A 57,671-nucleotide genomic window follows, 5' to 3' on the forward strand; every position below is an offset into this window, starting at 1 on the left:
CGCCGCACTCAAGACCAGCCAGGTTGCCGCACTTGACCTGAACAAGCTCTCCAGCAGCCAGGTCGGCGTCTTCACGGCCGCCCAGGTTGGCGCGCTGACCACGGCACAGGCCGCCTCGCTGAGCACCGCCGAAATCAATGCCCTGAGTTCCGCCCAGGCTTCGGCACTGAGCACCGGCGCATTGAAGGCCCTGGGTTCCGACCAGCTCCAGGCCCTCTCCACGGACAACGTGGCAGCCCTGAAGACCAGCCAGATCGCCGCGCTGGACGTGACCAGCCTCAAGAGCAGCCAAGTCGGCGCCTTCACGACCGCACAAGTCGGCGCGCTGAACACGACCCAGGTCACTGCGCTGAGCACCGCGGAAATCGATGCCCTGACCACCGCACAGGCTTCGGCTCTGAGCACTGCTGCGCTGAAGGCCCTGACCTCCTCGCAAACCGCTGCACTCGGCACCGATGATGTCGCCGCGCTCAAGACCAGCCAGGTCGCCGCGCTGGATGTCGCCAACATGTCGACGGGCCAGGTCAAGGCCATGCAGTACCAGCAAGTTGCAGCGCTGACAAACAATCAGCTGACGGCAATGAGCTCGGCACAACTGCAGGCGCTGGACACGGAAGACGTGGTTGCCCTGAAGACAAGCCAGGTCGCTGCACTGGACCTGACGAAGCTCTCCAGCAGCCAGGTTGGCGTGTTCACGACCTCGCAGATGGCAGGCCTGACTACCGGCCAGATCGGTAGCCTGACCACGGCAGAGATCGCGGCAATGACCACGACTCAGGCCGCGGCGCTGACCACCAGCGCACTCGCCGCCCTGAACTCGAGCCAGACTGCCGCACTGGAAACCGAGGACATCGCCGCTCTGAAGACCAGCCAGATCGCCGGTCTGAACGTGACGGATATGTCCACGAGCCAGGTCAAGGCCATGATGTATCAGCAGGTGGCTTCGCTGTCGAACACCCAGCTGCAGGCGATGAGCTCGTCGCAACTGCAGGCTCTCGACACGGAAGACGTCGCTGCGCTGAAGACAAGCCAGGTCGCCGCGCTTGACCTGACCAAGCTGTCGAGCAGCCAGGTGGGTGTCTTCACGACCGGCCAGGTGGCAGCCCTGACGACGTCGCAGGTCGGCACGCTGACCACGGGCGAAATCGCAGCACTGACCACGGCCCAGGCCGCGGCACTGACCACGAACGCCCTGCATGCGCTGACGTCGAGCCAGACCGCCGCGCTGGAAACGGAAGACATCGCCGCACTGAAGACCAGCCAGATTACCGGTCTGAACGTGGGCAATATGTCGACGACCCAGCTGGAAGCCCTGTCGAGCGCGCAAGTGGCATACCTGAGCAACGCTCAGGTCGCCACGCTGTCGACGGATCAGATCCAGCACCTGCATATCGGAGCGTAACCGGCTGTACCGCCCCAGGCGCGGCACTCTCGCGAGTGCCGCGCCAGAAGGCGGCAAAGCAACGCAGTAACCATCCGTAGCATGGCAGTTCAAGGCCAGGTACGCCAAAGTAGCGGCGTACCTGGCCTTTGTTCTTGGCAAGCACCGTACCGGGGGGCAATACCATGGAAAGCTGGGCATCCTCCATGCAATCCGGCCTATTCCGACAACCCCTATGTACGATTCGAACCAAGGCGTGGCCGTGGCCACGGCAGACTATTCATCGCTGGTGCTGCAGGCCTGGCGCGGGCAACTCACGCTGGCAGACTTGTTCCACCACACCAGCCAGCTGGAAGCCGCCCGGCAACATGAACTGGCATGCGTGCTCTACCAGACCTGGCTCGAGCACAACAAGACGCCGCTGAACCATTTCGTACATTTCAACCTGGGCACCTCGCTGTCCACGCTGGAAAAACTCGAAGACGCCCGTCAGGCGTACCTGCGCGCGATCGAACTCTCCCCCGCCTTTGTCCAGCCGCATTTCAACCTCGGACTGGTCTACGAACGTCTCGGCAATCCCAGCGCGGCGATTGCCCAATGGCTGTGGGTTGCCAATACCGTCTCGGCCAAGGACACCGAGAACCGTCCGCTGCAACTCTCGGCGCTCAACAACCTGGGCCGCCTGCTCGAGAACGAACGGAAATATGCCGATGCGCTCGTGTACCTGCAGCGCAGCCTCGAAATGGAGCCGAACCAGCCGGATGTCCTGCACCACTGGGTATTCCTGCGCGCCAAGCAGTGCGAATGGCCGGTCTATGCGCAAGTGGAAGGTGTCGATCCCGAGCTGATGCGCCGGTCGACGTCGGCGCTGGCGATGATCGCCCTGTCGGACGACCCGCAGGAACAGCTCACCGCCGCACAGAACTATGTGGCGAACAAGATTAACTGCAACGTACCCACGCTCGCGCCTGCAAAGCCGTATGGCCACAAGAAGATCCGCGTGGGCTATCTGTCGTCGGACCTTTGCCTGCACCCGGTCGCCATGCTGACCGCCGAGCTGTTCGAGTTGCACAACCGCGACCGCTTCGAGGTGTACGGCTACTGCTGGTCGCGTGAAGACAATTCGGCCATGCGCAAGCGCATCATCTCGTCGATGGATCGCTTCGAGCGCATCCAGGGCATGAGCGATGAAGCTGCGGCGCGGCTGATCCGCGAACACGAGATCGACATCCTGGTCGACCTCCACGGCCAAACACTCGGCGCGCGCGCGGGCATCCTCGCCTATCGCCCGGCCCCGATCCAGATCACGTACCTGGGATTGCCGGCGACTACGGGCTTCCCGTTTGTCGACTACGTCATCGCCGATCGCTTCCTGATCCCCGAGGAGTACGCCCGCTTCTATTCCGAGAAGCCGCTGTACATGCCGGACGTCTACCAGGTCAGCGATCGCCAGCGCGTCACCGGCACGCCGCCGTCACGCGAAAGCTGCAACCTGCCGGCAGATGGCTTTGTCTTCTGCTCGTTCAACAACAACTACAAGTTCACGCCCGAGGTCTTCGGCACCTGGATGCGGATCCTGAACCGCGTGCCCGGCAGTGTCCTGTGGCTGCTTTCGGACAACGAATGGGCCGAGGCGAACCTGCGCAAGGAAGCCGAAAAGCTCGGCGTGAATGGCAGCCGCCTGATCTTCGCGCCGCGCATCGCGCCGGAGAACTACCTGGCACGCTTCGGCGCTGCCGACCTGTTCCTCGACACCTTCCCGTTCAATGCGGGCACGACTGCCAATGATGCGCTGTGGACCGGCCTGCCGGTGCTGACCCGTTCCGGCCGCAGCTTTGCGTCTCGCATGGCCGGCGCACTGCTTACGGCTGCCGAACTGGACGAACTGATCACCTACAGCCCGAACGACTACGAGGAAACCGCGGTCGCTCTGGCCAACGCCCCGGAACGCTGCCGTCGCATCCGCGACAAGCTGCACCAGGTGCGGGAAAGCGGAAAGTTGTTCGATACACCGCGCTTCGTCGGCCACCTCGAAGATCAGTTTACGCAATTGGTCGGCGCCCTGGGCTGAGCTTACCGGCGCATCCATGCAGAAGCCGCGCGGCGCATGCCGGGCGGCTTTTTTCTTTCCGGCAATGCCATCGGCCTTTGCAGTCATCCGCAGCACGACCTCTACGCACCAAAAGTGCGCAATAATTGGCACAGATCTTGCTACGCCCCCGAAGCAAGGGCGCCCCGCCACGATCAGGCGCCCGAAAGAACAATCAGCAAAGGGAGAAAGCAATTGGCAAGTGCCGACCGCATCGTTGAACTGTCCCACCACGTCGGCCGCGTCGCGGACGGGAAGATCTCGGGCATTGCGGAGATCAACCGCGAAACGAAGTTCCTGGCGCTGAACGCGCTGATCGAAGCCGCGCGCGCCGGCGATGCGGGCCGCGGCTTCAGCGTCGTGGCCAGCCAGGTCAAACAGGTGTCCGAACGCATCTCGGCGATCACCGCCGAACTCAACAGCGAGCTCGCAGGCTCGATCGCGGAACTGACGCAGCTCGGCGACGCCATGATCCGGCAGATGCGCGACCACCAGGGCCAGCGCTTTGCCGATATGGCACTGAACATGATCGAGCTGATCGACCGCAACCTGTACGAGCGTTCATGCGATGTCCGGTGGTGGGCCACCGACGCAGCGATCGTGGCCGCCGCCGCGCAGCCTGAGCCATCGACGTGTGCGTGGGCCAGCAAGCGGCTCGGCGTGATCCTGGACAGCTATACGGTCTATCTGGATCTATGGGTCATCGACGCGCAGGGTCGCGTGCTGGCCAACGGCCGGCCGGGCACCTACGGCAGCGTGGCCGGAAAGATGGTGTCGGGCGTGGATTGGTTTCGCCGCGCCATGGGGACTGCCTCGGGCCAGGACTACATCTCGCACGACATCGCCGTGTCACGCTTCCTGAACCAGTCCGAAGTGGCCACCTACGCCACCGCGATCCGCGCCGATGGCAAGGCCGATGGAGAGCCGATCGGCGTGCTGGCGATCTTCTTCGACTGGGCTCCGCAAGCCGACGCAGTGGTGAAGCATGTGAGGTTGTCGCAGGAGGAATGGCGGGGCACGCGTTGCCTGCTGCTCGATTCCGAGCGCCGCGTGATTGCCGCGTCCGACGGCGCCGGCGTGCTCGACGAGGTGTTCCCGCTCCAGGATGGCAATGCCCCATCCGGCTTCTATACGGACAAGGCGGGCCGGCTGGTCGCTTTTGCGCGTACGCCGGGCTACGAAACCTACCCCGGCATGGGCTGGTATGGGGTAATCATCCACGAGCACGGTCAACCAGCCCGCCACTGAAGCTGCGTTCGAAATCTTGCGCGGCGTGCCTCGGGCGCCGCGCCGGCACCTGGCTATCCGAGCGGCTGGCCCGGGCGCGCTCCTCCATTGCCTGCCTTGGCGTACAATATCCGGTTTGACGATACGCGTCCCGGCCGTTGCCCATGCCCCGCCGGCGCACACTCCGCAGTATTCCACCGCAAGTTTGAGCGGCCGCCTGACAGCTGGCCGCCTTTCGCCCCTATTTGCCGCCCAGCAGCCATGACAATCGCCCGTACCGAAGACATCATTGCCGACATCCGTGCCGGCCGCATGGTCATCCTCGTGGATGAAGAAGACCGTGAAAATGAGGGCGACCTGGTCCTGGCTGCCGATTTCGTCACACCGGAAGCGATCAACTTCATGGCGAAGCACGGCCGCGGCCTGATCTGCCTGACCCTGACCGCCGAGCGTTGCCGCCAGCTGAACCTGCAGCCGATGGTAAGCCGCAACGGCACCCAGCACGGCACCAACTTCACGGTGTCGATCGAAGCGGCGGAAGGCGTGACCACCGGTATTTCGGCGGCTGACCGTTCCCGCACCGTGGAGGCGGCCGTCGCGCGCGACGCCAAGCCTTCGGACCTGGTGCAGCCCGGCCACATCTTCCCGCTGACCGCCCAGCCCGGCGGCGTGCTGATCCGCGCCGGCCATACCGAAGCCGGCTGCGACCTGGGCGCGCTGGCCGGCCTGACGCCCGCCGCCGTGATCTGCGAGATCATGAAGGACGACGGCACCATGGCGCGCCTGCCGGACCTGATCGAATTCGCCCAGGAACACAACCTGAAGATCGGCACCATCGCCGACCTGATCCACTACCGCAGCCGCACCGAGAGCATTGTCGAGCGCGTGGGCGAGCGGGCCATGGAAACGCCGTACGGCACCTTCCACAGCATCGCCTACCGCGACAAGCCGACCGGTCACGCGCACCTGGCGCTGGTCAAGGGTACGCCCACGGTGGACAAGGAAACGCTGGTGCGCGTGCATGAGCCGCTGTCGGTGCTCGACCTGCTGGAAGTGTCCCGGACCACGCACTCGTGGAGCATGCCGGCCGCCCTCGAGGCGATTGCCAAGGCGGACAGCGGCGTGATGGTGCTGCTGAACTGCGGCGACTCGGCCGAGCAGCTGTTCACGCAATTCACCGCGCTCGACGAACCGCAAAACCGCCCGCGCCGCAAGCCGGACCTGCGCACCTACGGCATGGGCGCCCAGATCCTGAAGGATGTGGGCGTCGGCAAGATGCGCGTGCTGGCCGCGGCGCAGCGCATGCCCAGCATGACCGGCTACGATCTGGAAGTGACCGGCTACCAGCCCATGAACGGGCAGGCCGGGCAAGACTGAATATCCTGGCTGCCGCGCTTGGCCGTGGCAGCCACCCCGAACCCTGGAGAACTGAACAATGGATCACGGCTTCTACCCCAGCAACCTCGACGGTGAAGGCCTGCGTATCGGCATCGTGCAGGCCCGCTTCAACGAGCCGGTCTGCGCCGAACTGCTGGAAGCCTGCGTGGCCGAGCTGGAAAAGCTCGGCGTCGAAGGCGAAGACACCCTGGTGGTGACCGTGCCGGGCGCGCTGGAAGTGCCGCTGGCACTGCAGAAGATGGCTGAAAGCGGCCAGTTCGACGCACTGGTGGCGCTGGGCGCCGTGATACGCGGCGAGACCTACCACTTCGAGCTGGTCTCGAACGAATCGGGCGCCGCCATTACGCGTGTCGGCCTGGATTTCAACATGCCTGTCGCCAACGGCATCCTGACCGTCGACACTGACGAGCAGGCCCACGCCCGCACGCGCGAGAAGGGCCGCGACTGCGCCCGTGCCGCCGTCGAAATGGCCAACCTGGTTGTCGCGCTCGATTCGCTGCGCGACCAGGAAGATGAAGAAGACGAGGACGACGATGAGTGACACGCCTGAAACCGGCAAGCCGGCAGCTGGCGCCAAGCCCGCCGCCCGCACCGAGGCCAAGGCGCCGCCCAAGAGCGCGCGCCGCCGCTCGCGCGAGCTGGCCCTGCAGGGCCTGTACCAGTGGCTGCTGAACCGCAACGACATTGGCGCCATCCAGGCCCACCTGCATGACGCCCAGGGCTTCAACAAGGCCGACGGCGAGCACTTCGATGCGCTGCTCAACGGCGCCGTGCGCGAAGAAGCGCGCCTGACCGCGGCGTTCGAGCCGTTCCTGGACCGCAAGGTCGAGGAACTGTCGCCCGTGGAGCGTGCCGCCCTGCTGGTGGGCAGCTACGAGCTCGTGCACTGCGTCGACATTCCGTACAAGGTCGTCATCAACGAAGCCGTCGAGCTGACCAAGACCTTCGGCGGTGTCGAAGGCTACAAGTACGTGAACGGCGTGTTGGACAAGCTGGCCGCCCAGGTGCGATCGGCCGAGGTCGCCGCGCGCCGCTGAAGCGCCGGGCGTCAACGCCCGCGCCGCAACGGATACGACACCCGCTGATGCGGGTGTTTTCACTTCTACCATCTGCCCGACAACGGGTTTCGCCGAACCGCCATGGACCTGCAGCGCCTCGCCACCGCCTCCCGCCTTGCCAATATCGACGCGTTCCACGTCATGGAACTGGCCAAGCAGGCCAATGAACTCGAACGCGCCGGCCGCCACATCATCCACATGGGGATCGGCGAGCCCGACTTCACCGCGGCCGAGCCGGTGGTGCGCGCCGCGGAGGCCGCCATGCGGCGCGGCGTGACGCAGTACACGGGTGCGCTCGGCATCCACGCGCTGCGCGAGGCCATCGCCGGCTATTACAAGACCATGTACGGGCTGGATATCCCGGCGCGGCGCGTGATCGTCACGGCCGGCGCGTCGGGCGCGCTGCTGCTGGCCTGCGCGGTGCTGGTGGAGATCGGCGCCGAGGTGCTGATGCCGGACCCGAGCTATCCGTGCAACCGGCATTTCGTCGCGGCCTTCGATGGCGCGGCGCGCATGATCCCGAGCGGCCCGGCCGAGCGCTTCCAGCTTACCGCCGCGCAGGTCGAAGCGCACTGGAACGAACGCACGCGCGGCGTGCTGCTGGCGTCGCCGTCAAACCCGACCGGCACGTCGATCCTGCCCGACGAACTCGGCCGCATCCTGCAGGCGGTGCGCGCGCGTCAGGGCTTCGCGATCCTCGACGAGATCTACCAGGGCCTGTCGTATGACGCGCCGCCGGTATCCGCGCTGAGCCTCGACGACAACGTCGTCACGGTCAACAGCTTCTCGAAGTACTTCAACATGACCGGCTGGCGCCTGGGCTGGCTGGTGGTGCCGGACGCGCTGGTGGCCGATTTCGAGAAAGTCGCGCAAAACCTGTTCATCTGCGCGTCGGCCGTGGCCCAGCATGCCGCGCTGGCCTGCTTCACGCCCGAGGCCATGGCGATCTATGACGAACGCAAGGCCGAATTCCGCCGCCGCCGCGACCTGATCGTGCCGGCGCTGGAATCGCTCGGCCTGCATGTGCCGGTCATGCCCGACGGCGCCTTCTATGTCTACGCGGACTGCCGCCAGGTCAACCATCCCGCGGCGGGCGATGCCGACAAGCTGACGCAGGCAATGCTGCATGACGCCGGTGTGGTCATGGTGCCCGGCCAGGATTTCGGGCCGCACACGGCGCAGGACTACATCCGGATTTCGTACGCGACCTCGCGACAGAATATCGAGGAAGCCATGGCCAGGCTGCAGAAGCTGTTCCGCTGAACGGCACACGGGCAAAACAAAAAAGCACCCCGCGGGGTGCTTTTTCTCTGAGGGCGATCGCTGGCTCAGGCGCTCTGCTGTGTGTTGCTCGCCGCCTCAAGCTTCTCGCCATTCTGGTGGCGCTCCGCCTGCGTCTTGCCGTCGCCGGCCTTCTCGGCCTGCGCGTCGGCAACGCGCACGCCCAGCAACTGGCGCAGGCGCGCACGTTCAGCCAGCACCTTGGCGCCGTAGCCGCCGTCGGTATTGGTGGTCGCGCCGACGTAGTACTTCAGGCCGCCTTCGAGCGAGCCAGCACGCGCGATGCAATCCTTCAGCACCAGCGCGCCGATCTTGATGTTCGCGTACGGATTCAGCGCAGCGGCCACGCCGCCGACGGCTTCGTACTTGTCCTGGTGGACCTTGGTCATGACCTGCATCAGGCCCTGCGCCCCCACGCCGCTTTCGGCGTACGGGTTGAAGCTGGACTCGATCGCGATCACGCCCAGGATCAGCAGCGGGTCGATACCGACCTCGCGGCCGGTCAGGTAGGCCGCCTTGACCAGTTGCGCGGTGGCCTGTGCCGCCACGCGGTACTTGCGCGCGATGTAGTCGGCCACGGCCGCCTGTTCGCGTGCCGTGCCGAGCGTGCTGGTGCTGCGGGCGTCGAGCGCCACGCGGGTCACCGGGATCTGCGCCGCCAGATGGGCCACGGACGGCACCTTGGCAGCGGCAGCCACACTCCACTCATCGACGCCCGACACGGTCGGCAGGCCGGCCCGGCCAAAGCCGAGCTTGGCCGCCGCTACGTCCGCCGAGCTTGCCGGCACGGCGGTGCTGGCATTGGCTGCGGCAGACGCGGCCGCAGTCACGAGGACGGCCGGCGCTTCATCGCCAGCCAGCAACGCGGCCAGCGTGGTACGCCATTCCTGGCTCAGCGACAGCGACACGGCCGAAACGACCGACACCACGCCGAGGCTGTTCAGCGCGTACTTCAAGGTTGTACGGCCCGTGCGCAAGGCGCGGCCCGCGACCGGATGCGCAAATCGGAACTGAAACGACCGATTCACTCCGGGTACCGGCTTTCTGAAGCGGACCTGCAATGCCCGCCCGATGCCGGGAAGATGAAGGGTTTTCCAACCGCTCATGCTTACCTCCATCCGTTGCCCGCTGCGCGCGCCCAGACAGCTGCACACACCCGATCTCAACGTACTCAAGTAAGGATGCCGCGCCGCCTAGCAATGGCGGCCAGCACCTGTTGGCAGGCGCTCCCCATGCGCCCAACTGGAAACAGGGCACACTCTTGGGGGAGCGCGCCCTGCCACGAACAACCCAATACGCTCCGGCGATCCGCCGGAGGCGACCGTTCGGGCCTCGTGTCTGTCGGGCCCGATCCATCGGTCTTGATGGAGGAATCTTCTGCTCACAATTTCTTATGTGCACCCCTTGACACAAGGGGAAATTCCATGTTGCAGCGCAACACTCCATCGAACAGACGCGATTGTAGGAACGCTTTTATACCCAGTCAAGAATAAAGATTGATGATATAAGTACTTTTAGTTATTTGTAACAAGCTTCTTTACGTCGGTCAAACGCCACTCAGCTAGCGGGAATCGTAGGCCTGGTCTGGGCTGGCGCCGATTGGGCCGATGTCTTTGCCGGCGAAAAACTTACAATTTGCAGCTGCGTATTCATCGAAATTTGATGGAATTTTTTTGCCAAGACGCCTGCCGATGTGTATTTTGGGACGCATCATTTCGATCACCCTGCCCTGCCGCAGTGCCGCACCAGAGTTGAATTCACTATGCAATACAAAGACTTGCGCGATTTCATCAGCCAGCTTGAGCAACTGGGAGAGCTGCGGCGCGTCACCACGCCGGTGTCCCCGAACCTGGAGATGACAGAGATTTGCGATCGCCTGCTGCGCGCTGGCGGGCCGGCTGCCCTGTTCGAACGGCCGGCAGGCTTCGGTAGCCCTGATGGCATCTATAGCGTCCCGGTGCTCGCCAATCTGTTCGGGACGACACACAGGGTCGCGCTCGGCATGGGCGCGCAATCGCTCGAGGACCTGCGCGACATCGGCCGTGTCCTGTCGGCCCTCAAGGAACCCGAACCACCGCGCGGACTGCGCGAGGCCGGCAAGCTGTTCACGCTGGCCAAGTCGGTGTGGGACATGGCGCCCAAGCGGGTCAACAGCCCCGCCTGCCAGGAAGTCGTCTGGGAAGGCAATGACGTCGACCTGGCGCGCCTGCCGATCCAGACCTGCTGGCCCGGCGATGCCGCGCCGCTGATCACCTGGGGGCTGGTGGTGACCAAGGGCCCGCACAAGAAGCGCCAGAACCTGGGCATCTATCGCCAGCAGGTGATCAGCCGGAATCAGGTCATCATGCGCTGGCTGGCGCACCGCGGCGGCGCGCTCGATTTCCGCGAACACGCGCTCGCCAACCCTGGCAAGCCGTTTCCGATTGCCGTGGCGCTTGGCGCCGATCCGGCGACTATCCTGGGCGCGGTCACGCCGGTGCCGGACACGTTGTCGGAATACCAGTTCGCCGGCCTGCTGCGCGGCAGCCGCACGGCGCTGGCCGGGTGCCTGACGCCCACGCTGTCCGAGCTGAGCGTGCCGGCATCGGCCGAGATCGTGCTGGAAGGCCATATCCAGCCAGACCCCGGACATCCGTCGGGCTACCAGCATGCGCTAGAAGGCCCCTACGGCGACCACACCGGCTATTACAACGAACAGGACTGGTTCCCGGTCTTCACGATCGACCGCATCACCATGCGGCGCGACCCGATCTACCACTCGACCTATACCGGCAAACCGCCCGACGAGCCCGCCGTGCTCGGCGTGGCGCTCAACGAGGTGTTCGTGCCGCTGCTGCAGAAGCAGTTCCCGGAGATCACCGACTTCTACCTGCCGCCCGAAGGCTGCAGCTACCGCATGGCGCTGGTGCGCATGAAGAAGCAGTACGCCGGTCACGCCAAACGCGTGATGTTCGGCGTGTGGAGCTTCCTGCGGCAGTTCATGTACACCAAGTTCATTGTGGTCGTCGACGACGATGTGGATGTACGCGACTGGAAGGAAGTGATCTGGGCCATCACCACGCGCGTCGATCCGGCGCGCGACACGGTGCTGGTCGAGAACACGCCGATCGACTACCTCGACTTCGCGTCGCCGGTGTCCGGGCTTGGGTCGAAGATGGGCATCGATGCCACCGACAAGTGGCCGGGCGAGACCACGCGCGAATGGGGCCGCACGATCAGCATGGATCCGGCGGTCAAGGCAAAGGTGGACGGCATGATGGCGACACTGTTCGACCGACCCGCCGGCACGTGAGCGCGCCCGCCGCTATCATGTCAGGCTGAACCCCGGGGCGCAGCGAAAGGCACCCGCCCTGCCCCGTTCGACCACACCATCCGATCCCCGCGACAGACGGGCGCAAGGAGGAGACATGACCACCCTCGCAGAAGGGCAACTGATGTGGACGCCGTCCGACGCGTTTCGCGACGGCAGCCAGCTCGCGCAGTTCATGCGCTGGCTCCAGCGCGAGCGGGGGCTCGCCTTCGACGACTACGCCGGCCTCTGGCAATGGTCGGTCACCGAAATCGAGCGTTTCTGGGATGCGGTGCGCGCCTACTTCGACGTGCATTTCGACACGCCCGCGCAAGGCGTGCTGGACCGGCGCGTGATGCCGGGTGCACGCTGGTTCGAGGGCGCCACTCTGAACTATGTGCAGCAGGTATTCCGCCATGCCGGCAGCGGCCCCGCCCGCCAGCGGGCAGCCATCCGCCACGCCGGAGAAAGCCGTGCGCTGGAAGAGGTGAGCTGGGATGCGCTGGAAGCGCAGGTCGCCTCGCTCGCCCATGCTCTGCGCCAGATGGGCGTTGGCCGTGGCGACCGGGTTGCCGGTTACCTCCCGAACATCCCGGCCACCATCGTCGCCTTCCTCGCGGCCGCCAGCCTCGGCGCGGTGTGGTCCGGCTGCGCGCCGGACATGGGCCAGGTCGCCGTGGTCGACCGCTTCCGCCAGATCGAACCCAAGGTGCTGATCGCGGTCGATGGCTACCGCTACGGCGGCAAGGACTATGACCGTGCGCCTGTGATAGCGGACCTGGTCGCCGCCTTGCCCTCGCTGACCGATGTCGTGATCGTGCCGCACACCGGCAATCCCATCGCTGCGCGCGATGGCGTCCGTGTGCATGCCTGGCAGGAGGTACTGGCGCACCGCGTGCCGCTGGCGATCGAATCCGTGCCGTTCGACCACCCGTTGTGGATCGTCTATTCGTCCGGCACCACAGGCATGCCCAAGCCGATCGTGCACGGCCATGGCGGCATCGTCATCGAGCAACTCAAGCTGATGGCGTTTCACAACAACCTCGGCCCCGACGATGTCTTCCACTGGTACAGCAGCAGCGGCTGGATCATGTGGAACGCGCAGGTCGCCGGCCTGCTGCTGGGCACGACCATCGCGCTCTATGACGGCAACCCGGCGTGGCCGGATGCCGGCGTGCTGTGGCGCTTCGTCGACGATGCGCGTGTGACGCTATTCGGCGCTGGTGCAGCGTTCTTCACCAACTGCATGAAGGCCGGCGTGGAACCAGCGCGGATTGCGGATGTATCCCGGCTGCGCGGACTTGGCTCCACCGGCTCGCCGCTGCCAGTGGAAGCGTACGACTGGATCTACCGCCATGTGCGCAGCGACATCTGGCTCGTGCCGATGTCGGGCGGTACCGACTTCGCCGGTTCCTTCGTCGCGGGCTGCCCGCTGCTGCCGGTATATGCCGGGGAGATGCAATGCCGGTGCCTTGGCGCCAAAGTCGAGGCCTTCGACGATAACGGTCAGGCGTTGATCGACACGGTCGGCGAACTGGTCTGCACGGAGCCGATGCCGTCGATGCCGCTGTTCCTGTGGGGCGATGCCGACGGCAAGCGCTACCGCGACAGCTACTTTGACACCTATCCCGGCGTCTGGCGACACGGCGACTGGATCAAAATCACCGCGCGCGGCGGCGCGATCATCTACGGCCGCTCCGACGCCACCATCAACCGGCACGGCATCCGCATGGGCACGAGCGAGCTGTACCGTGTGGTGGAAGATCTGCCCGAAGTCCTCGACAGCATGGTGGTAGACCTCGAGTACCTGGGCCGCGAGTCGTACATGCCGCTGTTCGTCGTACTGCGCGAGGGAATCGTCCTCGACGATGCGCTGCGCGACACGCTGCGCAAGCGCATCCGCGACGCGCTGTCGTCACGCCACGTGCCCAACGAGATCGTTCAGGTACCAGCCGTGCCGCGCACGCTGTCCGGCAAGAAGATGGAGGTGCCGATCAAGAAGCTGCTGCTCGGGCATGCGCCGCATGGCATCGCCAATCGGGATGCCATGGCCAACCCGGACAGCCTGGACTGGTACTTCGACTACGCCAGGCGCTACCTGGCGGCGCGACAGACGGAGTCAGCAACCACCTGACGCCGCCGCCCATTCCCGGCGAGCGTCAGAACTCGACGTCGAGTTCGCTGATCTCGTCGGGCTCTTCCCGCGCTGCCGCGATCCATTCCTGCAGCTCGGGCATCGACAGGATCTGCTTGCAGTATTCGACCGGCACCGGATCGAGCATGACGCCGTAGGTGACAAACCGCGTCACGACGGGTGCATACATCGCGTCCGCCATCGTACGGGTGCCGAACAGGTATGGCCCGCCATAGCGCGTCAGGCACTCCGCCCAGATCGCCGTAATGCGGTCGATATCGGCCTGCGCCCGCGACCACACCTTCAGCCCGGGGAAATGCCCCTTGAGGTTCATCGGCAGCGCCGCCCGCATGGCCGCAAAGCCCGAGTGCATTTCGCCGCAGATCGCGCGGCAGTGCGCACGGGCGGTGCGGTCGTCGGGTAGCAGTCCAGCCTTCGGGCTGATTTCGTTCAGGTACTCGGCAATCGCGAGCGTGTCCCACACGGTCACGCCCTGATGGCGCAGGCAAGGTACAAGGATAGACGGCGACAGCAGCAGGATTTCCGCGCGCACGGCCGGGTCGTCCGGGGTCACCAGCACCTCTTCGAACTCCAGCCCGGCGAAGCGTGCCAGCAGCCAGCCGCGCAGCGACCATGATGAATAGGTCTTGCTGCTGATGGTGAGTGTGGTCTTGCCCATCTCGTCTCCTTGTCGCCCGTTGGGACGATCGCCACGGCTAGCTATACGGCGGCGCCGTGCACCCATGCAGTGCGGCGCGTCGGCACCAGTGTGAAGCGCGCTCGCCAATTGCTGGCTCAACAGTGCCACTCACGCGCTCGCCACATCACTCGCGATCCGTTTTGCGTGTCCATCACCACGCGCTTCGCAAAGCTTGTGCCACCATTCATGCTGATGGCATATATATTGCGCATACCGGTCTCACGGGATCACGGGAGGCAAGCCATGCTGTACCAGGCATACCAGACCTACGCGGACATGATGCACGCGGGCTGTACGCTGGCCGATTACACGGCTTCCGTGATCGCTACCAACCCGCGCGCGGCCGAGTGTGACTCCCTGCGATCGCTGTGGGCCGCTTGCGAGATCCTGTCGCTGGCACGCCTGACTCATCATCGGCCCGCCTTCGGTATTGACAGCGTAGTCGTCAACGGGTTGCCTGTGCAGGTTTCCGAAGAGGTAGTGGCGCGTACGCCCTTCTGCTCGCTGCTGCACTTTCGCCGCCACGGCGTCAGCGGCCAGCCTCGCGTGTTGCTGGTCGCCCCCATGTCAGGCCACTTCGCCACCCTGCTGCGCGGGACCGTGCAGACTATGCTGGCGGACCATGACGTCTACATTACGGACTGGCACAATCCGCGCGACATCCCGCTGTTTGCCGGGCGCTTCGGCTTCGACGAGTTCGTGGGGCATCTGATTACCTTCCTGCAAGAACTTGGCGGACACACGCACCTGATGGCCGTATGCCAGCCCACGGTCGCCGCGCTGGCCGCCGCCGCGCTGATGGCCGAGGACGATGACCCGGCCCAGCCGCCCAGCCTCACCCTGATGGCCGGGCCGATCGATGCGCGCGTCAACCCGACCAAAGTCAACGAACTGGCCATGAGCCGGCCGATCGAGTGGTTCGAAAGCACGCTGATCGGCTTCGTGCCGCTGCGCTTTGCCGGCGGATTGCGCCGCGTCTATCCGGGCTTCGTGCAGTTGCTGGCGTTCATGAGCATGAACCTGGAGCGCCACGAACAGACGTTGCGCGAAATGCACGCGCTGCGCTCGCGCGGCGAGCATGAAAAAGCCGACGCCATCCAGGATTTCTACGTCGAGTACTTCGCCACCATGGATCTCACCGCGGAGTTCTATCTCGAAACCGTCAGTATGGTGTTCCAGCGCTTCCTGCTCGCGCAGGGACTGCTGGATGTGGGCGGACGCCGTGTCTCCACGCGCGCGATCCGTCGTACCGCATTGCTGACCGTGGAAGGCGAGCGCGACGACATCTGCGCCATTGGCCAGACCATGGCCGCCCAGGACTTGTGCGACAGCCTGCACCCGTACATGCGCATGCATCATGTGCAGACGGGCGTGGGCCACTACGGCGTATTCAATGGCAAGCGTTGGGAGACGCAGGTGTATCCGCTGGTGCGCGACACCATCTACACGAACGAGCTCTCGGCGTAAGCAGTCGGGCCCCTGACGGTCGTCGTGCCTGACCGGCCACAAGCCACGTAGAATTCGGCGCGTCGTCAAGCCCCCAACACAGTGATGGCCTCACAAAGCATTCAACGCTTCCAGAACCAGGATCTGATCCGCGTCGGCAATGACGACAACTATCTCCTGGTGGCGCCCCAGTACGGCGGCCGGCTCGTCCGGTGGGTCCGCAATGGGGAAGAGATCCTTTACTGGCCTGACGCTGCCGACTGGAGCCGGCCCGCCAAGATCCGGGGCGGCAACCCGCTCCTGTTTCCGTTCATCGGACGGCACTTTGCTGACGGCGAGGCCGGCCGCTGGCGCGACGGCAACGGCACCATCCACACGTTGCCGCAGCACGGCTTTGCGCGGGACCTGCCATTTGCCGTAGCCGCCGGCGGCGACGACAAGATCGTCCTGTCCTTGGAGTCCTCAGGCAGCACCTGGGCAGGCTATCCCTACCCGTTCCGCTTTCAGGCAGGCTATGACCTGCTTGAAGACGGCGTGGAAGTGGCACTCCGCACCGAGAATACCGGGAGCGAGCCGCTGCCCTACTACGCCGGGCACCACTTCTACTTCAGCCTGCCCGCCGCGCACCGGTCCGACACCCGGTTGTTGCTGCCTGAAACTGCCCGCGTAAGGCAGGAGCCAGACGGCCGGCTGACCAACACCGAGCCGGGCGAACCGGCGTATGTGCTGGACGACGGCCGCTTGCAGGATACGTTTCATGTCCTGCGGGGCGGCGGTTCCGTCACCCTCGCCATGCCAGGCAGGACGCTGGCGATCGACCTCGACGTGCCCGGCAGTGTCGCCTGGCATGCGGTGACCACATGGTCGGAAAGCGAAGCCGCCGACTTCTACTGTGTCGAGCCCTGGCTCGGCCTGCCGGATGCCATTCACCATGGCCGCGGATTGCGCTGGCTCGCACCCGGCGAGCACGAGACCGCCGTCTGCCGTCTGCGCGTCGTCGCCTGAGTCTCGGCGTCAGTGCTCGAAATCGAGCCCGCCAATCAGGACCGAGGGGTCGGCCTGCGACAGCGAACTCCAGTCCAGCTGCCGCGGCTCCTGCCAGGCCCGGAGCTTGGCGGGCAATGCGTCGAGGTAGCCGGCGAAGCGCTTCGCGCCGTTCGCGGTGAAGAGGGCTTCGACTTCGAGTCCGTCCCAGGCAAGGGTGACGTCGAGCGGATACGTGAAACGCTGGAGCTCTGGCGCCCCCTTCCCCTGAATCCGGACTCTCGCGGGCCATCCGGCCCTTGCTCCGGGCAAGACTTCCACCTGCAATCGGTGCGGATAAAGGCGGACGATCGCCTCGACGATACGCGGGATGCAGTCGGCTTCGAAACGCGCGATGAAGTCGGTGGTCAAGGTGGGTCCTTGTGTCTTGAAGCGGCGATGGATGGGTTGCGGCGGCGCACAGGCAAGCATACGGGGCCGCCACGGCAGGAGGCAATGGCAGCAAGTCGCGCCCCGACATCGCGGCGGGACTGCAACAATTTGTGCTAGAATCCGCCCCCAAGTTAGCCAAAGCGGGCGTCGTATAATGGCTATTACCTTAGCTTCCCAAGCTAAAGACGTGGGTTCGATTCCCATCGCCCGCTCCACTGCCAACCCCATCGTGTGCACGAGCGGTTCCCGGCAGGCCGATTGGTAGCAGGCAAAAAGGACACAATGCTGTCCTGTGATGCGGCAATGTCGCTCGTTCGGCATGTCGCGATCGACACTTTCACTCCGGCCGTCCGCCGGAGTTGCCCCTAGCCCACACGGTTCGCTCCCCACTAAAAGGATGACAAGTGCCATCTGAACTGCGAGATGTATCTGCCCCGCGCTCCGGCAAAGGCCCGGTTCACGTCGCATTCGGTGTGGATGCTGGCTACTATCGCGGCATGGGTGTGACCATCACGTCAGTCGTGGAAAACAACCCGGGACGTGACTTTGTCTTCCATGTATTTGCCTTCTCCATTACCGCAGACAACCGGGACAAGCTGGAGAAGCTCGAGAAGCAGCTAGGCGTCACTGTCCGTCTCCATCTGCTCGACACGGCAACGCTCGACGATTTTCGTCAGTTTCCGTGCTTTAGCAAGCATTCCCTCGGCACCTTTATCCGCCTGCTGATTCCGTCGAGGCTGCGCGACGTTACGGACAAGGTGCTGTACCTGGACGCCGATTTGTTGTGCTTCGGCGACTTGTCTGAACTGCTGACCATCGATCTGGGCGACAACATTGCCGCGGCGGTCGCCGACGAGAAAGACACCACCGTCAAGACCCAGATTCCAGCACTGGGGCTGAAGCATGGCCACTACTTCAATGCCGGGGTTATGTATATCGATGTCCGGAACTGGGTTGCCGCCGATGTCCAGCAGGTCGCCCTGAAATCGCTCACCACGCTGGACATGCGATTCGCTGACCAGGATGCCCTGAACATCGCACTGGACGGACGCATCAGGTATATCGACCCGAAATGGAACTTTCGATATCACCTGGTGGACTATCTGACACGCGGCGAGACCACGCTGAACGTCTCGCAGCCGTATGTGTTCATGCACTTCACTGGCCCGGTAAAGCCGTGGCACAACTGGTGCCTGCATGACGTTCGAGAATTATTCACCGACATCCAGTCCCGCTCGCCATGGGCGGAATCGCCGCTGGACGCGCCCAGAACGACTCGGGAACTAAAGCTGTTCTCCAGGTTTCTGATCACACAACACCGTATTGCCGAAGGCATTTACTGGCATTGCCGTTACCTGAAATCACGGTTGATGCAGAAACTAAAATCCTCATAAGCCCTTCGCCTGCGAATTACAGTATTGCGCCAGCAAGTGCAGACCAAGACGAGAATGCCTCAACAACTCAATCAAAGCCCCGCTTCACCGGCGTCATTGCCGGGCTTTGCTTCCATGGAAAGAGACCCAGCAGCGTCCCGCTTCATCGGCCGGCTTGCCGCAGCAGCTCTTGTGGCCTTTTACGCGCTTGCGCTGATTATCGATCGCGCGGCGGGCGTGCTGTATGGCCTGCTGATTGTACTGGGCCTGCTCACACTGATTTATCGCTGGAAATCTCAGAGCACCCTGCTTGTTGGTCAAATCAGACGTTATTGGCCACTTTGCCTGGCAATGGCCGCTCCCATGTTGGCCGTACTGGCGAATGAGATATCGAGATCGCAATTCTCGAGCCGAAGCCTTGATGCGCCATCGCGTCTCGCGCTTTTTGCTTTAGTGCTCTGGTCTATTTCAATCATTCCAATGCGTTATCTGCGACACGTGCAGTGGGCATTTATGGCCGGCGCTTTGTTGTCCACCATCAAGATCTACCAACTTTCCCATGGTGGCGAGCTGAGGTATGGGACCGATTTTATTCCCATCACCATTTTCATTGAAATGGCATTGCTGCTAGGCACATACGGCATGCTTTCGCTCGCATGGAATTCAAAGCATGACAGGATTCAGACCCTTCTGAAAATTCTGGCGGCAGCGGCGATCCTGTATGGCAGCTACCTTTCGCAATCACGCGGGGCATGGATAACCATACCGGTGTTTTGCGCGATTGCGCTGTACTCGAGCGGCGTTCTGGCAAAAGGCCGCAGGTTGCTGATGGCGGTTTTGATAGCACTTGCACTCGTCGGCGCAATGAGCCAGGCCAGGCTGGTCAAGGACCGGATTGATGTTGCGCGGACCGATATCGAGCAATACATGAGCGGAACCAATGTCGACACGTCAATCGGCTTCCGTTTTCAGCTATGGCGGGGTTCCGTTGTGATCTTCCGCGAGCATCCGCTTTTCGGCGTAGGTGTAGATGGATATCGAGATGCACTCGCAGATTTGAAGAATCGGGGGATTATTACTCCCGCCGCATCCGAATTCGCCCACTCGCACAACGAGTTTCTCTTCAATGCCGCCAGACTCGGCCTGTTTGGCATTGCCGCCCTGCTGGCCCTGTACCTCGTGCCTGCCTGCTATTTCGCCCGCGATCTCAGGCATCGCGACAAGGAAGTCCGTGCCGCGGCCTGCATGGGTGCCAGCTTGTGCGCCGGCATTTTTGTGCTTGGCCTCACGGACGTGGTATTCCTTTGGTGGGAGGTCTTCCCCTTCTATGCAGTCGGCATTGCCACCTTCATCGCCTTCATCGATAAAAGAAAGGCTGCCGTGACTGCTTCACAGCGCGCGGCCCAGGTCGCTCAGTAGGCAATCGCCCATCAGGTAAAATCTCGCTTCCACACTGGAGCACTAGCCGCCGTGACTCGTCCGGCGGTTTTCTCGTTGCCATGCCTCCCAAAGACCCCACCAGTACCGAACCGACATTGGAAAACGGCGCTCAGCAGTTGCAGAGCGCTGAGCTGCCGTCCACGACCGACCCCGAAGGCGTCGCCCACCCCCGCCGCATCCGCTCCTTCGTCCGACGCGCCGGCCGCACCTCCACCGGCCAGCAGCGAGCCATCGACGAAGTCGGCCCGCGCCTCCTGGTGCCCTACGCGCCCCAGCCGCTGGACTGGGAAGCCGCATTCGGCCGCAAGGCCCCGGCCATCCTGGAGATCGGCTTCGGCATGGGCGAGACCACCGCGCATATCGCGCAACTGCGCCCGCAGGACAATTTCCTCGGCTGCGAAGTGCACGAGCCTGGCGTGGGCGCGCTGCTCAAGCTGGCCGATGAGCGGGGGATCGGCAATATCCGCATCATCCAGCACGATGCAGTGGAAGTCGTCGCGCACATGCTGACCGAGGACTGCCTCGACGGCGTGCATATTTACTTCCCCGACCCCTGGCACAAGAAGCGCCACAACAAGCGCCGGCTGGTACAGCCGCCGCTGGTCAAGCTGCTGGCTTCGCGCCTGAAGCCGGGCGGCTACATCCATTGCGCGACCGATTGGGAAGAGTACGCGCACCAGATGGTGGAAGTGCTGGCGGGCGAGCCTGCGCTCGAGAATACGTCGTCGGCCGCTGACGGATTTTCCGAACGGCCTGAGTACCGCCCGATCACCAAGTTCGAGCGGCGCGGCGTGCGGCTCGGGCATGGTGTCTGGGATGTCGTGTTCCGCAAGCGCGGCTGATCGGCACGACCCGGCATAAGCGGCCCAAACAAAAAGGCGTGGCACATAGTGGCCACGCCTTTTTTGCATTCAGCCTGCCGGATCAGGCGTGCCAGGAAATCAATCCCGAGTACGCCGTCGCCAGCACGATGATGCCGAATGCGATCCGGTACCACGCGAACGGCTTGAAGTCATGCGTTGCGACAAAGCGCAACAGCCAGCGCACGCAGAGGAAGGCCGACAGGAACGCGAAAACGAAACCAATGCCGAAGATGCCGAGATCATCGACGGACAGCAGGGAGCGGGCCTTGTAGAGCTCGTACACCGTCGCGCCGAAGATCACCGGGATGGCGAGGAAGAACGAGAACTCGGTCGCCACCTGGCGCGACAGGCCGAACAGCATGCCGCCGATGATCGTGGCGCCTGAACGGGACGTGCCCGGGACCAGCGCGAAGCACTGCGCGAGACCGACCTTCAGGGCGTCACGCCAGTTCAGATCGTCAACGGACTCGATGCGCGGCGCGCCGGCCTTGGCGGCCTGCAGCAGCGCATTGCCACGCGGGTTGGTCACCATGCCGCGGCGTGCGTCACGCCGTTCCGCAAGCAGGATCACCACGCCACCAATGATGAAAGCCAGCGCCACCGTGATCGGGTTGAACAGATGGGCCTTGATCCATTTGCCGAACACCAGCGCCAGCACGATGGCCGGCACCGTCGCCACGATCACGTTGATGGCAAAGCGCTGCGCTTTCGGGTCGGTCGTCAACCCGCTCAGCACGTTGGCAATGCGCCGGCGGAACTCCCAGCAAACCGCCAGGATCGCGCCGAACTGGATCACGATCTCGAAGATCTTGCCCTTCTCGTCGTTGAAATCGAGTAGCTGGCCGGCCAGGATCAGGTGGCCGGTGCTCGAAATAGGCAGAAACTCGGTCAGTCCTTCGACGATGCCGAGGATCACGGCTTTCAGGGCGAGTGCGATTTCCATGCGGATGGGGTGGGTTGGGCGGGGACATGCCCGATATGGACCGGGCGTTGCCAGCTGGGTGGCTCAGGGACGATTGATTTTGACGTTGATGCCGTCGGACAAGATCGTGATTGTACCGGGCTCGACATCCGATCCTGCAATGCGCAGCTGATCCGGACGGAAGGTGTAGAGCGCGTAGCCTTGCAGCAACTGTTCAGCCAGAATGCCGCCAAGCGCGTTGATCTGCCGGGAAAACTGCCCCGGCAGGCCCTGGACATCGAACTGCTGCACCTCGGGATCCTGCAGCACGACCGAATGGCTCGGCGCGTCGTAGCGCAGGCCACTGTCGAGCGCGAAGCGGCCTGTCAGTGCCTGGCGGAAGAACAACCTGTTGTCCACCGTAGCATCGAACTGCAGGTTGACGCGGTTGCGTGCCGGGTCGAGCGTCAGGCGCGGGTTGGCAAGCTGGATGTCGAAGATGTCCAGGTAGCGCTTGTTGAACGGAAACTTGCGTTCGAGCGCCGACTGCAACTGGCTTTGCGAGAACGTGTATTCATTGCCGAGGGAACCGCAGGCACCCAGCCAGGCAGTCAGCACGACAGCGGCGATGGCGCCAGCCCAGCGCCTCCGGGACATCCGGATCATATGGCCTCCGATGGATTTGGTTGGCGCGTGCCCGCTCGCCAGCCTTACGCGCCCGGTCCGCCCGGAGCGGTCAGGATCTCGAGTTGCGTAAGCCAGCGCAGCGCGGATTCGCGCGAGTCGCCGCACATTTCGGCGGACGGCTGCAGGCTGCCGCAGAAGGCGGGCCGGTCGGGGCGTCCGAAAACCGCGCACTTCGCATCCGGTAGCAGCTGCGCACAGCGCACGCCCGCCGGCTTCCCGGCAGGCATGCCCGGCAATGGCGATGCGATGGACGGCGCAATGCAGCAAGCGCCACAGCCTTCGCGGCAAGCAAGGTGAGACTGGCAAGTCATGGCGATGGTTCAGCGGCGTATCGGAACGGCAAGGGACTGCGAGGGACTGCAACAAAGCCGCCATTGTGCCCGAACACGGGACAGCCGCCCGGCCATCTGGCAGGCGCCTTCCGCCATGAGCATTGGACATCACCTGTTGTACGAGCGCCGCGCCCGAGGTTTGGGGCAGGGCGAACCCGAGTTGACCCTTCAATAGGGACCGCCCTACATTACTGACCCATAAGTTATTAAAGCCTGCGCCCCGCTGCTCATCTCATCATGGCAACCCCCGGCAAGACCAACGCCACCGACCACCCCGCTCCCCGCAAGGACGTCGAAGCCCCCCGCTGGAGCCGGCGCAAGGCCGCGCGCCCGCAGGAACTCGTTGCGGCGGCGCTCAACCTGTTCGTGGAGCGCGGCTTTGCCGCCACGCGCCTGGAAGACGTAGCAGCGGCGGCCGGTGTTTCCAAGGGGACGGTGTACCTCTATTTCGCCAACAAGGAAGAGCTGTTCAAAACCGTGGTGCGCGAGAACCTGGTGCCGGCGCTCGCCCGGGGTACGGATCTGGTCGACCGGTTCGAGGGCTCGACGCCGGAACTGCTGCGCGAGCTGCTGCGCGGCTGGTGGGGGCTGATCGGCGCCACGCCGGTGTCGGGGCTGACCAAGCTGATCATGGCGGAGTCTGGCAACTTCCCCGACATCGCCCGTTTCTACCAGGAAGAAGTCATGCGGCCCGGCGACGAGCTGTTCGCACGCGTGCTGGCGCGCGGCGTCGAGCGCGGGGAGTTCCGCGCCCTGCCGCCAAACCCGACCACCACGCTGGTCTGCGCGCCGCTGGTGTTCCTGATGCTGTGGCAGCGCGCGTTCGGCCTCTATTCGCACAAGGAAATCGACCCGGATGCGTACCTCGACAACCTGCTCGAGATGCTGCTGTTCGGCCTGACGGCCGGCGAGGCGCGCGACCGCCCGCTGCCGCCGAAGTCCGGGCCCTACATCTGGGAAAGGATTCGCGACGACATGGAAGCGCAACCGCTAGCCCAACGCACTGACGAGCTCGACACGGTTGCCCCCGGGGCCGCCGCACAACAAAACAAGACATGAAGCGAAACAAGAAGATCCTGATCGCCGTGCTGGGAGCGGTGGCCGTGCTGAGCGCAACGGCGGCCGTACGCAAGGCCAGCAGCGCGCGTCAGGCGCCCGCGCAGATCGCGGCGCCTTCGGTGGTGGAGTTCCTGCAGTCCGACCTGGTCCAGGCCGGCGCACAGGACCTGCGAGTCGCACTGCCGCTGTCGGGCAGCCTGCGCGCACTGAACCAGGCCTCGGTCAAGGCCAAGGTCTCCGGCGAAGTGCTGCAGGTGCTCGTGCGCGAAGGCGAGGCCGTACGCGCCGGCCAGGTCATCGTGCGCATCGATCCGACCGAATACGAAGCCAAGGTCGCACAGGCACGCGGCCAGATGCTGGCGGCGCGCGGCCAGTTCGAGAACTCGCGCCAGACCTGGGAGCGCAACCGCGAACTGGTTGGCAAGGGCTTTATCTCGAAGACCGCATTCGACAACTACCAGTCCAACCTGGACGTGGCGCACGCCAATCTGGATGCCGCGCAAGGCGGCCTCGCCGTCGCGCAGAAGGCGCTGAACGACACGGTGGTCAAGGCACCGCTCGACGGTATGGTCGCAGCACGTGCCGTGCAGCCTGGCGAGAAGGTATCGCCCGACACGCGCCTGATCGACGTGGTCGATTTGCGCGTACTGGAACTGGAAGCCCCGGTGCCGATGGCCGACGTGGCCCGCGCCTCGGTGGGCCAGTCCGTGCAGCTCGATGTGGAAGGCGCCGGGCAGTTTGCCGGCTCGCTCGTGCGCATCAACCCGGCGGTAAGCCAGGGCACGCGCAGCATCATGGTCTATGTGCGCGTGCAGAACGGCGACGGCAAGCTGCGCGCCGGCATGTTCGCGCGCGGCGCGCTGGTGCTCGGCCAGCGCAGCGGCGTCGTGTCGGTGCCGGCCTCGGCCGTACGCAGCGATGGCGAGCGCGCGTTTGTCTATGTCGTCGAGAACGGCATGCTTGTCGAGCGCGCGGTGCAGACCGGCGTGCGTGACGAAGGCAGGGGCATGGTGGAAATCGTCTCGGGACTGACGACCGGTACCGAAGTCGTGCGCAACAACCTCGGCACGCTGCGCAGCGGCAGCCAGGTGCGCCGCGTGAAGGCCTGAGGACGCGCCGCCATGTGGTTCACCCGCCTGTCGATCCAGAATCCGGTGCTGGCCACCATGATGATGATGGCGTTCATCGTCGTGGGCCTGTTCTCGTACCAGCGCCTGCCGGTGGACCAGTTCCCCGACATCACCTTCCCGGTGGTCGTGGTGCAGACCGAGTATCCGGGCGCCGCGCCGGAATCGGTCGAGTCCGACGTCACGCGCAAGGTCGAAGAGATCGTCAACACGATCTCCGGCATTGACGAAATTTTCTCGCACTCTTATCAGGGCACCTCGGTCGTCGTCGTCAAGTTCGACCTGAGCGTCGATGTCGGCCAGGCCGCGCAGGACGTGCGCGACAAGCTCGCGCTGATCCGCCCGCAACTGCGCGACGAAGTCGAAGAGCCGCGCGTGCTGCGCTACGACCCGACCGACGCACCGATCTTCTACCTGTCCGTCTCCAACGCGCCGGGCGCGCAGCGCAGCCAGCGCGAGCTGACGACGATTGCCGACCAGATCGTGCGCAAACGGCTCGAAACCGTGCGCGGCGTCGGCGCGATCAACATCGTCGGCGGGACCAAGCGCGAAGTGGAAATCCGCATCCGCCCGGCCCAACTCGAAGCGCTCGGCATCGGCATCGACCAGGTCATGAACGCGATCCGCAGCGAGAACCAGGAGCTGCCGGCCGGCGAACTGCGCTCGTCCTCCGCCGAGACCGTGGTGCAGATCAAGGGCCGCGTGCCCACGCCCGACGCGTTCCGCCACATCATCGTCGCACGCCGCGCGGGCCAGCCGGTCACGCTCGGCGAAATCGCCGACGTGCGCGACGGCCAGGAAGAACAGGAAAGCCTGGCGCTGCTCGATGGCAAGCGCGCCCTCTTCCTTTCGGTGGTCAAGGCACAGGGCCAGAACACGGTCGATACCGTCGACGGCCTCGTGCGCATGGCCGACGAGGTGCGCAAGCTCGTGCCCGCCGGCGTGCAGCTCACGGTGGTCAACGACACGGCACGCGGCATCCGCAGCAGCGTGAAGGAAGTCCGTTCCACGCTACTGGAAGGCGCGCTGCTGACGGTGGCGATTGTTTTCCTGTTCCTCGGCTCCTGGCGCAGCACGGTCATCACCGGCCTCACGCTGCCGATCGCGCTGATCGGCACGTTTGGCGTGATGTACCTGTGCGGCTTCACGCTCAACGTGATCACGCTGATGGCGCTGTCGCTGTGCGTGGGCCTGCTGATCGACGATGCCATCGTGGTGCGCGAGAACATCGTGCGCCACAACCTGATGGGCAAGGACCATCGCACGTCGGCGCTGGACGGCACGGCCGAGATCGGGCTCGCGGTGCTGGCCACCACGTTCTCGATCGTCGCGGTGTTCCTGCCGGTGGGGTTCATGGGCGGCATCATCGGGCGCTTCTTCCACCAGTTCGGCATCACCGTGGTGGCGGCCGTGCTGATCTCGATGTTCGTGTCGTTCACGCTCGACCCGATGCTGTCCTCGGTCTGGCATGACCCCGACCTGCACGGCACCGGCAACAAGACAAGCTGGTACGGCCGCACCATCGGGCGGCTGCTTGACTGGTTCTCGGCGCGCATGGATGCGCTGGGCCATGGCTACGCCGCGATGCTCGGCTGGGCGCTCAAGCACCGGCTGGCAACCACGCTGATCGCGATCGTCACGTTCTTTGGCAGCTTCGCGCTGGTACCGCTGATCGGCACAGAGTTCGTACCGGCTGCCGACCTTGGCGAAACACAGGTCGGCTTCACCACGCCGGTCGGCACCTCCATTGAAGTCACCGAGGCCAAGGTGCGGCAGGTCGAAGCGGCGCTCAAGACCTTCCCCGAAGTCGCCTATACCTACGCCACGATCAACGCGGGCAATACGTCCGGGCGCAACAATGCGCTGGTGTCGGTGCGGCTGGTCGATCGCCGCGCGCGCAAGCTGTCCACCGTGCAGCTGAACCCGAAGATTCGCGAGCGCCTGGGCAGCATTGCCGGCATCACGCTGACCATGGTCGGCATGCCCGATGGCGCTGGCGGCCAGAAGGCCGTGCAGGTGTCGATCCAGGGTGATGACCTCGACGAACTGCGCCGGCTGTCGCAGGAAGCCAGCCGCCGCATGCTGGCGATTCGCGGCCTGGCGGATCTGGATTCGAGCATGAAGGACGACCGCCCCACCATCGAGGTGCGCATCCGACGCCAGCTCGCGTCCGACCTCGGCGTCGGGGTCGCACAGATCGGCAATGCGCTGCGGCCGCTGCTCGCGGGTGACGCTATCAGCTCGTGGCGCGCGCCGGATGACCAGAACTACGACGTACGCGTACGGCTGCCGCGCGATGCGCGCACAGGGCTCGCCGACCTCAACGCGCTGATGATCGCCAGCAACCAGACCAACGCCGACGGCACGCCGAAGATGGTGCCGCTGCGCCAGGTGGCCGAGTTGGTGCAGACGACGGGCGCCAACCAGATCAGCCGCCGCGACCTGAACCGTGAAGTCGAACTGACCGCCAACACCTCAGGACGTTCCGCTGGCGAAGTCGCACGAGACGTCAAGGCAGCCCTGGACGGCATGACCTGGCCGGCCGGTTATAAATACCGCTTCGGCGGCTCGACCAAGTCGATGAACGAGTCGTTCGGCTATGCGGTGTCGGCGCTGGCGCTGGCCGTGATCTTCATCTACATGATCCTGGCCTCGCAGTTCGCGAGCTTCTTCCAGCCGATCGCGATCATGACGTCGCTGCCGCTCACGCTGATCGGCGTGTTCGCGGCGCTGCTGCTGTTCCGCTCGACGCTCAATATGTTCTCGATCATCGGCTTCATCATGCTGATGGGGCTGGTGACCAAGAACGCGATCCTGCTGGTGGACTTTGCCAATCAGGCACGGCACGGGCATGTGGATGGCGCCGACGGCCACGCACCGCTCTCGCGCGAAGCGGCGCTGATCGAAGCCGCGCGCGTGCGGCTGCGCCCGATCCTGATGACCACGCTGGCGATGATCTTCGGCATGGTGCCGCTCGCTTTCAGCCTGGGCGAAGGCGCCGAGCAGCGCGCGCCGATGGGCCAGACGGTGATCGGGGGCATCATCACGTCGTCGATTCTGACGCTCGTGGTCGTCCCTGTGATTTATACGTATCTTGACGACTTCGCGGCATGGCTGCGGCGGCGCTGGCAAGGGAAGGACGCAGCGCAGGCCAGACCGGCCGCCGAGGCCGGCGCGGCGGCCGTCGTACAACAGCGCAGCGCGGAATGAGCCGGACGACGCACCAGAGGGTTAAAATACTGGGTTTGACAAGATTGTCCGGCCGTGGCACCGCGCGGCTGCGACGCGATGACCCACATAGCGGTCGGCATTGGTAAGGAATGGCAAGATGGATCTCGAAAAAGCCCGATTCAACATGATCGAACAGCAAATCCGCCCGTGGGACGTGCTGGACCAGGAAATCCTGGACCTGCTGGCGGTGGTCAAGCGCGAGGAATTCGTTCCCGCCGCCTACAAGGGCCTGGCCTTCGTCGACATGGAGATACCGCTGCCGGGCGGCCAGAACATGCTGCCCCCGCGCGTGGAAGCTCGCATCCTGCAGGAACTGGCCGTACGCAAGCATGAGAACGTGCTGGAAATCGGCGCCGGTTCCGGCTACATGGCCGCGCTGCTGGCCAACCGCGCACGTCACGTGCTGACCGTGGATATCGTGCCCGAACTCGCAACCCTGGCCCGCCAGAACCTGGCCAATGCCGGCGTCACCAATGTCGACGTGGCCGAAGGCAACGCCGCTGATGGCTGGGCCGCCGCTGCGCCGTACGACGTGATCTGCATCTCGGGCTCGCTGCCGGCCATCCCGCAATCATTGCTGTCGCAAATCAAGGTCGGCGGCCGCATTGCCGCGTTCGTCGGTTCGCTGCCGGTGATGGAGGCTCGCCTGGTCACGCGCCTGTCCGACACCGAGTACCAGGTCGTGAACCTGTTCGAGACCGCGGTCAAGCCGCTGGTCGGCGCGGCCCAGCCGTCGCAATTCCGGTTCTGAGGAAGTAGCGCCATGCAGGTTATCCAACCCACCGAACTGGCCCAGTGGCTGGCCGATGCCAGCCGTGCCAAGCCGGTCCTGCTGGATGTGCGTGAGCCGTGGGAGGTGCAGACCTGCGCCATGCCCGGCATCACCCACATCCCCATGCGCGACATCCCGGCGCGCGCCGCCGAGCTGGACGAGGATGCGGACATCGTCTGCATCTGCCATCACGGCATGCGCAGCATGCAGGTGGCCGCGTTTCTCGAGCGCCAGGGCTACGCCAAGGTCTACAACCTCACCGGCGGCGTCGACGCCTGGGCGAGCCAGGTAGACCCGGCCATGCCGAAGTACTGAGAGGCCGAAGCCCCGCTTGGTTGCCGACCGCCCGCGAAGTCAAACCCAAACAAAAAATGACCGTTGGCCGCGCCTGTGCCGGCAACCTGGAGATGTGATGACGTTTGCGCCTTTCGCCGCGACCGGCAGGATGCGACTGGCAGTTGCGCTGTCCTTGTATGCGCTTCTGCAAGTGCCGGCGGCCTCGGCCGCCGACCTGCTGCAGGTCTACCGCGACGCCCAGTCCAACGACGCCCAGTTCGCGAGCGCACGCTCGCAACTGCTGGCCACGCGTGAAAAACTGCCGCAGGGCCGGGCCGGACTGCTGCCGCTGGTCACGGGCACGGCCGGCGCCACGCGCACCCGGCTTGACCAGACCGCGGCCCTGGCGCAGGGCCTGCCCAGTGCATCGGGGGTTCGGTTCTTCAACAACAACAACTGGGCCCTGCAGCTGAGCCAGCCGCTGTTCCGCTGGGATCGCTGGGAAACCTACAAGCAGGGCGAACTGGCCGCGATGGCCGGCGAAGTCACGTTCCAGCAGGCGCAGCTCGACCTGATCACCCGGTCCGCGCAGGCTTACTTCGACGTACTCACGGCGCAGGACAACCTCTACCTGGCCGGCGCACAGAAAAAGGCGATCGGCGAACAGCTCGCCCAGGCCAAGCGCAATTTCGAAGTCGGCACCGCCACCATCACCGACGCCAATGACGCCCAGGCTCGCTTCGACCTGGCCACGTCGACCGAGATCGCCGCACAGAGCGCGCTGGAAGTTACCCGCGCCAACTTGCAGCAGATCACGGGCAAGCCCGTGGACGAGCTGCTCGGCCTGCGGCCAGCCGCCGATCTGCCTGCGCCGGTGCCGGCAGATTCCAATGCCTGGGCTGCCCAGGCCGAGGCCAGCAACCTGCAGGTAGGCCTGGCCAACTACAACCTTGAAACGGCCCAGCGCGAAACCAACAAGGCAAAGGCCGCGCACCTGCCTTCGGTAGACCTGGTGGCGTCCTACGGCTTCACCAACCAGACCGGCAGCGCCACGCAGACGATCTCGACGCACTACAACGCCTCGCAGATCGGCGTGCAGCTGAGCATGCCGATCTTCGCGGGCGGCCAGATCCAGTCGCGCGTGCGTGAAACGATCGCACTGGCCGACAAGGCCGCGAGCGACCTCGAATTCGCGCGCCGCACGGCCGCGCAAAGCGCGCGCCAGAGCTATTCAGGCGTGTCCAACGGCCTGGCACAGGTCAAGGCGCTGGAAGCGGCGGAGCGCTCGGCGCAGAGCGCGGTGGAATCGAACCAGCTCGGTTATGAGGTCGGCGTGCGCATCAACATCGATGTGCTGAACGCCGAGGCACAACTGTTCCAGACGCGCGCCAACCTGGCCAAGGCACGGTATGACACGATCATGAACGGCCTGCGGCTGAAGGCTTCGACAGGCGTGCTGCAGGAAGACGATATCGTCCAGATCAACACGCTGCTGACGTCGACGCCGGGCGCCATGTATCAGTTGCCGCAGAAGGCGAAGATCGGCGCGATGACCACGCCCTCCCCTGCCTCGGCTTCGCGCCGCAGCGGCCGGCGTGAAGCGCAGGCAGCCGGCACGCCGCGCTCCTGAAGAAAACGACTGGAATGACGCAAAACGGGCCGCAATGCGGCCCGTTTCGTTTGGGTAGCGGCCTAGTTCGCCCGCGTGCGCGACTCCACGCTGAGCAACTGCCAGCGGATCGACGAGGCATCGGCCGGCGGATTCGGCACCTTGTACTCGCGCACCCGTAGCTTGTACAAGATGCCCGGCTCGAAATCGAGTCCTTCGATCGGGCCATACCAGAGCTGCCACGGCGCGTCCGGCGACTCACGCCAGCGATAGCACGTCATGCGGCCCACGCCGGTGCATTCCACGCGCTGCGAATCGATGTAGACGGTCTTCTCGACGCTGCCCGCGGCATCGATGCGCGCACCGCGCTGGCCAACGCCCTCGCGCTCGACAAACTGCAGCAGGTCCTCGCCGGCCGTTTTCCAGATGATCTGCCGCCCTGTGGACCCCGCCGAGGGCTGCGTGCCGACCGTCACGAACGGCGTTTGCATCGCCTTGAGCAGCGCCGACTCCAGCTCCATGCGCGGCGGCGGACAGGCCATGCGCGTGCCGGCCACGCGGTCGAAGCGGATGCCGGTATCGGTCTTGCCATAACTGCCGGTAAAGCGATTGCAGCCGCTCGTGCCACTGACGGTGCCTTGCGCGGCGTCGATGCCGCTGTTGAACTCGAAGATGATGGGCTGGCCGTTATCGCCGTGCGGGATGTCGCGCAGCGTGCCGTCGGGTTGTTGCCAGCGGATCAGTTCCCAGCGGCTGGGACCCGAGGATTGGGTCTGGTTGAGGGCGGGCGCGGTGGCAGTCGATTCCGGCGCCGGACCTGTCGCGCAGGCGCCCAGTGCGCCAGCGAGCACGGCTGCCGCTGCGCCGCGTCGGGCGAACCGGAGGCAGGTATCACGGGTGAATGTCTGCATGGGTGTTGGCTCCTGTCGTAAGGCGAGCCGGGCAGGCAGACTGCCCGGCGCACCAGGTTGATGCCCCTTAGAGCCTGGGGCATTGCCGCGAATTCCCTGCGGCGTCTTTTGCGCGATGCAGGCTCAGGCACCCAGCGCGGGCGCCAGCGCCGCCAGCGTGCGCACCGTGGCACCGCGGTGCACACCGGCAAACGTGCGGGCATGCGCGCGCATATCGGTCAGCGCAGCGGCATCGGCCAGCAGGCCGGCCGATGCCTGCATCAGTTCGTCGGCATTCGCCACGCGTCGGCACGCGCCCGCCGCGATGGCATCTTCCGTTGCCTGCGCAAAATTGAACGTATGCGGGCCGACCAGCACCGGCGTGCCCACTGCGCAGGACTCGATCAGGTTCTGCCCGCCGAGCGGCAGCAGGCTGCCGCCGACGAAGGCCAGGTCCGATGCCGCAAAGTACATCGCCATCTCGCCCATCGAATCGCCGAGCACGATGTCGGCGGTGATGGGCCCAGCCAGCTTGTCGATATCCATTCCGCTGCGGCGCTGGACCGAGAAGCCCGCGCGCTCCGCCATGGCCGCCACCTCGTCAAAGCGTTGCGGATGGCGCGGCACGAGCAGCAGCGCGGGCCGTGGCGTCTGCCCACCCAACTGCGCCCAGCGCGACAGCGCATCGAGCAGGAGCGGCTCTTCCCCTTCGCGCGTGCTGGCCGCGGCGAGCACGGCACGGCCGCCGAACGCCTGGTGCAGGCGATGGCCGCGCTCGACACCGGCCGGCGCCGGCTGCATGTCGAATTTCAGGTTGCCGGTGATCTGCACTGCATCGATGCCCAACGCCTGGAAACGCTCCGCGTCGCCGCTGGTCTGGGCCAGTACACCGGCAAAGTCCGCGTACATAGCCGCCGCGGCGCGTCCGAAGCGCGCCGTGCGGCGATAGCTGCGCGGCGACAGTCGGGCATTGACGAGAAACAGCGGCACGCCGGCACGGCGCGCGCCGCGTACAAGATTCGGCCAGACCTCGGTTTCCATCAGCATGCCCGCTGCTGGCTGGAAATACCGCAGGAACCGGCGCACGAGCCACGGCAGGTCGTAGGGCAGGTAGCACTGGAGCACGCGCGGCTCCTTGCCGAATAGCTGCGCGCCGGTCTGCCGACCAGTCGGCGTCATATGCGTGAGCAGCAGCCGGTGCGACGGATAGGCGGCCAGCAGCGCCTCGACGAGCGGCTGTGCGGCGCGGGTCTCGCCCACAGACACCGCATGCAACCACAGCCATGGACCTTGCGCGGGCAGGTGGCCGTAGGCGCCGAGACGCTCGCCCACATTCTGGACATAGCCCGGTTCCTTGCGACCACGCCATGCTAGCCGCAGCAGCGCCAGCGGCAGGATGATGACCCAAAGCAAGCTGTACAGAACGCGTAGCATCAGTTTCCTATCCTGCGCACACGGCAAGCGGCCTGCCAGACTTCATCGACCGTGGGCACGACGCCGTCGTCGCCCACATTGGCGATGCGTTCGGACCAGTAGCCCTCGGTCTTCCAGCGCCAGGTAGCGGTATAGATTTCCACGGTGGGCCGGCACAATGCCGCGGCAATATGGACCAGCCCGGTATCGACCCCCACCACGACTTCGGCGCGGTTGATCAACCCGAAGCCCTGCATGACAGAGAAGCGCGGCAGGACCTGCGCGCCGGGCACGCCTGCAGCAATCTCTTGCGCGGCGCGGCGCTCGGCCTCGTTGCCCCATGGGAGCAGCATCGTGAGTCCATCCGCCTGCAGGCGTTGGCCGAGTGCATGCCAGTTTGCCACCGGCCATTTCTTCTTCGCGCCGGCAGTGGCATGGAAGCACACCGCAAAACGCGCCGGCAGTTGCGCCCAGATCGGATCCTCGACATGGAGCGATCGCGCCGACGCACCAAAGAATTTCGGCGGCTCGGCCGGCGCCATGCCAGTCAGCGCCGCGCCCAGCAGGCGCGAGCGGCGCACCGAATGCGCCTGGCGCGGGACACGAACGGGATCGGTGTATAGCAGGCGCGCGACAGGCTCGTAGCCGGAGCCCTGCGTGCGGTTGCCAAGGCCGATGATCGGCGCAGTGGCCGACCGTGCAGCGACGCGCGCCACCACGGCGGTCTTCAGCAGCCCCTGGCTTTCGATCACCGCGTCATAACGCTGCGCGCGCAAGGCATCGCGGACCTCGCCGATCTCCTGCCAGATGGCGGACTGCCAGAAACGCTTGCGCCAGCGGCGCAGCGCAAACGGAATCACGCGCGCCACCTCCGGCAGCAGGCGCACGAGCTCGACATAGCCCTCCTCCACCACCCAGTCGATCTGCGCGCCGGGCCAGCGCGCGCGCAGGTCATGGATCAGCGGCATGTTGTGGACCACATCGCCGAGCGACGAGACCTTGACCACAAGGATGCGCGGATTGGCCGGCAGCACGAACGGCACCGCCTGCGTCACGGCTTGCGGCGACGCAGGTGCGGCCATGGCCTCACGCATCTGCTCAGAACGGGAGCTTGGCATCAGGCTTTTCGGCCAGGATCACGCGCTTGAACTCGGCCTGGATACGGGCCAGCGCCGCGTCGTTGTCAGCCTCGAAACGCATCACCACCACAGGCGTGGTGTTGGACGGGCGTGCTAGGCCAAAGCCGTCGGGATACTCCACGCGCACGCCGTCGATCGTGATCACCTCGCGCGCGCCGTCGAATTTCGCGTTGGCCCTGATCTTGTCCAGCAGCGTGAACGGCTCGCCCTCGGCGCACTTGAGCTGCAGTTCCGGGGTGTTGTTGGCGTTGGGCAACGCGTTCAGCACCGCGCTCGGATCGGCATGGCGCGACAGGATTTCGAGCAGACGCGCGCCCGTGTACAGGCCATCGTCAAAGCCGTACCAGCGGTCCTTGAAGAACACGTGGCCGCTCATCTCGCCCGCGATCGGCGCGCCGGTTTCCTTGAGCTTCGCCTTGACCAGCGAATGGCCGGTCTTCCACATCAGGGGCTCGCCGCCGTGCTCGCGGATCCACGGTGCCAGCTTGCCGGTGCACTTGACGTCGTAGATGACCTGCGCGCCCGGATTGCGGCCGAGGATCTCTTCGGCGAACAGCATCAGCTGGCGGTCCGGGAAGATGACCTGCCCGTCCTTGGTCACCACGCCGAGGCGGTCGCCATCGCCGTCGAAGGCCAGGCCCAGCTCGCAATCGGTCTCGCGCAGGCACTTCATCAGGTCCTGCAGGTTTTCCACGTGGGCGGGATCGGGGTGATGGTTCGGGAAGTTGCCATCGACGTCGCAGAACAGCTCGGTCACCTCGCAGCCCAGACCGCGGAACAGGTCGCCAACGAAGGCGCCGGCCACGCCGTTGCCGGCGTCGAGCGCGATCTTCATCGGGCGGGCCAGCTTCACGTCGCTCATGATGCGGTCAAGATACTGTTGCCGCACATCGCACTGACGGTAAGCCCCTGCGCCGCTGGCGAAGTTGCCGCCCTCGATGCGCTGGCGCAGGCTCTGGATCTGGTCACCGTAGATGGCCTTGCCGGCCAGCACCATCTTGAAACCGTTGTAGTCCGGCGGATTGTGGCTGCCGGTCACCATGATGCCGGAAGTGGCCTTTACGCCATCCAACTCGATGTTCGTGCCGAAATACACCATCGGCGTCGCGACCATGCCGAGGTCGATCACATCCATGCCAGTGGCGCGCAGGCCATCGACCAGGCCGCCAATGAGGTCGGGACCAGACAAACGACCGTCGCGGCCGACCACTACGGCCTTCTCGCCGGCCTCGGCTGCTGCGGAACCGAAGGACAGGCCGATCAGGCGGGCCACGTCGCGGGTTAGCGTCTTACCGACGATGCCGCGGATGTCATAGGCTTTGAAGATGCTGGGATCGATTTGCATAGGGGGTTCCAGTGATTAGATTCTGCTGGCAGATGCTGTCCCGGCAGCGGGACGCCCATTGCGCCAAAGGCGTTATTTTGCCGGATCGCGGAGATGGCCGGCGCTATAATCACGCCGCCGCCTCCAAAGGTGCGCCGTTCTGCCGTCCGGCGGCCTTGTCGCGCTTGCTCATGGCACCCCGGCGCATTCGTGCGCGAGGGCAGCCTTACGTGTCCTGCCTGATCTGACCTGCAATAAGCCAGCCTCGCTCCCGTTTGCCCGGAATCCCTTGTCAGCCACAGCCGCCCACCGCCCGCGCATTGCCTACCTGATCACGAACTCGGAGATCGGTGGAGCACAGGCGCATGTGGCAGACCTGATGCAAGCAATGCGCCAGCATGCCGATGTGACCTTGCTGGCGGGTGGCGACGGCCACCTGTTCGCCACCGCGCAGGTGGCTGGCATTCCGGCCGTACGCTTGCGCATGCTGGACAATGCGCTCTCTCCGGTGCGCGCCGTTCGGACCCTCAGAGAGTTGAATACCGCACTGCGTCAGGTTGCACCCGACATCATCCATGCCCACAGCGCCAAGGCAGGCGCACTTGGGCGCGTCGCCGGCAGGATGCTGGGGATTCCTGTGATCTATACGGTGCACGGCTTCGCTTTCAAGCCGGCCGCGCCCTGGCGCCAGCGCCTGGCGGCGCGCGTGACGGAATGGCTGCTAGCGCCCTTGGCCACCCGACTGATCTGCGTGGCGGACGGCGAACGGGAACTGGCACGCAGCCTGCCGATCGACGGTTCGCGCATCAGCGTCATCCGCAATGGGCTGGACGATGTGGCCGCGCGAGCCAGACCGGGTGGGCCGCTGCGCCGCATTGCCATGGTTGCGCGCTTTGCCCGCCCCAAACGCCCTGATGTGCTGCTAGACGCCTTCGCGCAGGCCGGGCTGACGGATTGCGAACTTGTCATGGCAGGCGATGGGCCGCAACTGCAGGCCATCCGCGCGCGGGCACAGGCCATGGCACCGGCACGTGTGGAATTGCCGGGCAGCGTCCATGACATTCCGGGCCTGCTGGCTTCGGCACAGGTGTTTGTGCTGGTATCGGACCATGAGGCCTTCCCCCTGTCCGTGCTGGAAGCCATGCGGGCCGGGTTGCCCGTGATCGCCAGCGATCTGCCCGGCATCCGCGAACAACTCGATGACGGGCGCTGTGGCATCCTGCTGGAAGACAACCGCCCGCAAACCCTGGCACGCGCGCTGCAAGCGCTGGCAGCCGACGCGCCCCGTCGCGAAGCCCTCGGCCGCCTGGCACGCCAGCGCTGGGAACAACAGTTCGGCCTGACACGCATGATCCAGGCCACCTGGGCCGTCTACCAGGACACGCTCGCCAGCGCACCGCGCTACCAAGCGTCCGCACGACAACGCCATGCAGAAAACTGACAGCCTGCGCCGGCCTGCGGCCAGCCGTGCCACCGGCTCCGAAACCATCCGCCGCGCCAGCCGCATGCTTGCATGGGCGCTGTTCGGGCTGCTGTTGTTCGGCATCAACATCGCGCTGGCCGAACTGGCGCAGCGCGCCGGCTTCGTGACCTACGTTTTCAACCGCACGCTGGTCTGGTCGATCGCGCCGTACCTGGCGGCCTTCGTCCTGCTGCACCGCTCGCTGCATCTGCCGGCGATGGAAGGCAACAGCCTCGCTGGGCTGGCCGCCACGCTGCCCTTCGCGGCATTGCTGTTCGTATTTGCCGGCTTCCACATCGAATACTCGCGGGGGGCTTTCCTGCTGGCCTACTTCACCACGCTGGCCTGGATCTGGTTCGGCTACCGGCATTTCGTGCGCAACTATGTACCGGTTTTCGGCTATGCCGATGCTGCCGCGCTCGCACAGCTGGAAGCCATGCTGGCCATGCCCGGCGCGGCGCCGGCCGGCCGCACCCGCTTCCAGCCCATCAGCTCGCTGGCAGAGGCCGTGAACTGCGACGGCCTGATGCTCGACCGCAACGCCGCGGCCGATCCCGAGCGTACCCGCGCCCTGGCCCAGTTCAAGCTGAGCCATGTGCGCATCTATTCGGTCGAACGCGTCGGCGAGATGCTGACCGGCCGCGTGGGCCTGGCGCACATCGACGAGAATTTCCTCGACGACTACGCCGCGCACTACTTCTACGGCTACCTCAAGCGCGTCATCGACATCGGCACGGTCCTGTGCCTTGCCCCGCTGGCGCTGCCGCTGGGATTGATCGTCGCCGCGGCCATCCGCCTGGAATCGCCGGGACCAGCGCTCTTCCGCCAGGTTCGCGCCGGTCTGCTGGGCAAACCGTTCACCATGCTCAAATTCCGCAGCATGGCTGTGGACAACTCAGGCAGCGCCCAGTTTGCAGCGCGCCGGGACCCGCGCGTAACGCGCGTCGGCCGGTTTATCCGCAAGTACCGGCTCGACGAGATCCCGCAGTTGTGGAACGTGCTGATCGGCGACATGAGCCTGATCGGCCCGCGTCCGGAACAGATTCCGATGGTCGAGGACTTCGAACGCACCATCGCCTACTACCCGTATCGCCATCTGGTGCGACCGGGTCTGTCCGGCTGGGCGCAGGTTCAGCAAGGGTATGTGGGCACGCACGAAGAAACCGTGACCAAGCTCAGCTACGACCTCTACTACGTCAAGCATTGCTCGTTTGCGCTGGACCTGCTGATTGCCCTGAAGACGATGCAGACGATCCTGACCGGGTACGGTGCCCGGTGACGGTGCAAGCATCGACCGGCATGCCCGCGCAGCGGCCCATGCGGATCCTGCTGCTTTGTACCGGCCTCAAGATGGGTGGCGCGGAACAGCAGATCGCCGCGCTTGCACGGCAATTCCTGCGTGACGGGCATGCGGTGGCGGTTGTCAGCCTGACGGCGGAGCAAGAGGTATCGTTGCCGGAGGGCGCCACGGTGCTGCACCTCGGCATGCGCAAGACCTTGCCGTCGTTTGCGATGGCGCTCTGGCGGCTGAATCGGTTTGTACGGCAGTGGCGGCCCGATGTCATCCACGCCCATATGGTCCACGCCAATCTTGCTGCGCGGGTCCTCGCCGCACTGACCGACGCGCCGCCCGTGCTTTGCTCGGCGCACAGCGCGCGCGAAGGCGGACAGGCACGCATGCTCGCCTATCGCATGACCGACCGGTGGGCGGCACTGACCACGCACGTCAGCGAGGCAGGACGACAGGCCATGATTGCAGCCGGCGCCGTCGAGCCGGAACGTATCCGCGTTGTGCCCAACGGCATCGACACCGCTCTATTCCGTCCGGATCCGGCACGCCGGCAGTCGTCGCGCGCAGCGTTGGGCGTGGACGCAGACACGCGAGTCGTTATCAACGTGGGCCGACTGGTGCCCGAGAAGGCCCAGCACGTCCTGATCGAAGCCTTCGCGCGATTGATGCGCCAAGCAGATTCCGCAACACCATCGACAGCCATGCGCTTGTTCATCGTCGGAGAAGGCCCCGCGCGAAGCGAGCTCGAGACGATCATCAACCGCCTTGGGCTTCAGCGTGTTGTCACATTGCTGGGCATGCGCCACGACGTACCGGCAATGCTGAATGCCGCCGACGTGTTCGCGTTGTCGTCCGATATCGAAGGCATGCCGCTCGTCATCGGCGAAGCGCTGGCCAGCGGCTGTGCGGTGGTGGCGACAGACGCGGCCGGTGTAGCGGAATTGCTTGGCGATGCCGGCAAGATCGTGCCTTGCGGCAATGCCGAGGCATTGGCGGACGCGCTGGACCGCGCCCTAAATTCCGGCATCGGCACGCCCGAGGAACAGATGGCCCGACGTCAGCGCATTGTGGACAAGTTCAGCCTCGAAGCCGTCGCCCGCCAATGGGTGGGTTGCTACGCCGCGCTGACCGGTGTGGCAGGCAACGGCATACCGGAGCCTGCCCGATGAGACGGCAAGTTGCGAGCAACCTCGCATGGATGCTGACGGAGCGCGGCCTGCAGGTCGCAGGCGGCATCGGCATCGTCGCCATGCTGGCACGCGGGCTCGGGCCGGAGGGATTTGCGCATTTCCAGTATGCGCAGGCGGTGGTGTATATCGCGGCGTCGGTGGCGTTGATCTGTGGTGGTGAGGTAGTGATTCCACGGCTGGTGGCGAATACGGATCCGGCCGCACAGCATCGGTTGGTGGTGCATGCCTTTGGGTTGCGGTTTGGGGCGGGCGTGCTGGCATATCTGATGATTGGCGCCTTCATGCTCGTGACCCAACAAGGACCGGAGACATGGATCCCGGCCTTGATACTCGGTATCGCCGTCCTGCTGCGCGAGCCTTCCGGCATCGTGACGGCATGGATGCAGTCCCATACCCGCACGCGGCCCAACGCCGTCATCAATATCTCTTCATTGATCGTCAAGGCTGCCGTTGTCGGGTTGTTGTTCTGGCTTGGTAACCAGAGTGTGCCGGCCTATGCGGCCGCCATTTCGGTCGAACCCATTCTTGCAGCATTGCTGTTAGCGCAGTTTTACCTGTCCCGTGCACCTAAGACGCCCGTCAACGCGGATGCCGGCCTGGCAAGGGAACTGTTCAGCAACGGCACGCTGTTCTGGGTCAGCTTCATGCTGATGATGGGATCCCGCCGCGTGGACCAACTGCTGCTCAAGCCATTCGTTTCGTTATCCGAATTCGGCGCCTATGCGGCGACCATGCAGATACTGGACAACTTCGTGACCGTGGCCAGCATTCTTGCCGCTGGCATCGCGCCGATGTATGTGTACGCGCAGCCGACGCTGGCTCAAGCTCGGCGGAATATCGCGCGAATCGCGGTTGGCATGGTAGCGGTTGGCGTCATGGGTGGACTCATCATCGCCATATCCGCGCACTGGATCATCCAACTGCTCTACGGCTCGGCGTTCGCCTCTGCCGCTGAGTTGTTGCAGCTTGCAGCAATCGTCTCCGCGCTCGTGTTCGCGGACGTGGGCCTTACGCTACTACCCGTCTATATGCGCCGGCCACAGTTGGTCGCCATCAAGTGGGGCATTGTGTTTGCTACCACTATCGTTGTGGATAGCATCGCGATACCGCACCTCGGGGCGCGCGGGGCGATTCTCGGATATGCCGTGGCAAACCTGCTTGCCATTGCGTTTGGTATCGCGATCTGGCTGCGTCAGACACAAGGGACACCTGCGCCGCACGGGGCAAAGGCATGAGCAAAGGTCGTCATGTCTGCTTTCTGACTGGGACGCTGAATGCGATGGCTGGGGCCGAGCGAATGACTGCGGTCATCGCGAATGCGCTGGCCGAATCGGGGCATACCGTCAGCATTTTGAGTCTGTGGGACAAGGACAGTTGTTTTCCGCTGCATCCATCCGTGGGACATGAGGCGTTGTTCGCGGAACGGCCATCGTTCAAGAAGGCCTATTTGGCTACTGTCGCGGGGATTCGCCGGTATTGTCGCGACCGGAAGGTCGACGTGCTCGTGCAGGTTGACACCATGCTTGCGCTATTTGCGCTGCCGGCTACGGTTGGGTTGGGGGTCGAGCATATTGCGTGGGAGCATTGCCACTTTGATGAGGATCTTGGGAGGCGGGCCAGGAGGTTTGCGCGGAGATTGGCGGCAAGGTATTGCAAGCATGTCGTTGTGCTGACAGAGGGGGACCGGCAACGGTGGGAAGACGCGCTACGGCCGCGTAGCCATGTGGTAGCCATCCCGAACCCCCTGCCTTTTGCATTTCCGGTGGAACCCGCACCGCGGACAGCGAAGACAGTGTTGGCGATGGGGAGACTAGTCCATGCTAAGGGCTTTGATGTGCTGATTCGTGCTTGGAAGCAGGTCTCTGCAAAAGCTCCGGATTGGAACCTCCTAATTCATGGGGAGGGCGAGGAGCGGCAGGCATTGACGGCGCTGATTGAGGAACTGGGGCTGAAGGACAATGTCAGCTTGCCGGGAATCTGTCAGAATGCGGCGGAAGCCTATCGCAACGCTTCCGTTTTTTGCCTGAGTTCGAGGTATGAAGGGTTCGGGCTGGTGTTGATTGAGGCTATGGCATTTGGGTTGCCGATTGTTTCTACGGATTGCAAGAGAGGCCCCAACGAGTTGCTGCAGCATGGCAGAAACGCGTGGGTGGTCCCGCTAGACGATGCCACCGCGCTGGCGCATGGCATATTGGCCTCTCTTGACAATGCCTCCCTGGCTGACCAGTTCGTCGAATGCGGTCGCAATAGTGCAACCGCATTCGACCTCAAATGCATTGCCCGGCAGTGGGCGTTGATGCTGTACCAGTGACAAGGCACCCGTGTAGACCTGCGCCTTGCTTCAGCGGGTTCTAAGCGGACTTACCTGGTAAGTCCCTCGGGAGGAGATTAGCACCTTGTCTCCCGTGTTGGCCCGAACACCCGCATGTGTATCCACAATACAATCGTCGCCAATGTGTACACGCGGGTAAATTGTCGCGCGCGTGCCCAGGAAGCAACGCGCGCCAATAGCGGCATAGCCGTTAAGTGCGGCATAGGGTGAAAGGATCGAGTACTCGCCAACGGATGCATTGTGACCAATACTACAGTGGACATTTGCAACCGAACCATCGGCCATCGCAGCATCGCGATTCACAATCGAGAACGGGCAAATAATCACGCCATGGCCGAGTCTCGCCGCCGGTGAAACGATGGCCGTCCCGTGCACGTATGTGGGTGTCGCGACTCCATTGGCTGAAAGCTGGGCCAAGACGGACTGGCGGCCTTGCGCGGTACCAATGGCCACAACGGCAACTTGTCCCGATTCGGCACGAAAATCCCCGATAGCCCCCAGATAAGGCTTGTCAATGCCCTCCGGAATCGTGGTGCTCCACTGTGGGTCGACGAGGAAACCGGCCACGGCAGGACCGCCCCGCAATGCCTCCTCGTTAAGATAGTCGTACAGTTCGATGCCAAAGCCGCCGGCACCGGCAATGACAACGGAGGAAATCGGTGAGCTATGAATTAGCGGCATATTTGAACAATCAGAGAACGTGGGCTTAAGCCACGGTAACCTCACGCATGAAGACTCGCAACAGGTCAAATCCGTCCCATACCGGGGCAAAATCCAGCGCATGGCCGAATGGCACGATGCGATCGATGCCGGCGAGGGGGAATGCTGCGACGAAGTCGCGCAACATCTGCGTCTCGACGCCTGCATAGGACAAGGTTTGCACAGTTCGATTCAGCAGCGGACGAATCGCGTCCAGGGTCGGCAGTGCAGCCTCGAAGAACAAGCCGGCACCGCAATGCAAGGTATCGTGCAAGGCCGGCTTCTCGAGCCACACTCGCATCAGATCGTTGGTTGCGGTCGTGCGAATCGAAACGTCCGCTTCGATTGCCAGCGTGTCCTCTGCCACGAGCTTGTTGACATAGTCCGCATCACCAAAACGTTGCTGATGAAGCTCCAGGTACTGTTCGAACCGTGTCCAGAAATCCGTGGAAGCCTTTTGAACCTGGCTCGTGTCACCGAGCCAGAGCACCAGACGCGGTGAGGAGCAAGCCATCTGGTCAAACCAGTAGGCGTCGTTGTAAAAGGCCTCGGTCCAGGTTGCCTTTTGGCCGTCATCGGCTTCCAGCCAGCTTTGGGAACCGATAAGTGCCAGCGAGTACTTATTGGCAAACGCCACCTCGGTCGCGGTTGGCGCAATGGGCAGCTTGCGAATCTGCTGGACGGTATTGTTGCCGCCCCAAATCACACGAACATCACAGACGGCCGAAAGACGCGCAGTGACGCTATCGCTGGCGGCATAGCGCACAAGCAGGGATCGTCTCGCAATTTCAGCGTGGGCCGGCTCTTTCAAGAGCCCCGCGATCGCGCCGACCAGCAGCTCAGCCTGCGGAGACGGCTTGGAAGACAGGCGAACAATGTTACGGTTGCCCGTCAACAGCGACAGGAACCACGAGTACACGAAGATTGTATCGACGTTTGACGGGGCGATATGAAATACCGTGCCGCGCGGTACCAGTAGCGCTACCCCCGCACGTGCTTCCATGCTGCTGCGAAGGCGCCCAAGATTGGCCCGACGCATCCAGAATCCGAGCGCAGTCAGTTCCGGATACGTGCGGGCTTCCGGCATGCGGATCAGCCGAGCGGAGAGCGCCTCGACAAAGGCCAGAGAGGCTTCGTCAAACGCGGGCAACGGCGGCACATCACGCAATTCCTCCGGGGATGGCGCGCCGGGAATGAGAGATTCGAAGTCAGCCATCATGAACTCATATTCACTGCCGTGGCGTCGGCGGCATGCGTGTCGCTGCAACCGCGCAGCTCCGCCTTTGCCACTCGCCCGTGGACCCGAAACGTCCTGCCGCGGCGGCCGCAGGGACAATCATCCAGACCGACCCATTCCCCAAGGTCTTCGGTCAGAAGGCTATGGCCGGGGTAACTCGTGGGTAGGACGGACAGCACCTGGATCAAGCCTGTCTGGCCCTTCGGCAGCACGGACCAGTCGCGCGCGTCACGGATCAGAACGTCGGCGAATGCAGGTGCGTGGAGCCTGCCATGCTCGCATTCCATGAAAACCGAACCCACCTGCTCGACCATGCCATAGAAATTGTGCACGGCGCGAATATTAAATTTATCGGCAAGCGCTGCCTTGAACGTTTCGTTATCGACCGACTCTTCCAACAGCTTCTTCCACCCGCCACTGTGAATGAGCATGGCGTCCTCGAACTTCGGCGCGTCCGGCATATCCTTGAGCGCCTGATACAGATACTTCCATACCATGAACGTAAAGCCGAAGATGAACACGCGCTGACCCTGGTGGCGCTCAAGGAAAGCCCGGATGATGTCAACGTCCGGAGCCATGTCCTCGTCGCGCAACGCATAGGTGTGGTCCCGGCCGAAATTCGACAGCCCGAGGATCCCCGCGCCGCGCGCCGAGAAGGATTGGCGATTCTTGATCACGCCCGGATGGTCGATGATCAGCATCGGCAACCGTGCCTTGCCCAGGAACTGCTGGAGGATCAGGACAAGTGTCTTTGTCTGTGCCATCGATGTATCGCGATCCAGCACGATGCGCGACACACGCTGCGAGGTGGTGCCTGACGAAGTCAGTACCTTGAAGACATTGCCCTTGTCGACCGAGGCAAGTTCATATTCCTTGAACAACCGCACGGGAATAAAAGGCACTTGCTCCAGGCCAAAACGTCGCTGCTCCTGAAAACCATGCGCGCGCAGGATACGCGCGTATGGCTCACAGTGTTCGGCGTGGTGCCAAGTCAGATCGCTCAGCGTTTTCGCCAGATACGACGACTTTTCGCCGTGCTCCATGCCGTAGACGGGCCATGAAAAGTATGGGCGTTCGGATGTCATTTCGTTTCGCTTGGAGTGACGGCTGTCAGGGGCAGAGCGCGGCAAGCAACTCCGCATATTGAACTTTGCCCGCGGTCGACAGCGGGAAGTCCTCAACCGCATGTACGCGGATTGCGGATCGGTGCAAGCGGTATCGCGCGCTGGCGTGGGCCGTCAGTTTGTCCTTGGTGTCTTCATTGCCGCCCCGTACGGCGATGACCAGCAGGTCATCACGTCCCGTGACGGCCACATCATAGCCGTCATCGCGCAGCTGCATTTCAACCTCATCGAGACCGATACGGTTGCCAAAAACTTTGATGAAGCGCTTGATTCGGCCCACGATGTGGAAAAAGCCGTCCTCGTCGCGCATAGCTAGGTCCCCGGTCAACAACACGCCATTGAGGGCATCGGGTTCAGCAAGGTCTTCAACATCATTCGCATAACCCATCATGACGTTCGGGCCGGTGTAGCGCAACTCGCCCGTTTCACCGAAAGCGCTAGTCACATTGCCGTCTTCGCCAATAATCTCCAGCTTGCCACCGGGAATTGCAACGCCTATCGAGCCAATCTTCTCCGGCAGCTTGTGCGGAGGCACGTAAGATATTCGAGCAGTGGCTTCAGTCTGCCCGTACATCACGAAGAAGCGCTGGTTCCGCGACTGCGCGAGTTCGCCAAACCACCGGGTCATATCTGGTCCCAGTCGCCCGCCCGCCTGGGTCATCGTGCGTAGTGACGGCAACTCCATGCGCTCGAAACGCAATTGCTTGAGCATGGAATAGATCGTGGGCACGCCCGCCAGGCTGGTCGCGCCATGCTCGCGGAACAGATCCCAGAACTTGCGCGCCGTCACCGGCTGGCCGGTCAGAAGCACCGTCGCGCCAACCGATAGGTGACTGTTCAGGACCGACAGCCCATACGAATAGTGAATCGGCAGCGAGGTAATGGGGCGTTCCTCCGGTCCGAGCTCGAGGTAATGCACGATCGAGGCCGCATTCGCGTCGAGGTTGGCGGCCGTCAGCTTCACGAGCTTTGGTGAACCAGTACTACCGGAGGTGGAAAGCAGCACCGCCACATCGGGGTGCACTTCCGGCGCAGGTCGACCCAGCGATATCCAGTTTCCGCCTGAGTCGTGCACGTGCGACACGTCGAAATGATCGTACAGTCGCCTGCGAAGCTGTTCGTCCAGTTGGGCATCGACCAACAGAGCCGGGTATCCATTGCGCAGCGCACCCAAATAGGCAGCGACAGAAGCGAGCGTGTTCTCGCATTCGATGGCAACCAGCGCCCCGAGTGGGATGGCGGCCCCCACATAGACATCATCAGCGCGTTGCGCGAGTTGCGCATATGTCAGGGTCCGACCGTCCTCCAGCACCAGGGCCAGACGCTCGCCAAATGACTGGAGTCTTGCGGCAAACATTAGATCAGCATCCCCCCGTCGACACCAATGGTCTGCCCGGTAACATAGGAAGAAAGGTCAGATGCCAGAAACAGCGCCACCTTCGCGATCTCTTCCGGGCTGCCCACGCGCCCCATGCGTACCGATGCAACCCGCTCTGCGAATTTTTCCGGACCAATCGAGCGTGCCATATCGGTGTCGATGAATCCCGGGGCAATGGCATTGACCCGAATATTCTGGGGGGCGAGTTCTTTTGCCAGCGACTTTGTGATACCAATGACCGCAGCCTTGCTGCCGGCATATACGGCCTGGCCGACGTTGCCATTGGTACCGATGATGGAAGCGAGGTTGATAATGCTACCGCCCTTATTTCGGGCCATCAGGCGGCTCGCATATTGGGCACAATACAGAACCCCGTATGTATTCGGCTCGAAGACCCGGTGGATCTGGGCTTCAGTCACCATGCTGATCAGGGCATCGTCGAGCACGCCCGCATTCGAGACCAGCACGTCCAGGCGCTTGGTAAGCTTGAACAGGGTCTGAAACGCGTCACGAACACTTTCGGGACTCGCGACGTCCAGTCCCAGGACCGTCGCCTGCACGCCTGGCACCGTCGCTTCGAGGCTGGCTTTCGCTTCCTCCAGCTTCTCCACCGAACGGCCGGAGAGCACAACGTGCGCGCCCTCTTCGGCAAACAGGCGTGCCGTGGCATAACCGATTCCGCGTGCAGCGCCGGTCACCAGTGCGATCTTGTCCTTGAGTAGCATTCGGCGATCTCAGAAAGTGACGTTGTACTTGACCAGGATTTCCTTTGCCTTGCCTACGGAACTCATGTCGACGATATCGTCCGTGTCCATCATGATCTCGAAGGCGTTCTCGATTTCCGCCACCAGCGCCATGTGAGCAACCGAGTCCCACTCGGGAATGGTGTTGTAGGTGAGTTCATCAGTCACCTTGTCGGTGCTGATATTGAGCGACTGCGCAAATACGGTATGAAGCTTCTCGCTATTGTTCATGAGATCTAATAGGAACTAAAGGAATCGATATTCCCTTGCGCGAAGGGAGATAACCTGCTCGCCGATTCGGTTTCAGCTGAATCGGCAGCGGAAGGGAGACAGATCCCGCGATTGTAAACTATTCAGTGCGCCGATTCCGCAGGCAACGGGCAGCAATGGCGCCTCGTCAGTCACTTTGCATGCAGCCACAAGCCACTAGGAAGCCGTTGTCGTGCCCGACTTCCTGGTCACGCGCCGAACCGCCCGCATGAGCTTCCAGGCATTGCGCACCATCATGAAATGAACGGCGGCAAATGCCAGGAAAGCCAGAAACAGCCACTGATCGGCCAGACCCAATTTCCACCCAGCGACGCCGACCAGTCCACACAAGACGTTGGCCAGCCAGATCAGACATACGGCCTGCGACGGCGAAAGTCCCACGCGCAGCAGCACGTGGTGCAAGTGCGTGCGATCCGCTGCAAGCGGATTCTTGCCCTTGATCATGCGCCGCATCACGACGGCCATCAGGTCCACGAGGATCAGGCCGAGCACCCACAGCATCACTACCGGCGGCACATGCCCCTGCGGGTTGTAGGGGGCTTGCGTGAGTTCCACGGCGAACCAGACCATGATGTAACCGAGCAGCAGGCTACCGGCATCGCCGAGAAAGACACGTTGCCGACCACGCAATGGGTGATGCACGTTCAGCAGCAGGAAGCCGATCAACGCCCCGCAGAAGATCATCGCAATCCGCGACACCATCATATTGCCGACGGTCGTCGCCAGAAAAGCCATCCAGCCGAGCACGATTACCGCGAGCCCTCCCGCGAGTCCATCCAGCCCATCGCTCATGTTCAGTGCGTTGACGACGGACAGCACTGCAAAGATGGTCAGCGGGATGCCCCAGTTAAGCAGATCGATCTCGCGTCGCCCAAACAAGTCTCCGAGTGACATCAAGTAGACACTGCCCCACGAGGTCATCAGGATGGCCGCCAGGAACTGAAATGCGAGTTTAGTCAGCGGCCGCATGCCACGCAGGTCGTCGACCAGGCCCACGACGGCGAGCAGCGTGACGCCCGCATACAGGGCAACGTACCGGTCGAAGGTCCGCAGGTACATAAGCGAACCAATCCAGACAGCAACGAGCACGGCAATTCCGCCAATTAGCGGAACGTCACCGACATGCCGCTTGCGGCCGCCCGGGACATCCACCAGGCCGATGCGGATTGCGACCGGCCGGAGCGCGAAAAGCGCCACTAGGCTGATTAACGCGCACGATGCCGGCACCCAGAAGTAATCGAACATAAAGTGATTTTTGGCTGATCGAACTAGCCTGCCCTTCGCCTCTGACACAGGAAGTCGAGATAGCTCCGGGAAAGAAGCAAGCGAGCCATGCTCTCGACATGCCACGCTCGGTACTTCCACTTCCGGTGGCTTTCCCGTTGAGCATCATGCACGACGCGGACACCGGTCGCCCACTGTACCGAAAATCCGGCCAGGTGCGCCCGCAGACAAACGTCCACGTCCTCGCAATACATATGGAAACGGTCGTCAAAGCCGCCCAGACGCCGAAACACGTCTGTATCGAACATCATCAACATGCCTGCGACCCAGTCCACCGTGACGACGCCGCCGTGCGGTACATAGTCAGCCTGGCGCTTGCCACAGACCGCGCGCCGCCACAGGCGCGCCGGTGTTGGCACGCGCCGCGCGCTGTCTTCGAGGCTTCCCGCCGAATTCATGACGCAAGGGGCCGCAATGCCCGGCGCGGCGCGAAGCACTTCGCACAACCCCGAGAACGGTTCGCCATCCAGTCGAATGTCCGGGTTGATGACACAGAAGAACGGCGTGACACAGCGCTCGAAGGCAGCATTGTGATTCGCGCCGAAGCCCTTCGGCTGCGGATTGGCAATCAACTGGTCATACAGCCCCTCGCCTAGCGGCACCAGTGCGCCGCCCGTACCCGGCATGTTCTCGGTCACGATTACGCGCAACGGCAGCACCTTGGCAATGGAGGACAACTGCTGCAGCAGCGGCAAGATTAGTTCGCCCTGGCCATGGCTGATGACGGAAACGGTGATCTCCGGCATCGTTGCGTTACCTCGCTCATAGCTTGCCGGTACGGCCGATGAGACCATGCCAAATCCCCTTGAACATCAGTCGGGCGCGAATGCGACGCGGGCCGACGCAAATCACGAAGAACAACAGGAACTGCAGCAGCCGATACAGCAAGGCGCTCTTCCACGCGAACGGCATAGGTACATCGCGCAGCATCGCCACCGTGTTGCGGAACATGTAGTAGTTGCGAAACGGCGAATGGACGGGCACTTCGCGCATGCGCCCGAGCCAGACCCGCACAATCCGATCACCCAACGAGTGATCAAGGAGCGCGTCACGGACCCCGAAAATCTGGTAGCCGGCCGCAAGCGCGCGCAGGCACCATTCGGTATCGACATGATCAATGAAATAGCCCTCATTCATGCCGCCGATTGTCTGCACGACATCCAGCCGCAGCAGTGTGCCCGACGAGATGAGAAAATCCGCCTGCACCCACCCGTCGTTGTCAGCGAAATCAACACGACTGACGATGCCGTGGCGGATCTTGACAAATTTTGAGCGCGCTCTGGTACGCCGGTCGATAGTGACGGGTCCGACGGCGGCAACCTGCACGCCCTGACGACGTAGCGCAAGATCGACAGCCAACAGGCTGTCAACCATGCCAGGCAACGGCAGGCTGTCATGATCCATCAACAGGCCGTAGGAATAACCGGCTTCGCGCAAGTACTGCAGGCCCAGGTTATGAGCCGCCGCAATGCCAACGTTGCTCTCACATCGCATCACCTCGATTCGCGAAGCGAACGAATTGCCCGGAACATGGGGCCCATTCGTTGAGGCGTTGTCGACAATCACGATACAGCCCACCTGTTCGCACAATGCGCGAAGAAGCTGATCTAAGTGCAGAGCGTCGGCATTGTAGGTCACCACGACCGCGCCGACCTGTTCAGCAGTTACGCCCGCCGTGCCGTTACCCGGGACATCGTCATGCACCATTATGCGAACCGTCGCCGGATCCGCAACTTGAGTTCCCGCAGCAACGCCCTGCCGGACACTGTATGCAGCGGATTCGCCGGCCGAAAAGCGTCAGATTCACCCATCATCTTGTGGAAGGTCCGGTCGTCCAGATCATAGTCGCGCTTCAGCGCATCCCGATGGGGGGGGCTGGCCAGCAGATCGAAGAGCTTGTCGACACCAACGATGCGGTACATATGGCCAAGCCATTGGTTGTAGCCGAAGAACAACAGCGCCTTCTCGATGTCGGCATGAACTTCGGACTTGCGCGGATCATGGACGACACGGTCTCCGAATGCTTCGGTCAGCAACTCGGCCGAGACACCATCGAAGAAATTCCGCGCGATCATGTAGTGCTCATTCATCGTACGCACTGAATTGGCTGGCGTATGACTGCTCGCATTCTCGCCGGGAAGAATGCGGAACTTCACAAGTTCGCGCTCGGAGACGTGCAGCTGCCAGCGGCGAATGAACCTGACCCACATCTCGAAGTCGGGAAGTTGCCGGTAGCGGTTGTCGTACATGCCGACCTCGCCATAGATTTCGTGGCGAATCAGCATGGACGGATGGCAAAGACAATTTCCATGATCAAAGAACCGCTTGAGCCAGTCTCCGCGCGAGCGATTCTCCTGATCGAAGATATGCCCGAACTGCATGGTCGACTTCTCGATCAGGTCGCCTTCCCGATCCACATAACACGCACGACCGAACACTGCGCCGAGTGACGCGTCCTGTTCAAGCAGCTTCACCTGGTACGATAGCTTGCCCGGCAACCAGGCATCGTCTGAGTTGATCAGCGCAATGTACTTGCCTCGGCAGCGCGAGATAAGTTCATTCGTTACCACCCCAGCACCGCGATTCACCTTGTTGGCGAATACTTGCATGCGTGCGTCGGAAATGGTGCCGATCTCGGCGACCGTGTTGTCGGGAGATCCGTCATCGCCGACCAGCAGCTCGAGGTCCTCGAAGTCCTGTGATAAGACACTACGAATAGATTCGGCAACAAACGGCGCGTGGTTGTACGCCGGCATGATGACCGATACAGTAGGAGCAATCATGCTCGCCTTCCAATCATTCTAATAAGCACCCGTTTGAAAACGGGAGGTATAAGTTGCCGCAACAGTGTCGCTATCAGCGGCGGCAGACAGTCGACCGCCGTCCTTGCGCCCCAACGCAGGGCCCTGCGGAGTTGAAACGCCTGAGCATGCCCGGACCCGGCGCCTGCGGCACGCAGCCGCGCGGCCAGGGCATCGAAGTCCTCGCGGAAAACACTGCCCGTGATAGCGTCATATTGCGGGATAACCTCCAGCTGCGACGTCAGCTTCTGGCGATGCGACAGCAGACTCCATGTCCCGCCACCGTGGATACGGTAGATAGACAACGGCGAGTTCAGGAACCCAATCAGGCCCAGCCGGCCGACAGCGATGTTCACGGCCCAGTCGTAGGCGCGCACATCGAAAAGCTCGACAGGCAACTGGCGAAGCGCCGAAGTCCGGTACAGGCACGTGGAAAAATTGCCGATGAGGTTGTCCGCGATCAGCTGCCGGCTGTCAAGGTACCGGAAACCATCGCTGCCAGGCACGCGCTCGGTATAGCGGGCTTCCTCCTCGAGGTACACGAAATAATTGCAAGCACAGAGCACGCATTCGCGATGCGACTCCAGGAATGCGAGTTGCTGCGACAGCTTGTGGGGGCTGCTCCAGATGTCGTCGCCCTCGATGATTGCCACATACTCCGTATCAATGGCCGCAAAGCCGCGCTGGTAGTTCTTCGTGATTCCCAGATTATGAGACTCGGGCAGAAACCGGATGCTGACGCGGGGATCCCTGCCCGCATACTCGGCAATGATCTCCCGTGTGTTGTCGGTCGAAGCGTCATCGGCGACCACGATCTCGAACGAGAAATCAAGGTCCTGCCACAAGATGCTGTCCAATGCCCGCCTGATATACGCGGCATGGTTGAATGTAACCAGCAGAATACTGAGTTTCAAATGGATTCCTTTCGGAATGCGGTCGCGCAACCGCATGGTCCTCAATACTTCAATGCGCGATGAATCAGCCGGCAGATCATGTCGATCTCTTCAAAGCTCAGCGAGTGATACAGCGGCAAGCAGAGCACTCGCGCCGCAAGATCGTCACAAACCGGCGTCGGCGTTGTGTCGTTCACGTAGTTCAGCGAACCCAACGACGGGAAGAAGTACCGGCGCGGGAAGACGCTATGCAGATTCAGCGTCTCGATGACTGCAAGATTGGTGGCTTCGCTTTCAAATACCACCGGATAGTATGCGTGGTTGTACCCGCAGTTATCCGGCAGTTGTGGACGTTGGATAGGCAAGCCCCGCAGGCTCTCATCGTAGCGTGCAGACAACGTTTTGCGCGAGCGCAGGATATCGTCGATATGCTTCAGGTTGCATAGGCCCATGGCGGCATGGAACTCCGAGTTCTTGCCGTTGATACCTACACCGTCGAAAGCGGTTGGCGACACATGGCCAAAATTCCGCATGCGCGACAGCACCTTAAGGACTTCCGGCTCTTGCGTGACGATGGCGCCGCCTTCGATCGTGTGGAAGAGTTTGGTAGCGTGAAAACTGGTCGTCGAAATATCGCCGAATGCGAACAGCGACTTGCCGCGATAGGTGGTGCCGAATGCGTGCGCCGCGTCGTAGATGACCTTGAGGTTGTGACGTTGCGCGATACGCTCGATTTTCTCCACGTCGCACGGCGTCCCGTACACGTGCGTCGCCAGAATCGCAGAGGTTCTGTCGGTGATTCGATCCTCGATCCGTGCCGGATCTATATTGAAGGTCCGCGGACAGATATCGGCCATCACCGGTACGCAGTTTTCCCAGACGATGCTCGAGGTCGTCGCCACATAGCTGAAAGGCGTAGTGATGATCTCGCCGGTCAGGTTCAGTGCCTTGATAGCAAGTTGCAGGGCAATCGTGCCATTCGACACAAACAACAGGTGATCGAGCCTCAGCCACTCCTTAAGGCGAAGCTCCAATTCATTGACCAGCGGGCCATTGTTGGTCAGCCATTCGCGTGCCCAGATCTCCTGTACGTACTTCTGGTACTCAGCCTGCGGCGGCAGAAACGGTTTGGTGACGTTGATATTCATGTGTGTAGTCGGTCGTGCTGGTTGTCCCGCCTGGCTTCTAGCACAGGACGGGAGCGAAAGACCCCTTAGGCGAAGACTTCCGCTGCATTCAGCAGCGGCGCATTGCGATCTTTTTCCGCAAGCAGCGGAACGCCGACTTCCGGCCATGCGATCGCGAGCATCGGGTCGTTCCATCGGATACTGCGCTCATGCTCGGGGTACCAATAGTCCGTGGTCTTGTACTGGACTTCGGCCGTGCTTGAAACAACAACAAAACCATGGGCAAAACCTTCCGGCACCCACAATTGGCGCTTGTTTTCGGCGGATAGCGATACGCTCGTCCACTGACCAAACGTTGGCGATGAACGACGCACGTCGACAGCCACGTCGAAAATCTCCCCTTCCGTGACGCGCACCAGTTTCCCCTGGGGCTGTCGGATCTGATAATGCAGCCCGCGCAGCACGCCCCGCGACGAACGCGAATGATTGTCCTGCACGAACGGCTTCGACACTCCTGTCGCCTCGGCAAATTCACGCGCGTTAAAGCTCTCGAAGAAGAAACCGCGAGCGTCGCCGAATACCTTCGGTTCGAGTACGAGCACGCCTTCGAGCTGAGTAGGGACGACGGTCAGCTTCATACAGTCACATCCTGCAGAATCTGGCGCAGGTAGGCGCCGTAGCCATTCTTCGATAGCTGGGCGGCAATCTGCTCAATCTGATTCACGCCAATCCAGCGGTTCCGGTATGCAATTTCCTCGGGACACGCCACCATCAGCCCCTGCCTATGCTGCAACGTCGCAATGAACGTGGCCGCCTCAAGCAGGGAATCATGCGTGCCGGTGTCAAGCCAGGCGTAGCCGCGCCCCATGATCTCCACATCCAGCTTCCCAGCCTCGAGGTAGTGTTTGTTGACGTCCGTGATTTCAAGTTCGCCACGCGCCGACGGACGAATCGAGGCCGCAACGTCGCAAACCGTGTTGTCGTAGAAATACAAACCGGTTACAGCAAAATTGGAACGCGGCTTGAGCGGCTTCTCTTCGATCGTGACTGCGCGGAACTTGCTATCGAATTCAACCACACCATAACGCTCGGGATCATGGACGTGGTAGGCAAACACCGTAGCGCCCGCCTCGCGTTCCTTTGCACGGACCAACTGCTTTTGCAGATCGTGGCCGTGAAAGATGTTGTCGCCGAGGATCAGCGCCGACGGATCATTGCCGACGAAGTCCTTGCCAATGATGAAAGCCTGTGCCAGGCCATCGGGAGAAGGCTGGACCGCGTAGCTGAGATTCATGCCCCATTGCGACCCGTCGCCCAGCATTTCAGTGAAACGCGGAGTATCGGATGGCGTAGAGATAATCAGAATATCGCGAATACCCGCGAGCATCAGTGTGCTCAGAGGGTAGTAAATCATCGGTTTGTCGTAGACCGGCAGTAGCTGTTTGGAAACCGACCGGGTAATCGGGTACAGCCTCGTGCCAGAGCCTCCGGCCAGAATTATGCCTTTTCGCATTTGGGCACCTCTCAGGAATAAATTTGATCGACGAGGCGCTGCACTCCAACGCGCCAGTCTGGCATGGTCAGGCCAAATTGCTCACGGAGCTTGCCGGTATCGAGCCTGGAGTTTGCAGGGCGTGCCGCCGCTACTGGATACGTGCTCGCCGGAATCGGCTCCACCGCGGAAGCCTGTACACGCAACCTCGCGCCGCGCTCTGCCGCTCGAGCGAGCAACAAACTTGCATAGCCATGCCAGGAGGTCTCACCACTCGCACAGAGATGAAAAACGCCGCTACCGACCTGCTTGCCCGCCGCTGCGGACCAGCCACGTGAGATCGCTTGCGCGGTGACGTCCGCGATCAGCCACGCCGGTGTCGGCGCGCCGAATTGGTCCGCGACCACGCGCAAGGTGTCGCGCTCTGAGGCCAGACGCAACATGGTCTTCGCGAAATTGCCGCCATGCAATCCGAACACCCAACTGGTCCGGAAAATCCAATAATCGCAGCCGGAGGCGGCCACGGCCTGTTCACCCTCGAGCTTGCTCCGACCGTACACGGAACGTGGGGCAGGCACATCATCCTCTGTGTACCAGCCCGTCTTTTCGCCGTCGAACACGTAGTCGGTGGAATAGTGAATCATGCGTACGCCCATGCTGGCAGCGGCAGCGGCCAGGAGTTGGGGCGCGCGGGCATTCACCGCGAAAGCCGTGTCCGCGTCGGCTTCGGCCTTGTCCACCGCTGTGTATGCGCCGGCATTCACAATCAGATCAGGGCGCATGCGATCCAGCATGCGTGCGATTGCCGCGGCATCAGACAAATCGCAAGCACGACGGTCAACCGCCTCGACTTGCCCCAGAGGAGCCAGGCTGCGAGCCAGTTCAAAACCAACTTGGCCGTTAGCTCCGGTAACGAGAATAACGGGATTGGACGGCAACTTACGCACAGTAGTGCTCATCGACCCATTTCCTGTATTCGCCTGATGTCACGTCTGCGACCCACGACGGGTTCGCAAGGTACCATTCCACTGTCTTGCGCATGCCGGTCTCGAAAGTTTCGGCCGGTCGCCAGTTGAGTTCGCGCTCCAGCTTGCGAGCATCGATGGCATAGCGCCGATCATGGCCAGGACGATCCTTCACAAAGGTGATCTGATCCCGGTAGCTGCCTGCTACCCTTGGCTTCAGTTCATCCAGCAAAGCGCAGATTGTGTGGACAACGTCAAGATTGGTCTTCTCGTTCCACCCGCCGACGTTATAGGTCTCACCGGGAAGGCCTTGCTCGAGAACCGTGCGAATAGCAGCACAATGGTCGCCGACGAACAGCCAGTCGCGCACGTTCTGGCCATCGCCATAGATGGGCAGCGGCTTTCCGGCCAGTGCGTTGGTGATAACCAGCGGGATCAGCTTCTCGGGGAACTGGTACTGGCCATAGTTGTTGGAACAATTCGTGGTCAGGACCGGCAGTCCATAGGTGTGGTAGTACGCGCGCACCAGATGGTCCGAGCCGGCCTTGCTGGCCGAGTAAGGGCTGTTGGGCGCATACGGCGTCGTTTCGGAGAATTGCGGATCAGTCGGACTTAGCGATCCGAAAACCTCGTCGGTCGAAACATGCAGGAAACGGAAGTCGCTGCGCGCCGAGGCGTCCAGAGCCTGCCAGTACTGACGCGTGGCCTCGAGCAATGTAAAAGTACCGACAACGTTGGTCTGCACAAACTCCGCCGGCCCATGGATCGAGCGGTCGACATGGCTCTCCGCGGCAAAATGCAATACGGCGACAGGCTTGTGTTCGGCAAACAACCGGTCCAGCGCGTCGCGGTCATTGATGTCAGTGCGCGAGAACACATGGTCAGCGTTGTCGGCCACGCTGGCCAGCGTCTTCAAATTGCCCGCGTATGTGAGCTTGTCGATGTTGACTACGGCCCCATGACCGCCAGCCAACCAGTCCAAGACAAAATTAGCGCCGATGAATCCGGCGCCGCCTGTTACAAAGACCTTACTCAATTTCTTCTCCCGAGGGGAAACTCGCGACAATGATGTCAGCGCCTCCGAACCCCAAAGGCGCAGCATAGACCACTTTTTCTTACTTATGGTGGCTGATTATGGATTGGACTCCGGGTGGGAACCTCTGCTCCGTCACCGAAGCCCGAATTCTATCGCACGCCCTGCCCTTGCCCAGCATCAAGCCGGGGCGAATTGCATATTTTGTAACAATGTCATCGACAAATGACGGATGGATCGGGAGCAGCGTTGTTCGCGTTTGCGAGAGATGCCCAATGATTCTGCCAAGCGGCGATCCTTTCGGAAAGGCACAATAGCGCGCTATCTTCGTCGCATTTGTTTTCGATTCTTACATCGATGATTACCACCTTCCCTTACGCCATAGGTGATGTACAAGGATGTTGTGACTCATTGGGCACTTTGCTTTCTCAACCCGAGTTACACGGCGCGCCGGTACGTTTCGTAGGCGACCTGATCAATCGCGGCCCCGACTCC

General features: G+C 63.1%; 51 protein-coding genes, 1 tRNA gene and 1 pseudogene (1 of these 53 running past the window's edge). 27 read left to right on the top strand and 26 right to left on the bottom strand.

The genetic code is table 11. The features are described 5' to 3' along the window. The 7 genes and pseudogenes from KHO41_RS30505 to KHO41_RS30535 all read left to right on the top strand — a co-directional run. Nucleotides 1-1,402: pseudogene (locus KHO41_RS30505) on the top strand (heme utilization protein); the annotation flags it as partial. 214 nt (nt 1,403-1,616) lie between these two features. Further along, the gene (locus KHO41_RS30510) at nt 1,617-3,452 is read left to right on the top strand and encodes an O-linked N-acetylglucosamine transferase, SPINDLY family protein (protein ID WP_211956976.1); all 1,836 of its coding nucleotides are present in this window, start codon (nt 1,617-1,619) and stop codon (nt 3,450-3,452) included. A 213-nt stretch (nt 3,453-3,665) separates the two neighbouring features. Further along, nucleotides 3,666-4,718, top strand: coding sequence for a methyl-accepting chemotaxis protein (locus KHO41_RS30515; protein WP_211956977.1), 1,053 nt, complete (start codon nt 3,666-3,668; stop codon nt 4,716-4,718). Nucleotides 4,719-4,958: 240 nt separating this feature from the next. After that, nucleotides 4,959-6,074 carry a bifunctional 3,4-dihydroxy-2-butanone-4-phosphate synthase/GTP cyclohydrolase II gene (ribBA, locus tag KHO41_RS30520; protein ID WP_211956978.1) on the top strand — a complete coding sequence of 372 codons (1,116 nt, stop codon included), beginning with the start codon at nt 4,959-4,961 and terminating at the stop codon, nt 6,072-6,074. A gap of 58 nt (nt 6,075-6,132) precedes the next feature. Beyond that, a complete protein-coding gene (gene ribH, locus KHO41_RS30525; protein ID WP_211956979.1) occupies nt 6,133-6,636 on the top strand; it encodes a 6,7-dimethyl-8-ribityllumazine synthase in 504 nt (167 codons plus the stop codon). After that, a complete protein-coding gene (gene nusB / locus KHO41_RS30530; protein ID WP_211956980.1) occupies nt 6,629-7,132 on the top strand; it encodes a transcription antitermination factor NusB in 504 nt (167 codons plus the stop codon). Before ribH ends, nusB begins: the two co-directional genes overlap by 8 nt. Nucleotides 7,133-7,234: 102 nt before the next feature. After that, nucleotides 7,235-8,416, top strand: a complete 1,182-nt coding sequence (locus KHO41_RS30535; RefSeq protein ID WP_211956981.1) for a pyridoxal phosphate-dependent aminotransferase — start codon at nt 7,235-7,237, stop codon at nt 8,414-8,416. Nucleotides 8,417-8,481: 65 nt separating this feature from the next. Here the strand turns inward: KHO41_RS30535 and KHO41_RS30540 are convergent, their stop codons facing one another. Beyond that, nucleotides 8,482-9,540 (bottom strand): lytic transglycosylase domain-containing protein, encoded by a 1,059-nt coding sequence (locus KHO41_RS30540; RefSeq protein WP_211956982.1) that lies wholly within the window; start codon nt 9,538-9,540, stop codon nt 8,482-8,484. Nucleotides 9,541-10,196: 656 nt separating this feature from the next. On the opposite strand from KHO41_RS30540, the gene ubiD reads away from it, so the two are divergent. Together ubiD and KHO41_RS30550 are read left to right on the top strand one after the other, a co-directional pair. Then, nucleotides 10,197-11,726: a 4-hydroxy-3-polyprenylbenzoate decarboxylase gene (gene ubiD / locus KHO41_RS30545; protein WP_211956983.1), complete on the top strand. Its 1,530-nt coding sequence runs from the start codon at nt 10,197-10,199 to the stop codon at nt 11,724-11,726. A 115-nt stretch (nt 11,727-11,841) separates the two neighbouring features. Continuing rightward, nucleotides 11,842-13,857, top strand: a complete 2,016-nt coding sequence (locus KHO41_RS30550) for an acetoacetate--CoA ligase (protein ID WP_211956984.1) — start codon at nt 11,842-11,844, stop codon at nt 13,855-13,857. A gap of 25 nt (nt 13,858-13,882) precedes the next feature. Here the strand turns inward: KHO41_RS30550 and KHO41_RS30555 are convergent, their stop codons facing one another. Continuing rightward, the gene (locus tag KHO41_RS30555) at nt 13,883-14,536 is read right to left on the bottom strand and encodes a glutathione S-transferase family protein (RefSeq protein WP_211956985.1); all 654 of its coding nucleotides are present in this window, start codon (nt 14,534-14,536) and stop codon (nt 13,883-13,885) included. Between the two features lie 264 nt (nt 14,537-14,800). On the opposite strand from KHO41_RS30555, the gene KHO41_RS30560 reads away from it, so the two are divergent. Further along, a complete protein-coding gene (locus KHO41_RS30560; RefSeq protein ID WP_211956986.1) occupies nt 14,801-16,024 on the top strand; it encodes a polyhydroxyalkanoate depolymerase in 1,224 nt (407 codons plus the stop codon). A gap of 84 nt (nt 16,025-16,108) precedes the next feature. After that, a complete protein-coding gene (locus tag KHO41_RS30565) occupies nt 16,109-17,008 on the top strand; it encodes an aldose epimerase family protein (RefSeq protein WP_211956987.1) in 900 nt (299 codons plus the stop codon). A gap of 9 nt (nt 17,009-17,017) precedes the next feature. Here the strand turns inward: KHO41_RS30565 and KHO41_RS30570 are convergent, their stop codons facing one another. Beyond that, on the bottom strand, nt 17,018-17,398 hold the full coding sequence (locus tag KHO41_RS30570) for a DUF5594 family protein (protein WP_211956988.1): 381 nt from the start codon (nt 17,396-17,398) through the stop codon (nt 17,018-17,020). Between the two features lie 161 nt (nt 17,399-17,559). On the opposite strand from KHO41_RS30570, the gene KHO41_RS30575 reads away from it, so the two are divergent. From KHO41_RS30575 to trmB, 4 genes are all read left to right on the top strand, one after another. Next, nucleotides 17,560-17,634 (top strand) — tRNA-Gly (locus tag KHO41_RS30575). Nucleotides 17,635-17,823: 189 nt separating this feature from the next. Continuing rightward, on the top strand, nt 17,824-18,813 hold the full coding sequence (locus KHO41_RS30580; RefSeq protein WP_244874106.1) for a glycosyltransferase family 8 protein: 990 nt from the start codon (nt 17,824-17,826) through the stop codon (nt 18,811-18,813). Between the two features lie 54 nt (nt 18,814-18,867). Continuing rightward, entirely contained in the window at nt 18,868-20,211 is a 1,344-nt protein-coding gene (locus tag KHO41_RS30585) for an O-antigen ligase family protein (protein WP_244874107.1), read from the top strand. Between the two features lie 80 nt (nt 20,212-20,291). Beyond that, entirely contained in the window at nt 20,292-21,074 is a 783-nt protein-coding gene (trmB, locus tag KHO41_RS30590; protein ID WP_211956989.1) for a tRNA (guanosine(46)-N7)-methyltransferase TrmB, read from the top strand. Nucleotides 21,075-21,156: 82 nt separating this feature from the next. Here trmB and KHO41_RS30595 read toward each other — a convergent pair whose 3' ends face one another. The 3 genes from KHO41_RS30595 to KHO41_RS30605 all read right to left on the bottom strand — a co-directional run bounded on the left by KHO41_RS30595 (nt 21,157) and on the right by KHO41_RS30605 (nt 22,994). Beyond that, entirely contained in the window at nt 21,157-22,038 is an 882-nt protein-coding gene (locus KHO41_RS30595; protein ID WP_211956990.1) for an undecaprenyl-diphosphate phosphatase, read from the bottom strand. A gap of 63 nt (nt 22,039-22,101) precedes the next feature. After that, entirely contained in the window at nt 22,102-22,662 is a 561-nt protein-coding gene (locus KHO41_RS30600) for a DUF1439 domain-containing protein (protein WP_211956991.1), read from the bottom strand. 44 nt (nt 22,663-22,706) lie between these two features. After that, nucleotides 22,707-22,994 (bottom strand): YkgJ family cysteine cluster protein, encoded by a 288-nt coding sequence (locus tag KHO41_RS30605; RefSeq protein WP_211956992.1) that lies wholly within the window; start codon nt 22,992-22,994, stop codon nt 22,707-22,709. A 258-nt stretch (nt 22,995-23,252) separates the two neighbouring features. On the opposite strand from KHO41_RS30605, the gene KHO41_RS30610 reads away from it, so the two are divergent. The 6 genes from KHO41_RS30610 to KHO41_RS30635 all read left to right on the top strand — a co-directional run bounded on the left by KHO41_RS30610 (nt 23,253) and on the right by KHO41_RS30635 (nt 31,110). Further along, the gene (locus KHO41_RS30610; protein ID WP_211956993.1) at nt 23,253-24,074 is read left to right on the top strand and encodes a TetR/AcrR family transcriptional regulator; all 822 of its coding nucleotides are present in this window, start codon (nt 23,253-23,255) and stop codon (nt 24,072-24,074) included. Further along, nucleotides 24,071-25,183, top strand: a complete 1,113-nt coding sequence (locus KHO41_RS30615; protein ID WP_211956994.1) for an efflux RND transporter periplasmic adaptor subunit — start codon at nt 24,071-24,073, stop codon at nt 25,181-25,183. Before KHO41_RS30610 ends, KHO41_RS30615 begins: the two co-directional genes overlap by 4 nt. Nucleotides 25,184-25,195: 12 nt before the next feature. Continuing rightward, nucleotides 25,196-28,411, top strand: a complete 3,216-nt coding sequence (locus tag KHO41_RS30620; RefSeq protein WP_211956995.1) for an efflux RND transporter permease subunit — start codon at nt 25,196-25,198, stop codon at nt 28,409-28,411. 118 nt (nt 28,412-28,529) lie between these two features. Then, nucleotides 28,530-29,183: a protein-L-isoaspartate O-methyltransferase family protein gene (locus KHO41_RS30625; protein WP_211956996.1), complete on the top strand. Its 654-nt coding sequence runs from the start codon at nt 28,530-28,532 to the stop codon at nt 29,181-29,183. Nucleotides 29,184-29,195: 12 nt separating this feature from the next. Next, a complete protein-coding gene (locus KHO41_RS30630; RefSeq protein WP_011296935.1) occupies nt 29,196-29,519 on the top strand; it encodes a rhodanese-like domain-containing protein in 324 nt (107 codons plus the stop codon). A 97-nt stretch (nt 29,520-29,616) separates the two neighbouring features. Continuing rightward, complete coding sequence (locus KHO41_RS30635) at nt 29,617-31,110, top strand: TolC family outer membrane protein (RefSeq protein WP_211956997.1); 1,494 nt, start codon at nt 29,617-29,619, stop codon at nt 31,108-31,110. 62 nt (nt 31,111-31,172) lie between these two features. Here the strand turns inward: KHO41_RS30635 and KHO41_RS30640 are convergent, their stop codons facing one another. From KHO41_RS30640 to KHO41_RS30655, 4 genes are all read right to left on the bottom strand, one after another. Next, nucleotides 31,173-32,000 carry an META and DUF4377 domain-containing protein gene (locus KHO41_RS30640; RefSeq protein ID WP_211956998.1) on the bottom strand — a complete coding sequence of 276 codons (828 nt, stop codon included), beginning with the start codon at nt 31,998-32,000 and terminating at the stop codon, nt 31,173-31,175. Between the two features lie 123 nt (nt 32,001-32,123). Beyond that, on the bottom strand, nt 32,124-33,413 hold the full coding sequence (waaA, locus tag KHO41_RS30645; RefSeq protein ID WP_211956999.1) for a lipid IV(A) 3-deoxy-D-manno-octulosonic acid transferase: 1,290 nt from the start codon (nt 33,411-33,413) through the stop codon (nt 32,124-32,126). Next, complete coding sequence (gene waaC, locus KHO41_RS30650) at nt 33,413-34,510, bottom strand: lipopolysaccharide heptosyltransferase I (RefSeq protein WP_376989050.1); 1,098 nt, start codon at nt 34,508-34,510, stop codon at nt 33,413-33,415. Before waaC ends, waaA begins: the two co-directional genes overlap by 1 nt. After that, nucleotides 34,491-35,876 carry a phosphomannomutase/phosphoglucomutase gene (locus tag KHO41_RS30655; protein WP_211957000.1) on the bottom strand — a complete coding sequence of 462 codons (1,386 nt, stop codon included), beginning with the start codon at nt 35,874-35,876 and terminating at the stop codon, nt 34,491-34,493. The genes waaC and KHO41_RS30655 overlap by 20 nt, the downstream gene beginning before the upstream one ends. Before the next feature lie 268 nt (nt 35,877-36,144). Between KHO41_RS30655 and KHO41_RS30660 the strand changes: the two genes are divergently transcribed. From KHO41_RS30660 to KHO41_RS30680, 5 genes are read left to right on the top strand one after another with little or no spacing between them, the layout of a single operon-like run. Then, nucleotides 36,145-37,296, top strand: a complete 1,152-nt coding sequence (locus tag KHO41_RS30660) for a glycosyltransferase family 4 protein (protein ID WP_211957001.1) — start codon at nt 36,145-36,147, stop codon at nt 37,294-37,296. Beyond that, nucleotides 37,283-38,596 carry an exopolysaccharide biosynthesis polyprenyl glycosylphosphotransferase gene (locus KHO41_RS30665; RefSeq protein WP_211957002.1) on the top strand — a complete coding sequence of 438 codons (1,314 nt, stop codon included), beginning with the start codon at nt 37,283-37,285 and terminating at the stop codon, nt 38,594-38,596. Before KHO41_RS30660 ends, KHO41_RS30665 begins: the two co-directional genes overlap by 14 nt. Before the next feature lie 38 nt (nt 38,597-38,634). Further along, nucleotides 38,635-39,777 carry a glycosyltransferase gene (locus tag KHO41_RS30670; RefSeq protein WP_211957003.1) on the top strand — a complete coding sequence of 381 codons (1,143 nt, stop codon included), beginning with the start codon at nt 38,635-38,637 and terminating at the stop codon, nt 39,775-39,777. Continuing rightward, nucleotides 39,774-41,033 (top strand): lipopolysaccharide biosynthesis protein, encoded by a 1,260-nt coding sequence (locus KHO41_RS30675; protein ID WP_211957035.1) that lies wholly within the window; start codon nt 39,774-39,776, stop codon nt 41,031-41,033. The genes KHO41_RS30670 and KHO41_RS30675 overlap by 4 nt, the downstream gene beginning before the upstream one ends. Continuing rightward, nucleotides 41,030-42,109, top strand: a complete 1,080-nt coding sequence (locus tag KHO41_RS30680; protein WP_211957004.1) for a glycosyltransferase family 4 protein — start codon at nt 41,030-41,032, stop codon at nt 42,107-42,109. Before KHO41_RS30675 ends, KHO41_RS30680 begins: the two co-directional genes overlap by 4 nt. Nucleotides 42,110-42,139: 30 nt before the next feature. On the opposite strand, the gene KHO41_RS30685 is transcribed toward KHO41_RS30680, so the two are convergent. The 16 genes from KHO41_RS30685 to rfbB all read right to left on the bottom strand — a co-directional run bounded on the left by KHO41_RS30685 (nt 42,140) and on the right by rfbB (nt 57,179). Further along, the gene (locus KHO41_RS30685) at nt 42,140-42,811 is read right to left on the bottom strand and encodes a DapH/DapD/GlmU-related protein (RefSeq protein WP_211957005.1); all 672 of its coding nucleotides are present in this window, start codon (nt 42,809-42,811) and stop codon (nt 42,140-42,142) included. A gap of 25 nt (nt 42,812-42,836) precedes the next feature. Then, nucleotides 42,837-44,048, bottom strand: coding sequence for an acyl-CoA reductase (locus KHO41_RS30690; RefSeq protein WP_211957006.1), 1,212 nt, complete (start codon nt 44,046-44,048; stop codon nt 42,837-42,839). Next, a complete protein-coding gene (locus KHO41_RS30695; RefSeq protein WP_211957007.1) occupies nt 44,045-45,151 on the bottom strand; it encodes a LuxE/PaaK family acyltransferase in 1,107 nt (368 codons plus the stop codon). Before KHO41_RS30695 ends, KHO41_RS30690 begins: the two co-directional genes overlap by 4 nt. A gap of 25 nt (nt 45,152-45,176) precedes the next feature. Continuing rightward, nucleotides 45,177-46,547, bottom strand: a complete 1,371-nt coding sequence (locus KHO41_RS30700) for an AMP-binding protein (RefSeq protein WP_211957008.1) — start codon at nt 46,545-46,547, stop codon at nt 45,177-45,179. Further along, nucleotides 46,547-47,293 carry an SDR family NAD(P)-dependent oxidoreductase gene (locus KHO41_RS30705; RefSeq protein ID WP_211957009.1) on the bottom strand — a complete coding sequence of 249 codons (747 nt, stop codon included), beginning with the start codon at nt 47,291-47,293 and terminating at the stop codon, nt 46,547-46,549. Before KHO41_RS30705 ends, KHO41_RS30700 begins: the two co-directional genes overlap by 1 nt. A 9-nt stretch (nt 47,294-47,302) precedes the next feature. Then, entirely contained in the window at nt 47,303-47,542 is a 240-nt protein-coding gene (locus tag KHO41_RS30710; RefSeq protein ID WP_211957010.1) for an acyl carrier protein, read from the bottom strand. A 195-nt stretch (nt 47,543-47,737) separates the two neighbouring features. Beyond that, a complete protein-coding gene (locus tag KHO41_RS30715) occupies nt 47,738-48,826 on the bottom strand; it encodes an MraY family glycosyltransferase (protein WP_211957011.1) in 1,089 nt (362 codons plus the stop codon). Between the two features lie 23 nt (nt 48,827-48,849). Further along, entirely contained in the window at nt 48,850-49,611 is a 762-nt protein-coding gene (locus tag KHO41_RS30720; protein WP_211957012.1) for a glycosyltransferase, read from the bottom strand. A 16-nt stretch (nt 49,612-49,627) separates the two neighbouring features. Then, nucleotides 49,628-50,572 carry a glycosyltransferase family 2 protein gene (locus KHO41_RS30725; protein WP_211957013.1) on the bottom strand — a complete coding sequence of 315 codons (945 nt, stop codon included), beginning with the start codon at nt 50,570-50,572 and terminating at the stop codon, nt 49,628-49,630. Continuing rightward, the gene (locus tag KHO41_RS30730; protein WP_211957014.1) at nt 50,572-51,648 is read right to left on the bottom strand and encodes a glycosyltransferase; all 1,077 of its coding nucleotides are present in this window, start codon (nt 51,646-51,648) and stop codon (nt 50,572-50,574) included. The genes KHO41_RS30725 and KHO41_RS30730 overlap by 1 nt, the downstream gene beginning before the upstream one ends. Next, nucleotides 51,645-52,580, bottom strand: coding sequence for a glycosyltransferase (locus KHO41_RS30735; RefSeq protein ID WP_211957015.1), 936 nt, complete (start codon nt 52,578-52,580; stop codon nt 51,645-51,647). The genes KHO41_RS30730 and KHO41_RS30735 overlap by 4 nt, the downstream gene beginning before the upstream one ends. 41 nt (nt 52,581-52,621) lie before the next feature. Continuing rightward, nucleotides 52,622-53,707 (bottom strand): DegT/DnrJ/EryC1/StrS family aminotransferase, encoded by a 1,086-nt coding sequence (locus KHO41_RS30740; protein ID WP_211957016.1) that lies wholly within the window; start codon nt 53,705-53,707, stop codon nt 52,622-52,624. Nucleotides 53,708-53,772: 65 nt separating this feature from the next. Then, nucleotides 53,773-54,324, bottom strand: coding sequence for a dTDP-4-dehydrorhamnose 3,5-epimerase (rfbC, locus tag KHO41_RS30745; RefSeq protein WP_211957017.1), 552 nt, complete (start codon nt 54,322-54,324; stop codon nt 53,773-53,775). After that, a complete protein-coding gene (rfbA, locus tag KHO41_RS30750) occupies nt 54,321-55,199 on the bottom strand; it encodes a glucose-1-phosphate thymidylyltransferase RfbA (protein ID WP_211957018.1) in 879 nt (292 codons plus the stop codon). The genes rfbC and rfbA overlap by 4 nt, the downstream gene beginning before the upstream one ends. An 11-nt stretch (nt 55,200-55,210) precedes the next feature. Next, on the bottom strand, nt 55,211-56,137 hold the full coding sequence (rfbD, locus tag KHO41_RS30755) for a dTDP-4-dehydrorhamnose reductase (protein WP_211957019.1): 927 nt from the start codon (nt 56,135-56,137) through the stop codon (nt 55,211-55,213). Next, nucleotides 56,118-57,179, bottom strand: a complete 1,062-nt coding sequence (gene rfbB / locus KHO41_RS30760) for a dTDP-glucose 4,6-dehydratase (protein ID WP_244874110.1) — start codon at nt 57,177-57,179, stop codon at nt 56,118-56,120. Before rfbB ends, rfbD begins: the two co-directional genes overlap by 20 nt. Nucleotides 57,180-57,533: 354 nt before the next feature. Here rfbB and KHO41_RS30765 point away from each other — a divergent pair, with 354 nt between their 5' ends. Further along, nucleotides 57,534-57,671 carry the beginning of a symmetrical bis(5'-nucleosyl)-tetraphosphatase gene (locus tag KHO41_RS30765; protein ID WP_211957021.1) on the top strand. The gene runs 717 nt beyond the window's last position, so the window shows 138 of its 855 coding nt (coding positions 1-138); it begins with the start codon at nt 57,534-57,536; its stop codon lies beyond the right edge, outside the window.

The organism is Cupriavidus numazuensis, assembly GCF_905397435.1.
Lineage (GTDB): Bacteria > Pseudomonadota > Gammaproteobacteria > Burkholderiales > Burkholderiaceae > Cupriavidus > Cupriavidus numazuensis.

Excerpts from the sequence above, each read along its gene's own strand:
- trmB (WP_211956989.1), top strand. The coding sequence starts at position 20,292 with ATGCCTCCCAAAGACCCCACCAGTACCGAACCGACATTGGAAAACGGC.
- KHO41_RS30510 (WP_211956976.1), top strand. The coding sequence starts at position 1,617 with ATGTACGATTCGAACCAAGGCGTGGCCGTGGCCACGGCAGACTATTCA.
- nusB (WP_211956980.1), top strand. The coding sequence starts at position 6,629 with ATGAGTGACACGCCTGAAACCGGCAAGCCGGCAGCTGGCGCCAAGCCC.
- KHO41_RS30665 (WP_211957002.1), top strand. The coding sequence starts at position 37,283 with ATGCAGAAAACTGACAGCCTGCGCCGGCCTGCGGCCAGCCGTGCCACC.
- ribBA (WP_211956978.1), top strand. The coding sequence starts at position 4,959 with ATGACAATCGCCCGTACCGAAGACATCATTGCCGACATCCGTGCCGGC.
- KHO41_RS30555 (WP_211956985.1), bottom strand. The coding sequence starts at position 14,536 with ATGGGCAAGACCACACTCACCATCAGCAGCAAGACCTATTCATCATGG.
- rfbC (WP_211957017.1), bottom strand. The coding sequence starts at position 54,324 with ATGAAGCTGACCGTCGTCCCTACTCAGCTCGAAGGCGTGCTCGTACTC.
- KHO41_RS30710 (WP_211957010.1), bottom strand. The coding sequence starts at position 47,542 with ATGAACAATAGCGAGAAGCTTCATACCGTATTTGCGCAGTCGCTCAAT.
- KHO41_RS30605 (WP_211956992.1), bottom strand. The coding sequence starts at position 22,994 with ATGACTTGCCAGTCTCACCTTGCTTGCCGCGAAGGCTGTGGCGCTTGC.
- KHO41_RS30565 (WP_211956987.1), top strand. The coding sequence starts at position 16,109 with ATGGCCTCACAAAGCATTCAACGCTTCCAGAACCAGGATCTGATCCGC.
- KHO41_RS30730 (WP_211957014.1), bottom strand. The coding sequence starts at position 51,648 with ATGATTGCTCCTACTGTATCGGTCATCATGCCGGCGTACAACCACGCG.
- KHO41_RS30670 (WP_211957003.1), top strand. The coding sequence starts at position 38,635 with ATGCGGATCCTGCTGCTTTGTACCGGCCTCAAGATGGGTGGCGCGGAA.
- KHO41_RS30630 (WP_011296935.1), top strand. The coding sequence starts at position 29,196 with ATGCAGGTTATCCAACCCACCGAACTGGCCCAGTGGCTGGCCGATGCC.
- KHO41_RS30715 (WP_211957011.1), bottom strand. The coding sequence starts at position 48,826 with ATGTTCGATTACTTCTGGGTGCCGGCATCGTGCGCGTTAATCAGCCTA.
- KHO41_RS30655 (WP_211957000.1), bottom strand. The coding sequence starts at position 35,876 with ATGCAAATCGATCCCAGCATCTTCAAAGCCTATGACATCCGCGGCATC.
- KHO41_RS30740 (WP_211957016.1), bottom strand. The coding sequence starts at position 53,707 with ATGAATATCAACGTCACCAAACCGTTTCTGCCGCCGCAGGCTGAGTAC.
- rfbA (WP_211957018.1), bottom strand. The coding sequence starts at position 55,199 with ATGCGAAAAGGCATAATTCTGGCCGGAGGCTCTGGCACGAGGCTGTAC.
- KHO41_RS30610 (WP_211956993.1), top strand. The coding sequence starts at position 23,253 with ATGGCAACCCCCGGCAAGACCAACGCCACCGACCACCCCGCTCCCCGC.
- KHO41_RS30695 (WP_211957007.1), bottom strand. The coding sequence starts at position 45,151 with ATGACATCCGAACGCCCATACTTTTCATGGCCCGTCTACGGCATGGAG.
- KHO41_RS30625 (WP_211956996.1), top strand. The coding sequence starts at position 28,530 with ATGGATCTCGAAAAAGCCCGATTCAACATGATCGAACAGCAAATCCGC.
- waaC (WP_376989050.1), bottom strand. The coding sequence starts at position 34,510 with ATGCCAAGCTCCCGTTCTGAGCAGATGCGTGAGGCCATGGCCGCACCT.
- KHO41_RS30620 (WP_211956995.1), top strand. The coding sequence starts at position 25,196 with ATGTGGTTCACCCGCCTGTCGATCCAGAATCCGGTGCTGGCCACCATG.
- KHO41_RS30585 (WP_244874107.1), top strand. The coding sequence starts at position 18,868 with ATGCCTCAACAACTCAATCAAAGCCCCGCTTCACCGGCGTCATTGCCG.
- ribH (WP_211956979.1), top strand. The coding sequence starts at position 6,133 with ATGGATCACGGCTTCTACCCCAGCAACCTCGACGGTGAAGGCCTGCGT.
- waaA (WP_211956999.1), bottom strand. The coding sequence starts at position 33,413 with ATGCTACGCGTTCTGTACAGCTTGCTTTGGGTCATCATCCTGCCGCTG.
- KHO41_RS30725 (WP_211957013.1), bottom strand. The coding sequence starts at position 50,572 with ATGGTGCATGACGATGTCCCGGGTAACGGCACGGCGGGCGTAACTGCT.
- KHO41_RS30680 (WP_211957004.1), top strand. The coding sequence starts at position 41,030 with ATGAGCAAAGGTCGTCATGTCTGCTTTCTGACTGGGACGCTGAATGCG.
- KHO41_RS30535 (WP_211956981.1), top strand. The coding sequence starts at position 7,235 with ATGGACCTGCAGCGCCTCGCCACCGCCTCCCGCCTTGCCAATATCGAC.
- KHO41_RS30705 (WP_211957009.1), bottom strand. The coding sequence starts at position 47,293 with ATGCTACTCAAGGACAAGATCGCACTGGTGACCGGCGCTGCACGCGGA.
- rfbD (WP_211957019.1), bottom strand. The coding sequence starts at position 56,137 with ATGAGCACTACTGTGCGTAAGTTGCCGTCCAATCCCGTTATTCTCGTT.
- KHO41_RS30635 (WP_211956997.1), top strand. The coding sequence starts at position 29,617 with ATGACGTTTGCGCCTTTCGCCGCGACCGGCAGGATGCGACTGGCAGTT.
- KHO41_RS30700 (WP_211957008.1), bottom strand. The coding sequence starts at position 46,547 with ATGTTTGCCGCAAGACTCCAGTCATTTGGCGAGCGTCTGGCCCTGGTG.
- KHO41_RS30595 (WP_211956990.1), bottom strand. The coding sequence starts at position 22,038 with ATGGAAATCGCACTCGCCCTGAAAGCCGTGATCCTCGGCATCGTCGAA.
- KHO41_RS30640 (WP_211956998.1), bottom strand. The coding sequence starts at position 32,000 with ATGCAGACATTCACCCGTGATACCTGCCTCCGGTTCGCCCGACGCGGC.
- KHO41_RS30560 (WP_211956986.1), top strand. The coding sequence starts at position 14,801 with ATGCTGTACCAGGCATACCAGACCTACGCGGACATGATGCACGCGGGC.
- KHO41_RS30720 (WP_211957012.1), bottom strand. The coding sequence starts at position 49,611 with ATGCCGGAGATCACCGTTTCCGTCATCAGCCATGGCCAGGGCGAACTA.
- KHO41_RS30675 (WP_211957035.1), top strand. The coding sequence starts at position 39,774 with ATGAGACGGCAAGTTGCGAGCAACCTCGCATGGATGCTGACGGAGCGC.
- KHO41_RS30685 (WP_211957005.1), bottom strand. The coding sequence starts at position 42,811 with ATGCCGCTAATTCATAGCTCACCGATTTCCTCCGTTGTCATTGCCGGT.
- KHO41_RS30550 (WP_211956984.1), top strand. The coding sequence starts at position 11,842 with ATGACCACCCTCGCAGAAGGGCAACTGATGTGGACGCCGTCCGACGCG.
- KHO41_RS30540 (WP_211956982.1), bottom strand. The coding sequence starts at position 9,540 with ATGAGCGGTTGGAAAACCCTTCATCTTCCCGGCATCGGGCGGGCATTG.
- ubiD (WP_211956983.1), top strand. The coding sequence starts at position 10,197 with ATGCAATACAAAGACTTGCGCGATTTCATCAGCCAGCTTGAGCAACTG.
- KHO41_RS30690 (WP_211957006.1), bottom strand. The coding sequence starts at position 44,048 with ATGATGGCTGACTTCGAATCTCTCATTCCCGGCGCGCCATCCCCGGAG.
- KHO41_RS30615 (WP_211956994.1), top strand. The coding sequence starts at position 24,071 with ATGAAGCGAAACAAGAAGATCCTGATCGCCGTGCTGGGAGCGGTGGCC.
- KHO41_RS30600 (WP_211956991.1), bottom strand. The coding sequence starts at position 22,662 with ATGATCCGGATGTCCCGGAGGCGCTGGGCTGGCGCCATCGCCGCTGTC.